The following is a 57,671-nucleotide window of genomic DNA, read 5'->3' on the forward strand; positions in this document are numbered from 1 at the left end:
AATAAAAAATCGTCATAGGGCTCCTAAAAAAACATAGTACGCTTTCATCTGCCAACCTATCTATTGGATACGGTTCCAATGCTATTGCCCAAAATATTACTTTTGGCCTGGAGCCCGGCGAGCTTACCGCCATAGTTGGCATAAACGGTATTGGAAAATCTACTTTATTGCGAACCCTGGGCAATTCACAACCTCAGCTGGCCGGCCATATAGCGGTTAAGGGCAAACCTATTGCCGCTTACTCTCCGCAAGACCTATCAGCTGAGATAAGCATGGTTCTTACGGAGCCTATTGCCTCTAAAAACCTTTCCGTTATTGAATTAGTGGCTTTAGGAAGGCAGCCCTATACCAATTGGCTGGGTACTCTTACAGCAACGGACAAACAGAAAATAAAAGAAGCCCTAAAATCCCTGCAGCTAGAAAAACTTCAGGATAAAAAATGTTATGAGCTAAGCGACGGGCAATTGCAACGTGTTATGATTGCCCGGGCTTTAGCGCAAGATACATCTATCATCCTATTGGACGAACCCACTACGCATCTAGACCTTTACCATAAAATACAGATTTTAAAACTGCTTCGTTCCATTGCACATTCCACAAAAAAAATTGTGCTATTTACTACCCATGAGATTGAAATGGCTATTCAGCTGTGTGACAAAATGGTTCTGTTAGATGGAAAAGAAAATTATTTTGGAAAACCTTGCGAACTAATTGAACAAAAAGCGTTTGAGTCGTTATTCCCTTCCGATACCGTTGCTTTTGACCCAAAGACAGGTTCTTTTAGGATAAAAAAGTAACGTAAGCGTGATGTTTGGTTTTAAAGCCAATCTCGTATCTTTACCCCCGAACACTTTATTTTACAAATGAACATTTACCTTATATATTTATTAATAGGACTGATATGTCTTGCGGCAGGCTATTTCCTAGGAAACTATATTCAAAATTTAAAGACAAAAAGTAGCCAGAGTGCGCTTGAAGAACGCGAACAACAGTTACATGCAAATCTTGGTGTTATGGAGCAACGGCTACGTGACAGTGAAGAACACAAACTGCAACTGCAGAGTGAAAAAGAACAACTGGGCAACCAGATTGTACGTTACCAGGCCGATTTAGAGAACCTTCAACTAAAAAACAGGGAACAAAAAGACGAGGTAGAAAAGCTTCAAGAAAAGTTTACCAAAGAGTTTGAAAATCTTGCCAACAAAATTTTAGAGGAGAAAAGTTTAAAGTTTACGGAACGTAACGAAAAGAACATTAAAGACATCCTATCCCCTTTAAATGAAAAAATACAACTTTTTGAAAAGAAAGTTGAAGAGAGCCAAAAGGAGAACATCAGCATACATTCAGCCTTAAAAGAGCAACTTTTAAACCTGCAGACACAAAACCTAAAAATCACCCAAGAAGCAGAGAACCTTACCAAGGCATTAAAAGGCGACAGCAAAATGCAAGGAAATTGGGGGGAATTGGTTCTGGAACGTGTATTGGAAAAATCCGGTCTTGAAAAAGACAGGGAATATTCCGTGCAACAAAGTTTTACCCGAGAAGATGGCTCAAGAGTACTTCCAGATGTTATTATTAACCTACCCGATGGGAAAAAGATGGTTGTTGATTCCAAAGTATCCCTTACCGATTATGAGCGGTACGTAAACGCGGAAGAGGACCTGCGCGAAAAATTCCTAAAGGACCATATTAATTCCCTTAAGCGTCACGTAGACCAGCTTTCTTCAAAAAAATACGAAGACCTGTACGCTATGGAAAGTCCGGATTTTGTGCTCATGTTCGTACCCATAGAACCTGCTTTTGCCATTGCTATAAACAATGACCCTACGTTATACAACAAAGCATTTGAACAGAACATAGTTATAGTTACCCCATCTACCTTACTTGCTACCCTGCGTACCATAGACAGTATGTGGAACAATGAAAAGCAACAGCGCAACGCCATAGAGATTGCCAGACAGGCGGGAGCTCTTTATGATAAGTTTGAAGGTTTTGTAAACGACCTTACCAAAGTTGGTAAGAAAATGGACGAGGCCAAATCTGAATACAAAGGAGCTATGAACAAACTTGTAGAAGGGCGGGGCAACATTGTTATTAGCATAGAAAAATTGAAGAAAATGGGTGCCAAGGCTAAAAAATCCATTCCCGAACCCATATTAAAACGCGCTCAAGATGATGATTTTGAAAGCGAACTAAAACTGAAACCATGAAAAAGTCGCTTTTTGTAACCCTGGGCATTATTATAGCCCTTTTCGCAATTGTTTACGCCTTTATTTACTTTGTACCGTATAGCGATGGTATACGCTCTGGAGAGCTAATAAAAATAAGCCACAAAGGAGTTATCATAAAAACTTGGGAAGGCGAGATAAGTCAAGGTATTTCCGGAGCTCAAATCTTTTCTTTTTCTGTGTTGGACAAGGATAAAGAAGTAATAGAGAAGCTTCAAGAATATCAGGGCCAATATGTAAAATTGCACTATGTAGAACGCTTTGCTACCTTTCTTTGGTTGGGCGATAGTAAATATTTCATTACCGACGTACAGAAAGAACAATCACCTCATTTTAGAAACTAATGGAAAAGTTTAAAAGCGCTAACGAGTCTAGAGTATCAATAACAGAGCTTATGCTCCCCTCCCATTCTAATTTTGGGGGTAAGGTTCACGGTGGCCACATTCTTAATCTTATGGATCAAATTGCCTTTGCCTGTGCTTCTAAACACTCGCAGCGGTACTGTGTAACGGCATCCGTTAACCGTGTAGATTTTTTACACCCTGTGGAAGTGGGTGAACTCTTAACGCTTAGAGCCTCTATTAACTATACGGGAAAAACATCTATGGTCGTGGGGGTTCGCGTAGAATCGCAAAACATAACCACGGGTACAAAGCGCCATTGCAACTCTTCCTATTTTACTATGGTAGCGAAAGATGAAAACGGGAAAAGTGTTCCCGTACCCGGCTTACTTCTAGAAAACGAACAAGGTGTTAGACGTTTTTCCAGAAGTAAACAGCGTAAAGAAGAGGCCTTTTCAAGGGACACTCAGTTTGACTCTTCACAATTTAAAATGGAAATGCATTTAGAGAGTCTTAGCAACGAAAATGTTAAACTTGCCCTTCGGTAATTTTAGCGGCCGCGGCCTTATCCAAAAACCAAAGTAAATCTCCTGTTGTAGGTGCCACTAAATTGGCAGGGTACGCAGTGTACGAACCTTCCTTATTTATAATTTCTCCTACCTTTTCCTCTTTACTGGCCCCTGTTACCAAAAAGGCTACCGTTTTAGAGTGGTTGATGACATTCCCGGTTATGGTAACTCGTTTTTGACCAGAATCTGGATGAACGGCAACTGCACAAAGGTTTTCTGAGTCCCACAATTCTATTTCATGTGGAAAAATAGATGCTGTATGACCATCATCTCCCATACCCAAAATAACTAAATCAAATTGAGGGAATCCGTTTTTGGCCGGAAGTTCATTTTTCAATACTTGGGCATAACGCTCCGCCTCCTTTTCAGGGTCATTTTCTCCTTCTACCCTATGAATATTACCCTCTGGGATATCAATTTTTGACAAAAGGTGCTCTACGGTCATTTTATAATTACTTTCATCATCCGTAGGAAGTACACAGCGTTCATCTCCCCAATAAAAATGCACCAGTTTCCAATCTATACTAGCTCCAAACTTTTCGGCCAGTACATCAAAAACTATTTTTGGCGTGCTTCCTCCCGAAAGCGCTACATGAAAAGGTTCGTTTCCTTTGGTCTGCTCTGCAAAATACTTTGAAAACTCTTGAGCAACTTCAACTTTATCTTGATATATCTTTAATTCCATACTTTTATTTAAATGAACAAAAGGGCCCTTCTTTAAAAAGGGCCTTTACTTTAATTAACAAATGACACAAAAACCAGGGTCGTCCGTAAGATTAGGACCTGGATTTCTCCACTCACCAATACCATCTATGAGCTCATGAGAATTTTCAGGGCCCCAAACACCGGCGGCATAACCGTACATACGCACATCTTTACCGTTTTCCCAGTACTTTAAGATAGGGTCTACAAATTCCCAAGCCGCCTCAACCTCATCAGCTCTCGCATATAAGGTTGCATCACCCTGCATAGCATCTAACAATAAGCGCTCGTACGCATCCATTACATGGGTTTCAGCTAAACTAGAATAGTAAAAATCTAAATTGGCACGTTCTACCTTAAAGCCCTGACCTGGTACTTTTACTCCAAATTTCAATAGAATACCTTCATCTGGCTGAATACGGATTACCAACTTGTTGTCCTTACTATCCAACCCGGAATCTTGAAAAATTTGATGATGAGGGGTTTTAAAGTGAATCACCACTTCCGTTGCCTTGGTAGGCATTCTCTTTGCGGTGCGAACGTAGAACGGTGTATCTTTCCATCTCCAGTTATCAACAAAGAACTTAATGGCCGCAAAGGTTTCCGTGGTAGAATCTTTATCCACTCCCTCTTCCTCACGATAACCTTTAACTTCTTCTCCGTCTATAACAGATTTGGTGTATTGCGCCCTAATGGTATTATCAAATAATTCCTGCTCGGTTTTCATAACCCTGAGCGATTTAAGCGCCTTTACCTTTTCGTTTCGTATATCTTCCGGAGCATCGCTTATAGGCGGCTCCATAACAATCAAAGAAACAATCTGTAATAAATGGTTCTGGAACATATCGCGTAAGGCACCGGATTTATCATAATATCCTCCTCTTTTCTCCACACCAACACTCTCTGCATTGGTAATTTCTACGTGGTGTATGTAGTTCCTGTTCCAAAGAGGCTCAAAAATACTGTTGGCAAAACGGGTAACCAATAGGTTCTGTACCGTCTCCTTACCTAAATAGTGGTCTATTCTATATATCTGATGTTCCTTAAAAAATTGCTGAAGGCCGCTATTAAGCTGTTTGGCAGTATCCAAACTGTAGCCAAAAGGTTTTTCAACAATTAAGCGTTTCCAACCATTATTTTGGGTGCTCATACCTGCATCTGCAAGGTTTTGAGCTATTGTTTCATACAACGTAGGCGGTGTAGAAAGGTAGTATATAATATTACCAGATGTTTGGTATTTGTTCTTTAAGTCTTCAACCCTCTTTCTCAAGCGACCATAGTCCGTGTCATAACTCCCTCCTAAATCTTCGTAAAAGAATTTATCCGCAAAGTTCTTTACTTCCTCTTCCTTTAGACCTTTAAGTTTATCCTCTAAATAAGTGCTCTCTAATACCACTTTATTCCTAAAAGCGCTATCGGTCATATCACTCCTACTTGCCCCCAGTACCACAAAATTTTCAGGAAGTTGATTGGCCTGATACAAATTAAAAAGTGCGGGTACAAGTTTTCTTGCCGTAAGGTCGCCAGAAGCGCCAAATATCACAAGAATTTGATTTTCTGTTTTATTCATAATGAGATAATATCCTAATACTATTTGAAAGGTTAAAAGTATCGAAAAGATGCAGTAATACCAACGAGTTTACCCTAAGATAATCTTACATTTCAATAATTTCGTTTAATTTTGGTTGTACCTACCAAAAAAGAACAATTTGAACGTTGATCGTTTAATTTTAAAATTAGGAAATGGAAGAAAAATATGATTTTGGATTAATAGGCCTTGGTGTTATGGGCCGTAACTTTATATTAAATGTAGCAGACAATGGTTTTTCTGCTTTCGGATACGATTTAGACGCTGAAAAAGTAGCCGCTTTAAAGGAAGAAGGAGGCCATGAGGCCAAGGTCAATGCCTCTACGAACATCAAAACATTCGTTAAATCGTTAAAGGAACCCCGAAAAATTATGCTTTTGGTTCCTGCTGGTAAAATTGTAGATGCCGTTATAGAAAGTCTTTTACCTCATATAGATCGCGGTGATATCATAATAGACGGTGGAAACTCATTTTTTACGGATACTGACCGTCGTGAAGCCTATCTTCATGATAAGGCGATTAACTTTTTTGGAGCCGGTGTTTCGGGTGGTGCAAAAGGTGCTCGTCTAGGGCCAAGCATCATGCCTGGAGGCTCAAAATCTGCCTACCAACATATCAAACCTATTTTTGAGGCGGTATCTGCAAAATACAAAGGCGAACCTTGTGTTGCATATTTAGGTCCAAAATCGTCCGGAAACTACGTAAAAATGGTTCACAATGGTATTGAATATGGACTTATGCAATTAACTTCGGAAGTATATGACCTGCTCAAAAAGGCCGGGGATTATACCAACGAGGAGCTTCATACTACCTACTCTAAATGGAACGAGGGCCGTTTACAATCTTTTCTTGTTGAGATTACCTCTAAAATCTTTATTCAGAAAGATGAGCTTAACTTAAGCAAATTGGGGCTTTTAGACCAGATATCTGATCGGGCAAAACAAAAAGGTACAGGAAAATGGACCAGCCAAAACGCAATGGATTTGGGCATCCCCGTTCCTTCTATAGATATTGCCGTTAGCATGCGTGAAATATCAGCCTTAAAAGAAGAGCGAGTGAAGGCAGACGAATTGTACGACCGTCCAGAAGTTGAAAAATTAGACAAGGAAGAATTAGAGAAAATGGCAGAAGAAGCCCTTTACTTCTCCTTTATTATAACTTACGCCCAAGGACTTCACCAATTAGCTGATGCTTCAAAAGAATACAATTACAACTTGGATATAGCTACAATTGCAAAAATCTGGCGTGAAGGATGTATTATTCGTGCGGGATTATTAGCTGATATTTCAGATGCGTTTGAAGCGGACAAGGACCTTCCGAACCTTTTACTTTCTGATCAGTTTATAGACAAAGTAAAAGGCAGTGTTGGCTCTGCTAGAAAATTGGTAGCACACGCAGCCAAAAACGGAATTCCTTTACCTGGCCTTTCTAACTCGCTTACCTATTTTGATGCCTATACATCAAGTAGATTGCCGTTAAACCTTATTCAGGCACAACGGGATTTCTTTGGTTCTCACACATATGAGCGTTTAGACAAAGAGGGTATTTTCCATACAGAATGGGAATAAAATTAGTTGACCATTAACCTAACTCAATGAGACTAGAACAATAAGGGCATGAGCAAATACAACAATAGCGATTTTTTAATTGAAAATTCTATTTGGGCCCAGACCTGTGTTCTTATACTCATTTTTCTGGTTACCTCTTGCAAACAAGCAAATGAAGAGCAACCAGTAAAGGTTCTTGATGAACATACTTTAACTAGAAGGGTCGATGGTGCTGCCGTCGACCCTCTTACCAAACAAGTCTACGTACCCATTTATTCGGATATTTATAACCAGACCAGAGACTCAAGAACTTTATTGACGGCCACATTAAGCATTAGAAATACCAGTTTAAAAGATAGCCTATTCATCACCACTATAGATTATTACAATACAGGAGGTGACCTAGTTAGGAGTTACCTGGACCAAGCCATTTATCTCCGCCCTATGGAGTCTATTGACTATGTTATAGAACAACAGGATACTTCTGGAGGTAGCGGTGCCAATTTTATCATAGATTGGTATTCCAAACATCCCATAAACCCCTTATTTCAAGCAGTAATGGTTGGTGGTTTGGGTGCACAAGCATTTTCCTTTACTACAGAGGGAATAGAAGTAGACGCAGAATAATATATTCAAGGGCAATTACGTCCTATCTATCAAGATACCATCCATCGATCTATTGACTACTTCGTAATATATTGTGAAGCAAATCCTTATATTAGCTCGTCAAAAAAGGCCAACCCCGAAATTTCTTATTGGCCCCTAAGATTTTATGAGCCCATTCAGATTACTTATTATTGTTTTTTTTCTTTCCCATTTGACTAACACCTTAGCTCAAAACTCAACGGAATGGCAACGGGATACCTTGGAATTTTACGTAAACAAGTCAAACGAGGCCTACGATCAATACAACTATAAAGACGCCATTAAATACGCCGCTACCCTAATAGAAAAAGGACATGAGTACGATTATGATTATTACGAGTTCCTAGGCTACGATATTTTAGGCGGAATTTATTCCGAAACCGAAGACACCATAAAAGGCAAAATCTACTCTGAAAAAGCCCTAGAGCTGGCACGAGCCACAGAAACGGACAGCTTAATAGCATGGGGAGCCTTAAACTTGGGAATCCTTTACTCCGAGAATAAACAAACCTATAACAAGGCCATTGCTTATTTTAAGGAAAGCATAGAATTAAATCAAAAAGCCCAAGATTACGACGAAATATACCTTACGTACATAAATCTTATTTGGACATACTTAGACAACAATCAACTGGATAATGCGGCTCACTACATACAAAAAGCAGAGGAGCTTTCTTTGCAAGAAGTAGATTCCCTGGACAGATTGTACATGGATTTGCTACATGGCAAATATTACCTTGCTAAAAAGAAGTACGATGCGGCAACTCAAAAGTTGGAGAAAATTGCATCGTTTGCCAATGAAAATGATAATACAGACCTTGCCATAGAGGCATACGGAGATTTATCCAAACTCTACAGTGAAACGGATGATTATAAAAAAGCCTTTGCCAATTTAGACCAACACAATCTCTACAAGCAAAAGGCATACACCTTAAAAAAACTAGAGGAAACCGAGAAGGCACGAGCTAAATACGATTTAGAACAAGCACATAAAGAACTACAGTCTGCCTTAAAGGAACAAGCCTATGCAGAGGAGTTAATCTCCAAATCAAAATCGCTTACCACTGTTCTTATTATTGCCATTGTTATTCTTGTTTTAGCCCTTTTCGGCATTATTACTTTCTTTAAAACCCGAAGGATTTACATCAATAGGTTGATGGCAAAGAACAAACAGCTTAGACTTGCCAACGAAAAAGCCGAAAAACTTTCTAAAGTAAAGACCAAGTTCCTATCTACCGTAAGTCATGAACTTAGAACCCCTCTTTATGGAGTGATAGGTATATCTACATTGCTTAAAGAAGACCAAAATCTAAAAGCCTATGCGGACGACTTAAATTCTTTAAAGTTCTCTGCGGATTACTTATTAGCGCTCATTAATGATGTATTGCTTTTGAGTAAGATGGATGCTGAAGCCATTAGCCTATCTAAAGTGCCTTACGAATTGGATACCCTTATACAGAATATAGTACGTTCCTTTGAATTTACGCTACACGAGAACAGCAACAAACTGCACCTTCATATTGACGAGAACATCCCCAATAAATTAATTGGCGACCCTATACGGCTTTCGCAGGTACTTATCAACTTAATGGGCAACGCGATTAAATTCACCGAAAACGGTAATATTTGGTTAAGCCTTGTTGTAGTTGAAACTACTAAGAATGAAAACACCGTGGTAAAATTCACTATAAAGGATGATGGTCTTGGGATTCCCTTGCATATGCAGAAGGAAATTTTTAAAGAGTTTACCCAAATAGAAAATAAAAACCATAGTTATACAGGCACTGGTTTAGGTCTAACCATTGTAAAAAAGATTCTAGACCTTTACGGAAGTGAAATTCAACTTACAAGTCAACCTAACGAAGGAGCGGAATTTAGTTTTGAATTAACTCTAGAAAAACAAACTGAGCAACATAAAGCAGTATCTATTCTTAATAGCGACCCTAACATACCACAGGGTTTAAAAAATGGCCATACAAGTCATGTCCTGATTGTTGACGACAATAAAATAAACCAAAAGGTCACACAAAAAACCTTGGAGAAACATCATATCAAGTCCAGCTTAGCAAATGATGGCGTACAGGCTGTTGCCATGTGTAAGTCTAACGCATACGATTTAATATTGATGGACATCAACATGCCTAATATAAATGGTATGGAAGCCACGATGATGATTCGTAAATTCAATAAAAATATCCCCATTATAGCACTTACGGCCGTTGAGTTAGAAGAAGGAACACAGGAAATACTTAATTCCGGAATGGACGATGTTATACACAAACCCTATAACCTTCCCGAATTTTTGAAAATTATTTTTAAACACCTTCCTAAAGAGGAAATGGATTTATCCCATTAAATAATCCATTTTTAAATGGCCGAAACTCAATATCAGATTTACGTTATAGAACTTTCTAAAAAAGTTTTCACGGAAAACAGACGTTTTCGTGAAGCAAATCCACAATTTAATGGAGTTTTAGAATGTCTGTATGTAGGTATGACCAGCAAAACACCCAAAGAACGTTTTGAACAACATAAAAAGGGAAGCTTAAACAAAAAGGGACACAATCTTTCTTCCAGCATTGTAAAAAAATACGGTTCCTACCTAAGACCAAGTCTTTACAACCATATTAAACCTCTAAACACCAGAGCAGAGGCTTTAAAAATGGAAGAAACCCTAGCATTGGAACTACGCCGAAAACGTTACGCAGTGTGGTTTAACTAATCGCCTACCCACTTCACTAGCAAATTCCATGAACAAAACAGAACATATTTAAGCTAAAAGTAAGCTATAAAAAAAAGCCGTAACAACTATCTTGTTACGGCTTTTCTGATATTTACTTCAAACAAATTACTTGCTCAAATACATCTTTCTCCTAGCGTAAAGGTTATAAAACTCATCATCCTTTAAACTATCTATAAAGAGGATACTCTCTCCCGTACTCTTCATTTCAGGACCTAAGTTTTTGTTTACATTAGGGAACTTATTAAAAGAAAAGACCGGTTGTTTAATGGCAAAACCTTTAAGCTCTGGTTTAAAATCAAAATCTTTTACTTTCTTATCCCCTAGCATTACTTTGGTAGCGTAATTTACGTAAGGCTCTTTATAAGCTTTTGCAATAAACGGTACTGTTCTGGATGCTCTTGGGTTAGCTTCAATGATGTAAACCATATCATCTTTAACAGCAAACTGAATATTTATCAGACCTACCGTGTTCAAAGCTAAAGCAATCTTCTTGGTATGGTCTTTTATCTGTTGCATGACAAACTCGCCCAAGTTAAACGGTGGCAAGGTGGCATTAGAGTCTCCAGAGTGGATTCCACAAGGCTCAATATGCTCCATTATACCAATAATATAAACATCTTCACCATCACAGATTGCATCGGCTTCCGCTTCTATAGCACCGTCTAAGTAATGATCTAAAAGCAACTTATTGTTCGGTATCTTTCTAAGAAGATCCACCACATGCTCTTCTAACTCTTCTTTGTTGATTACAATCTTCATTCCTTGACCTCCAAGAACATAGGATGGTCTTACTAATAATGGGAAATTAAGCTTATCCGCTAAAGCCAAAGCCTCATCTGCCGTTTCTGCAACCCCAAACTCAGGGAAAGGAATATTGTTTTCTTTTAAAAGTTCTGAGAAGCTACCACGATCTTCCGCAAGATCCAAAGCCTTAAAGCTGGTACCTAATATCTTAACACCATATTTCTCTAGTTTCTCCGCAAGTTTCAGTGCGGTTTGCCCACCTAATTGAACAATTACACCTTCTGGATTCTCATGACGGATAATATCATAGATATGCTCCCAAAAAACAGGCTCAAAATAAAGCTTGTCCGCCGTATCAAAATCCGTTGAAACCGTTTCAGGATTACAGTTTATCATTATGGTCTCATAACCACATTCAGCAGCGGCAAGTACACCGTGAACACAACAGTAATCAAACTCAATTCCCTGTCCAATTCGGTTTGGTCCGGAACCTAGAACAACAATTTTCTTACGATCGGTAACAACGCTATCGTTCTCAACATAACGTGTTCCGTCCGGTTTTTCTATTTCCGCTTCAAAAGTCGAATAGTAGTAAGGAGTCATCGCCTTAAATTCGGCGGCACAGGTATCTACCAATTTATAGACCCTATTGATGTTCATTTCTTCCGTACGTTTTTTGTGCACTTCGCTCTCATAGCAATCCAGCATATGGGCAATTTGCCTATCGGCAAAACCTTTTTGCTTGGCCTCCAACATCAACTCCTTGTTAAGCGTTGCAATCGTGTAGGTAGAAATCTCTTTTTCTAGCAAATGAAGTTCTTCATACTGCTTTAAGAACCACATATCTATCTTGGTAATCTCATGAATCCTTCTCAAAGGAATACCCAATTGAATAGCATCATAAATTACAAAGACCCTATCCCAACTAGGAACAGTCAATTTCTGAATAATCTGGTCGTAGTTACTATACCCTTTACCATCTGCACCTAATCCGTTTCTTTTTATTTCTAAGGATTGAGTTGCTTTATGTAGCGCTTCTTGAAATGAACGCCCAATACCCATAACCTCACCTACAGACTTCATTTGAAGACCTAACGTGCGATCGGAACCTTCAAATTTATCAAAGTTCCATCTTGGTATTTTTACGATTACATAATCTAGTGTTGGTTCAAATAAAGCAGATGTTGATTTTGTAATCTGATTATCCAACTCGTCCAAGTGATACCCAATAGCCAACTTGGTAGCAATCTTAGCAATAGGGTAACCTGTAGCTTTTGAGGCCAATGCCGATGAACGCGAAACCCTTGGGTTAATCTCAATAGCAATAATATCTTCTTCATCATCTGGGCTAACAGCAAACTGAACGTTACACCCTCCTGCAAAATCTCCAATACTACGCATCATATGGATAGCCATATCACGCATTTTTTGAAAAGTTCTATCAGATAAAGTCATAGCCGGAGCAACCGTAATGGAATCTCCGGTATGGATACCCATGGGATCCATATTTTCTATGGTACAAATAATAACTACGTTATCGTTCTTATCCCGTAGCAACTCCAATTCATACTCTTTCCACCCCATAAGGGCTTTATCTATCATTACCTCGTGAATAGGGGAAATCTCCAGACCACGACTTAAATGTTCATCAAAATCTTCTGGTTTGTAAACTATTGAAGCCCCTGCTCCACCCAAGGTATATGACGCTCTAATTACTAAAGGAAAACCAAACTCTTGTGCAATCTCCTTACCTTTTAAGAAGGAAGTGGCCGTAGCTTGCGGTGCCATACCAACACCGATTTTAAGCATTAGCTCACGAAATTTTTCACGGTCTTCTGTAATATTTATGGCATCAATATCTACCCCGATAAGATCTACTCCAAAGTCTTTCCAAATTCCTTTTTCATCTGCCTCTATACATAAATTTAAAGCGGTTTGGCCACCCATAGTGGGTAGCACTGCATCAATTTGAGGGTGTTCCTTTAGAATTTCAATGATCGATTTGGTAGTCAACGGTTTTAAATACACATGATCGGCCATGGAAGGGTCCGTCATGATTGTAGCAGGGTTGCTGTTAATTAAAATAGTTTCAATACCGTCTTCTCGCAATGAACGTAATGATTGCGAACCTGCATAATCAAATTCACAAGCTTGACCTATAACGATTGGACCGGAACCGATCAGTAGTATGGATTTTAAATCTTTTCTTTTGGGCATTAGTTGTATTCTTTAAAACTTTGGCATTAAATTGTTACAAATATCAGTACAAATCTGACATAAAAAAAGGTGTTACTTATAAAAAGTAACACCTATATATTTCTTAAAAAATAATATCATTATTTCTTGTGTCTCGGTTCAGAGGATACAGAAAGTTTTTTTCTTCCTTTAGCTCTTCTACGAGCTAAAACTTTTCTTCCATTTACGGATGCCATACGCTCCCTAAATCCATGTTTATTTCTTCTCTTTCTCTTTGAAGGCTGATATGTTCTTTTCTGTCCGGGCATTGTATTATCCTTTTCTTTGTGTGATACAAGTTTGCGAAACCGCTCGCTAAAACTGGGCGCAAATATACAAAGAGTTTTCTCTTTGGCAAATACATTTTGAAAAATATTTTTATTGAATGCCTACTGCCTAGCGATAGGTTTTTATTACTTTTGCCAAAATCGGATTTTCGCAATAAAATCAATCTATGAGAAACTTTTTGAGCATTATTTTCATTGTTCTTTCAAGTACCGTTTCTTTAGCCCAGACACAACTTGAGTACAAATTGAAGAAAAATGCTGTCTTCACCGTAAAACAAAACGCACAACAAATTATAACACAAGAACTGGACGGTGCCTCGCACATCCTTACCAATAAGATTAATGGTGTTTTAGAGTTCAAGGTACTGGAAGTAAGGGACACCACCTACAGAATAGCTTTAAAATTCAAGGACCTAAACTTAAACATGACCTCTAGCATTCAAGGTGAATTGATGGATGTACACGCTCAAGAGGTGAATGAAAATGATATGCAATCCCAAATATTCAACAGTCTTTTAAATAGGCCTGTAAATATTACCCTTGCCAAAACAGGAGACATTCTTGAAGTAAAAGGGGGAGATAGTCTTGTGGTAAAAATGGCTGAAGCATCTGGCCTTAAAGATGATTTTTCATTGAATATGATGAAAAAGTCATTGCAAAAAGAATTTGGATCAGAGGCGCTTTCTAACAGTTATAAGCAAATGACCTTCATTTATCCCCGTAAAAAAGTAAAAGTGGGAGATACTTGGAAAAACCAGTATACAGGAAAACTGCAAGCAGACAACATATGGACGTTGAAAGCTTTAAACGCAGATACCATAAATATAACAGGAGCAGCCAAAGTTACAATGAACGTAACGGAAGCGGCAACTACAATGAAGCTTAAAGGCTCTCAAAAAACGAACATTACCACTAGTGCAACTACTGGTTTCATCAAAAAGATGACTGTAGAAGGTGTTTCCACTGGATCCTCTACAATGACGCAAATGGGCGATCAGGAAATACCTACGACCATAGAGTCTACCATTACATATGAGCTTCTAACGAATTTAAACGAACCGATCAATAATTAATACACATGTTCAATAAAAATCTTAAACTTGTCATAGCAGGACTTATTATAGCTTACGCCGTATATCAATTTATAGAAGGATATATTGGTAATGGTATCTTTTTAATTCTACTATCCCTAATCTTCATTTTTCTTTATTTCAGAAACGAGATTATTCTATTGGCCTTTCTCCGTATGAGAAAACAAGATTTAGAAGGCACACAAAAGTGGTTGAGCAAAATAAAGAACCCTGAGGCCGCCCTAGTTACAAAACAGCAAGGGTATTTTAACTACCTACACGGTATTATTCACTCTCAAAAAAACCTTACCCAAGCCGAAAAGTACTTTAAAAAGGCTCTAAAACTTGGTCTTACCATGGATTATGATGTAGCCATGGCCAAATTAAGCCTTGCGGGAATTGCAATGCAAAAAAGAAGAAAAAGAGAAGCCACTACTCTTCTACAAGAAGCCAAAAAGCTTGACAAGAGCAATATGCTTACTGATCAAATAAAAATGATGCAACAGCAAATGAAGAAGATTTAGGTTGTAGTTAGTGGTTAGTGAAAATACTATAACAACGGAGCCCATAACCGACTAAAAGATTCTTTTAGCTTTCGGCGCAAACCGCGGTTTTGCCATCTTTCAAGTTCTACCTCTTCGCACTCCTCCAAATCATCAAAAAAGTTGGTTGCGAGTTGGCGGTTTATTTCTTGGTTATAAATCATGGCATTGATTTCAAAATTGATAGAAAAGCTTCTATAATCTAAATTAGCCGTTCCTACCGTTGAAAATTGATTATCGATTACCATAGTCTTGGCATGGATAAAACCTTTACAGTACCTATAGATTCTGATACCCGATTCCAGGCAATGCTCAATATATGAATCACCTGCGTACTGTGCGGCCCATGAATCAGATTCATAAGGAACCATAACCCTTACATCAAGTCCGCTTCTTGCAGCCGTAGTCAATGCTGTTAAAATGGCATCATTAGGCATAAAATATGGAGACGTAATATAAATACGCTCCTTAGCCGAACTAATAGCACAAAAAATAGCTTCCATAATATTGGCCCAGTCCGTATCCGGACCACTAGCAGCAATCTGAACCGCCACGGGTTTTTCTGTTTCGGGTTTGTTCTGCGGAAAGAAAGACTTTTCTATTTCAACTTCATTATTGGAAGCAAAGTTCCAATTTAACAAAAATGAAGACTGTAAAGAACCTACTGCCCCACCCTGCAATCTTAAATGCGTATCACGCCAATAACGCGGGTTCTTATAGCTGTTATCATAGCGTTGCGCCAAGTTTATTCCGCCAACATACCCTACCTTACCATCTATCACAATTATCTTCCTGTGATCTCTATAATTGAGTTTTCCCGTAGAATTTGAAAAAAGTACCGGCATAAAGGCATCGTGCTCTATTCCGGCTTTGGTCATATTTTTCTTTACTCTATTTGAAATTTTACTACCTACATCATCATAAACCAACCTAACTTTAACCCCAGATTTTGCCTTATCCATGAGAATACTAATGAGTTTATTTCCAAGCTCATCATCAAACAAAACAAAATATTCTAGGTGTATATGACTTTCCGCGTTTCTTAAATCTTCGAACAGTCGTTTAAATTTTTCTTCGCCATTTATTAAAATCTCAACATTATTATCAAAAGTAAGAACTGCTTTCTCATTGTTTTTCAGCAATTTATATACTTTAAAAATACCTTCCCCATAAGTTTCCTCAAAATCTTCCCGCTCATTAGAGTCCAGCCGAAAGTTAGCCCGCCATTCCTTTATCTTTTGATTGTCCAAAAAATACTTCTTTTCAAAAATCTTTGATTTCCGATAATCTTGTCCAAACAAATAGTATACGATCAACCCAAGAAAAGGCAGTACAGCCAAGGCAAAAAGAAAAGAAAGTGTCTTTACCGGGTTTTTATTTTTTAGAAGGATAAAGAAAGACAGGACAATAACAAGCCCATAGTTAATACCTAAAAGTATCAACCAAAGGTTATCATTAAAAAAGTTTAGTGTTGTATCCATCTTTCTTACAACCGAATAAGGCCAAGTTCAGCCAGAATCAGCCACTATATAAAGATGGGGAATAAAATGGAGTAAAAAAGCCTCAATACGAACTTTATATAACCGTATTGAGGCCTTGAAGATTATTTGCCAACCCTGTAATATCCCTTATTAGGGATTTCAACGGTATATTTTTTACGGGAACTGTTATTTAAATGTGCTTCCCGCAGCCAAGGGTTATGTCTTTTAAGAATTTTATAGTTGATTTCATACTGCTGCGCAAAATCGGCAAAACTCAATACAGGTTCGTCTATCTCTACCTTGAAAGTAGGTACAGCTTGGTACATATCTTCTTTATCTATATCAAAACCATATTTTTCAGGGTGACTCAATATTTCCTTTATTGCCATAATACGGAATACATATCTACCAGTTTCCTGTCCTAACAAGAGGTCGTAATAATCACTCACCTGCTGGATACCCAAGTATTTATTTATAGCACCCGCTCCGGCATTATAGGACGCGGCCGTCAATGTCCAACTGCCATATCTTTTGTAGTTCCTATTCAAATACTCACAGGCCACTTCAGTAGCTTTTTCCAAGTTGTAACGTTCATCTACGTTTCTGTTTACCTCTAAGCCATGCTCCTGCCCTGTAGCCTTCATTATCTGCCAAAAACCAGCAGCACCTGCATGTGAGACCACATTTTGAAGTCCGCTTTCTGCCACTGCCAAATATTTAAAATCATCTGGAATACCATTTTTGGCCAGAATTGGTTCTATAATAGGAAAATACATATTGGCCCTTTTGATCAACAAAACGGCATTGGATTGCCAATAGGTGTTTACCAAAAACTCACGGTCAATGCGCTCCATTACCTCAGGGTCATCCTGCGGAACAATCTCACCTGCAAAATTTAAATTTTCCGGAATCTCTATAGCCGAAATCCGGTACCCATCGGCAACGTTTTTATCTATTTCCTTCATTTCGTTTTCCAGAACATCTGCGTCGCCCTTGGCAGGCTCTGCATTGCTCTGTACAGCAAATATCAAAGTGCTCACAACAAAAAAGACGCCCAAAAGCATCAATACATTCTTTAAAATCTTCATTTTTTGGTATTGTACGGTTTATTCAAAGTTAGTAAACTCTTTTTGAATTTTTCTAAACCAAATGCACTCTTATTGAGCTTTAACTATAATTCTTAAATCCGATTATTAATCGATAATTAAAAAGAAGGTCACAAAGCATACAGTGAATACAAAAAAAGGTAAAAAAAGAGCTTAGTATTACAACTCATTTATTGCAAAATAATTGTGGGGAGGTGTTCGTTAAACCATCTAGCCCTGTGTATTATCATAGTGTGAGTGCCATTTTTAACAGTTATGCACTCTTTAATTTTACCAATAGGAAAGACCGCATCTTTCTCTCCATGAATATGCACAAGTCCGGGAATTGCCTTTATAGGTTTCCAATTTACAATTTGGTCAATAGACCAATCTATATAATACTTATCCCTAATGGACAGATATTCCTCGTAAAGTGCCAAACGCTTGTTCACGGTTTCTCCAAAAGCATACTTGGCCAAAAGCTCCATATTATTGACCAGCCCTGTAGGCAACAACCTATGCACATGAGTGTATTTAGCAAATATCATGCGCCCGGGCAATTCAGAACTGTCTTTTACGCTAGATACGATTATGACTTTCCTGAACGATTTAAACCTTGCCATTTCCTGAATCAACATCCCACCAAAAGAAACACCAATCAAAACAGCATTTTCATGATGAATATTCTCGTTCATCTTTTTTGCGTACGCCTCCAAAGACATATTTTTATCTGGCACAAACCATTCTAAAAGATGTTGCACAAATTTGTCCTCAGGTAGGATAATATATCTAAAGATGGAAGGATTTGCTGCCATTCCTGGCATAAAATATATGTGAATCTTAGAATCTCTCATTATGACAAAGCATAGGAATTGTTAGGAAATTAACATTATTTTCACTACTTTTGTCATCGACTTTGGGGGATTTCCATAGTTTATACAAATTTGAGCAAAAGTATATAAAATTACGATTTGAGAACACCGTGATTTTCTTACCTCTTGCCATCATCTAAAATCAAACTATATGAATGAAGTAGAAATTATTGACAACAGTTTCTTGCGTCAATTTGAAACCACGGTTGAAGGCACTTTAGCCAAGATCGAGTATTCTTCGCAAGAACGCAAAGTATTTCTAACAAAATTAGTAGTGCCTGAAGAAATCACCAAAGATGGTTTCAAAGAAGATTTTATCAAATCCGTTCTTCACCACATTCAGGAGCAAAATCTTAGAGTAGTTCCTACGAGTCCACAAATTGCCGGTTTTTTACGCAAAAACAGACAATACAAAGAAATGTTGCCCGTAGGTATCAGAATCTAACAGTATTTCAGAGTTTTTTTGAAGATGAATCCCGCAAACAGCGGGATTTTTTTTGCTCTAGTTTGTGGTAACGGCGCTTTTTTCAAATTCAAAGCGTACCAAACCATCCTCATCAATCTCCTTTAACTGAACATTATGCAAGGTATTTACCAGCTCAGGGTTCCAAGGTGATTTTACTTTAACATAGTTACTGGTAAAACCATGAATATACCCTTCCTTGTTCTCCCCCTCAAAAAGCACTTGGTGCGTTTTACCCAATTGACCTTCATAAAAAGCTCTTCTCTTCTTTACGGATAGCCCCCTCAGCATCTTACTCCGCTTATTTCTAACCTGTTTAGGAACCACTCCTCCCATATCCGCTGCCGCAGTATTATCACGTTCCGAATACGTGAACACGTGTAGGTAAGATATATCCAATTCATTTAAAAAATGATAGGTTTCCAAGAAATGTTCATCCGTCTCACCCGGAAAACCAACAATAACATCCACACCTATACAGGCATCCGGCATGGTTTCCTTTATTTTCTTAACCCGGTCTACATACAAATCGCTCATATAGCGCCTGCGCATCAACTTTAAAATTGCATCGCTACCACTTTGCAACGGAATATGAAAATGAGGCACAAACGAATTGCTCTTAGACACAAAATCAATCGTTTCATTCTTTAACAAATTAGGCTCTATAGATGATATGCGTAAACGGTGAATACCCTCTACACTATCCAAAGCCTTTACCAAATCCAGAAAAGTATGTTCATGCTTTTTATTACCGAACTCCCCTTTTCCATAATCTCCGATATTTACACCAGTGAGGACAATTTCCTTAATACCCTTTGCAGATATTTCTGCAGCGTTATCCAAAACATTCTGCAGCGTATCACTCCGGGAAATACCTCTGGCCAGAGGTATGGTGCAATACGTACATTTATAATCACATCCGTCTTGAACCTTGAGAAAAGCACGGGTACGGTCTCCAATAGCATAACTGCCCACATAGAAATCCGCATCTTCTATTTCGCAGGAGTGCACCTCACCAAAATCGTTTTTGGTAAGATTATTGATATAGTCTGTAATCTTGAATTTCTCTGTGGCCCCTAGAACCAAATCAACACCATCAACAGCAGCTAGTTCTTCAGGTTTTAATTGCGCATAACAACCTATAGCGGCAACAAATGCTTCCGGGTTAATCTTCTGAGCCTGCTTTACTATGGTTTTAAATCTTTTATCCGCATTTTCCGTTACGGAGCATGTATTTATGACATACATATCTGCATGTTCGGAAAAATCTACGCGATCAAAACCATCTTCCTGAAATCCTCTTGCAATTGTAGAAGTCTCAGAAAAGTTGAGTTTACAGCCCAATGTATAGAAGGCAACTTTCTTTTTCATACTCTTATCTCTTTCCGCTTTCGTATTCAATTGATGCTATAACTTTTTAGAGAATGCAAATATACGAACTTGTTACCAGCCCATTACAAACTTGAAGCGTTTGAATTTATCAGTGCCAAAGAATATAATGCCAGAGACTTTTCACCCAAGTTTTAAATCAATTTTAAAAAATCAGAAATTCAAGTAAAAAGTAAGATATACGCTATACCTTATACGCCAATGCTTAATAATTACGCCACTTTTTAGTAAGCTCAAATACGTGCTCCAAAATACGGGCTTCTACATCATTGAACTCAACATTTCTCCTGGCCATCATTACTTTGGCCGCATCAAAAGCTTTTGAGGTGCTATACGTTGAAAAACCAGATGCTCCTCCCCAACTGAAACTAGGGACAAAATTACGTGGAAAACCAGGTACATAAATATTACAATTCACCCCTATTACCGTACCTGTATTGAACATAGTGTTTATAGCTGTCTTACTGTGGTCTCCCATCATAAGTCCGCAAAATTGCAAACCTGTCTGCTCAAAACTTTCGGAAGCATAATTCCACAAACGTACTTTAGCGTAGTTGTTCTTAAGATTGGAATTGTTGGAATCTGCACCTATATTACACCACTCGCCCAAAACAGCATTACCCAAGTAACCTTCATGCCCCTTACTAGAATACCCAAAGATAACGGAGTTGCTTATTTCACCACACACCTTTCCGTAAGGACCAATGGTAGTAGCTCCATAAATCTTGGCCCCCATTTTAACCACGGCATTCTCACATAATGCAAAAGCTCCGCGAATAAGGTTTCCTTCCCACACCTCAGAATTCTTCCCTAGGTAAATAGGCCCATCGGTTGCATTTAGGATACTATGTTCAACCTGCGCACCTTCTTCCATAAAAATGCGCTCTGGATGAATTAAAGTATTGCTCTTGGGAATGGGAGCACTTTTTCTTCCTTCGGTAAGGAAATCAAAATCAGCCTGAATAGCTTCGCCGTTTTTGGAAAAAATATCCCACGTATGTTCTATCCTAATCACATCTTCATCAAACTCTATATGCTTGTATGATGTAAAATCTACTTCTTCTTGACTTTCGTTCGTGAAAAAGGCGATAACTTCATCGCCCTGAAAAATAGCTTCGTTCTCCCCTAAATCCTGAACAAGGTCCACTAACTTTTGGTTGGGCAAAAAAGAAGCATTAATGAGTACATTTTCTTCCATTTCTACCATGGGAAACTTTTCAGAAAGGTATTCCTCCGTAATAGTTGTAGTAGTGTTGCCTAAATACTTTTCCCATTTTTCACGTATGGTCATTATTCCTACTCGGATATCCGCAACAGGTCTTGTGAAAGTAAAAGGCAAAAGATTTTCTCTTACCGTACCGTCAAAAAGAATATAGTTCATGGTTGGTTATTTTTGGCAAAAATAGGTAATCTGATTTTTTAATTTGCAAAGGCAAGGTTATAAACTAAAAAAGCCTCCGACAATTGTGGAGGCTTTCTATATATTTTGAACAAGAATCTATTTTTCTTCTTTATCAGCTTTTGCTGCTGCAGGTTTCTTCTTGAACTTATCGTATTTGCTTTTGAACTTGTCAATACGTCCGGCAGTATCCAAAAGTTTAGCTTTACCAGTATAGAATGGATGAGACGTTCTTGAAATTTCTAATTTTACCACTGGGTATTCAACACCATCAACTTCTATAGTTTCTTTGGTAACTGCTGTAGATTTAGTCAAAAAAACTTCGTCATTAGACATGTCTTTAAAAGCGACTAATCTATAATTTTCTGGATGTATATCTTTTTTCATTATAAATAAAATTTTACGCACCCATTCCGACAGGCACTCATTTTAAGGCTGCAAATTTAATTAATTTTCTTGAACCCACAATCTAAATAACCAAAAGAAACAAAAAAATATATTTTAGCTGTAACAAAGTAATAAAAACAAGCACTAACTTTGATAACAACCAAAAACAATAAAAATGGAAGATAGTCAAGCTAAAACCGGAAAGTTCTCACTTAATTATGGCTTAATTGTTGGTGTAGTGGGCGTAACCTTTGGAATCATGCTCTATACTATGGACATGCATTATGAACGTGGGCTTGCCGTACAGGGAACACAAACATTAATTTTGGTAGCAGGTATCATATTAGGCATCTACCAGTTTAAAAAAGCCAATTTAAATTACCTAACTATTTCAGAAGCTTTAAAAGTTGGTGCTGGAGTGGCCTTAATAGCAGGTATCTTGGGCATACTTTATTTTTATGTGTTTTCTAACTACGTAGAACCAGAATATATGGATAATATGTACGAGTTAGGAAAACAACAAGCTCTTGCCAACAACCCTAAACTAACCGAGGAACAAATTGACCAAGGCATAGAAATGCAAAAATCGTTTGCATGGATGTCCTACCCGCTTATTCTTATCATAAACATTGTTATTGGTCTTATAGTAGGTCTTATTACCGGACTCGTCCTAAAAAAGGACAAACCAGCTTATTAAGCCCTTTTTTAAATAGAAACTCTTTTTCTATTTAAAAGAATGTAATTCTTTAATTATCAACGCCCTGAACAAACATTCAGGGCGTTGATAATTAAAACCTATCTTACAAAACCAAAAAGAAAGCAGCTTAATAGCTGAAAAGTTTAAATGACTTCAATATCAAAATTGTATTTTTGGTCAGATATATAGAAACTTTGCATGGATCTGTCCATAATTATACCCTTACTTAACGAAGAAGAGTCTTTAAAAGAACTCCATGATTGGATTATAAGCGTCATGCAATCCAATAATTTCGTTTACGAAATTCTCTTTATAGATGACGGCAGTACTGATAATTCCTGGAGAATTATTACAGAACTATCCCAATCCAACCCCAATGTAAAAGGGCTACGGTTCAAAAAGAACTTTGGAAAATCACAAGCCTTACATGCCGGTTTTAAAGCTGCGCAGGGCAATGTGGTGATTACTATGGATGCAGACTTACAGGATGACCCCGAGGAAATACCTGAACTGTACCGGTTGATAAAGGAAGATAATTTTGATTTGGTTTCTGGCTGGAAGAAAAAACGTTTTGATTCCGTTCTTTTCAAAAACATGCCTTCCAAATTATTCAATTGGGCCGCCAGACAGACTTCCGGGGTTAAATTGCACGACTTTAACTGCGGATTAAAGGCATTTAATAAGAAAGTGATTAAAAGCATTGAAGTTTCAGGGGAAATGCATCGTTACATTCCCGTTTTGGCCAAAAATGCCGGTTATAGCAATATAGGCGAAAAAGTAGTGAAACACCAAGCCCGTAAATATGGTAAGACCAAGTTTGGTATGGAACGCTTTATAAACGGATTTCTAGACCTGCTCACCATTTGGTTCGTATCTAAATTTGGCCGCCAGCCTATGCATCTGTTTGGCGCATTGGGTGTTCTTATGTTCATTATAGGGTTTGGTTTTGCCATTTATCTAGGTATTGACAAACTTTTCATCAATCCCTACGGACGGTTAATTACCGATCGCCCTCAATTTTTCATTGCGCTTACTGCAATGATTATTGGCACGCAATTATTTTTAGCCGGATTTTTAGGCGAAATTTTAATAAGATCACGAAAAAACGAGACACGATATACTATATCCGAAGAAATTAATCCTAAGTAAAAAGCAAAGCAATATTCTTCGTAATTTTAAGCGCTAATAAATACATATAATACAGACACTATTATGGATGCCATTCTAAATACCGCCAAAACCTGGTTAACCGATTTTTTTGACCCAGAAGTAAAGAAAGAAGTTCAACATCTAATAGATAACGATACAGACGAACTAAAGGACCGTTTTTACAAAAATATGGAATTTGGTACAGGTGGTATGCGCGGTGTTATGGGCGTAGGTACCAACAGAATAAACAAATACACCTTAGGAAAAAGCACCCAAGGTCTTAGCAACTACTTGATAAAAACCTATGGGAAGGAAGATATAAAAGTAGTTATTGCTTTTGATTGTCGCCATAATAGCGACACCTTGGCAAGAACTGTGGCCGAGGTATTGTCCGCTAACGGAATAAAAGTTTTTCTATTCTCGGAACTCCGCACCACTCCTGAGCTTTCTTTTGCCGTTAAGCATTTAGAATGCCATGCCGGTATTGTATTGACCGCTTCCCATAACCCGCCAGAATACAACGGTTATAAAGTGTATTGGACAGATGGTGGGCAAATTGTACCTCCACAGGACGGTGAGATTATATCGGAAATCAATTCGCTTTCTTTTGAGGACATCAACTTTAAAGCCAACGATAGCCTTATTGAATTAATAGATAAAGACGTAGACGAAGCGTTTATAGAGGCTTCCGTAGCTAACGGAAATTTTAACGCTGCCGGCAAAGACGATTTTAAAATTGTTTTTACATCACTTCATGGCACATCCATTACGGCCATTCCAGAAGTATTAAAAAGAGCCGATTATAAGAATGTTACCATCATTGAGGAGCAAGCCAAGCCTGACGGAAACTTTCCAACGGTAAAGTCTCCAAACCCAGAAGAATCCGAAGCCCTTTCTATGGCCGTTGCAAAAGCAGAAGAGATTGGAGCCGATATGGTAGTTGGCACAGATCCGGATAGTGACCGTTTGGGTATTGCCGTTCGTAACCTAGATGGAGAAATGGAAATCGTAAATGGCAACCAGGCCATGATTCTAATGACCAAATTTCTTTTGGAGAAACAAAAGCAAAAAGGCTTTAAAGGCAATGAATTTATTGCAACCACAATAGTTTCAACTCCTATGATGGAAGCCATGGCAAAAGCCTACGGTGTTGAGTTCAAAACAGCCCTTACCGGCTTTAAATGGATAGGTAAGATGATAAAAGACTTTCCGGATTCCAACTTTGTTGGTGGCGGAGAAGAAAGTTTTGGTTATATGGTGGGCGATTTTGTTCGTGACAAAGATGCTGTTACCTCTACCCTATTGGCCTGCGAAATTGCAGCTCAAGCCAAATCTACCGGTAGTTCTTTCTACAAGGAACTAATTGACTGCTATGTTGATTATGGCTTCTATAAAGAAAAGCTTATCTCAATTACCAAAAAGGGAATGAGCGGTGCCGAAGAAATCAAACAGATGTTGAAAGATTTTAAAGAGAATCCTGTTTCTTCAGTAGCTGGATCTAAAGTAAAATGGATAGAAGACTATAATACTTCTACAGCCAAAAATGTACTTACCGGCGAAGAAAAAACCATAGATATTCCAAAATCCAATGTATTGATATATGAAACCGAAGACGGTACTCGTATCGCGGCAAGACCAAGCGGAACCGAACCTAAAGTGAAGTTTTATATTAGTACGAATACAAAATTGGAAAAAGCTGAGGATTTCAAAAAGGTCTCTAAAGAATTGGATGATAAAATTCAAAACATTCTTAGTGAACTTAATCTCGGTTAATGGAGTATTTCAAAAAAATCCTTCGGTTTGCAAAGCCGTATAAATTATTTGCATTTTTAAACATTATCTCGAACATCCTTTATGCGTTGTTCTCAACGTTGGCAATGATTTCATTGTTCCCGATGTTGACAGTTATGTTTGACAATACCAAACCAGTTTACAAAAAACCGGTTTGGAGCGGTCTCTCCGAAATGAAGGATTATATAATGGAATACCTTAATTTCTTTGTCACCCAAAGAAGCGAACAAGGAGATTCTGGGGATGTACTAATGCTTATGGTGGCATTGATCATCGGTATGTTTTTCATGAAAAATGTGTTCAATTACTTGGCCATGTATTTCATTACCTATTTGCGGAACGGCGTTCTTAAGGATTTGCGTAACGAGCTTTACGATAAGACCGTAGAACTGCCTATTTCCTACTATTCAGAAAAAAGAAAAGGGGATACTATAGCCCGGATAACTTCTGATGTTTTAGAAATTCAACATTCATTTCTATCTATTTTAGAACTGATTGTAAGGGAACCATTGACTATAATTTTTACGATTATAGCCATGCTATCCATAAGTCCAAAACTTACGTTGTTCGTATTCTTATTTCTTCCCCTTTCTGGATTTTTAATTTCGCTTATAGGAAAATCCCTTAAACGAAAATCGGGCAAGGTACAAAAGGAACAAGGTCATTTCCTTTCCATTTTGGAAGAAACCCTAAGTGGACTTCGAGTTATAAAAGCGTTCAATGCAGAATCTAGATTTGGCAGAACATTTCAAGCTTCAACAAAACGCTTCTATAATTACTCCAACAGTTTGCTCAATAGACAAAACCTCGCCTCACCCACAAGTGAGTTTTTTGGCATTGCGGCCATAGGAGTAATACTTTGGTACGGTGGCCAAATGGTGCTTGTTGAAAAAACTTTGGCGCCAGGGCTTTTCATTACTTATATGGGACTTTCTTATCAGATTCTAACACCTGCAAAGGCAATTAGTAAAGCCTCTTACAGTGTTAAAAAAGGAAATGCCGCTGCCGAAAGGGTAATTGAGGTGCTTGAAACCAAAAACCCTATTGAGGACAAACCTAATGCCTTGACCAAAGAAACGTTTGATAAAGCTGTGGAAATTAAGGACATTTCTTTTAAATATGAAGATGAATACGTACTCAAAAACTTCAACCTTTCTGTTCCCAAAGGAGACACAGTAGCCTTGGTAGGACAGTCAGGAAGTGGTAAAAGTACCATTGCAAATCTTGTAACCCGTTTCTATGACGTTAATAATGGAGAAATAACCATAGACGGCCACAACATAAAGGACATCACCAAAAAATCTTTAAGAGGACTTTTGGGGCTTGTTACCCAAGATTCCATTTTATTTAATGATACCGTAGCCAATAATATCTCTTTAGGAAAGGAAAACGCCACCAAAGAAGAAATTATGGAAGCTGCCAAAATAGCCAATGCCCACGAATTTATTACAGACTTACCTCAAGGTTATGAAACCAATATTGGTGATAGCGGAAACAAATTGAGCGGAGGTCAAAAACAACGTTTATCCATTGCCAGAGCGGTATTAAAGAACCCTCCAATCATGATTTTGGACGAAGCCACATCCGCCCTGGACACTGAGAGTGAACGCTTGGTACAAGATGCACTTGAAAAAATGATGCGCAACAGAACTTCTATTGTTATCGCTCATAGATTATCTACTATTCAGAACGCCAACACCATTGTTGTTCTTCAAAAAGGTGAAATTGTAGAACAAGGCTCCCATGATGAGCTCATGGCAAAGGATGGTGCCTACAAAAAACTGGTGCAAATGCAATCTTTAGGCTAGGACATTAAACCTTTCGCTAAATTTATAGTCTTAACTATAGAATTTAAGCCCAATTCATTTGATTGCAGAGGAAACCTTAGTAAATCAATTACAACAAACTGAAACGCAGGCCAGCGCTTTTGGAGTGTTAGTAGAGACCTATAAAGAGCGTCTGTACTGGCATATTCGTAGAATTGTGTTAAATCATGATGATACGGACGATGTGTTGCAGAATACATTTATAAAGGTTTACAAAAACATTTCAAATTTTAAGGGTGATAGCAAGCTGTATTCTTGGATATATAGAATTGCCACAAATGAGGCACTCACATTTCTTAAAAACAAATCAAGGATGATGGGTGTAAAAGAAGGGGAATTACAAGACCGTTTAGTAGAAAACCTAAAGGCCGATGTATATTTTGAAGGAGATGAAATTCAACTGAAATTACAGCAAGCTATAGCCACATTGCCGGAAAAGCAAAAGTTGGTGTTCAATATGAAGTATTTTCAGGAATTGAAATATGAAGAGATTTCAGAGATTCTTGAAACGTCCGTAGGGGGCTTAAAAGCCTCTTATCACCTGGCCACTAAAAAGATTGAAGCATACCTAAAAGAACAAAAAGAATATCTTTAGAACCATTGATTATGGAGCCATTAGATAAAAAAAATCCGTTTAAGACCCCCGAAGGTTATTTTGATAAGTTTGATAAAAAACTTTTCGAAAAGCTCTCTAGTGGGGACTCGGTAATACCAAAAGAAGAAGGTTTTAAACTTCCTGACGGTTACTTTGATTCTTTGGGTGATAAGCTTCAACAGAAACTAAAAGAAGAACAGGAAACTAAGGTCATTCCTTTAAAATCTTATAAAAAATACTATTACGCAGTGGCTGCAGTTGCAGCAATATTGATTGTAGCCTTAACGTTGAACCTAAACAAAACAAACGAAATTGGTTTTGATGACCTGGCCCAGTCAGATATTGAATATTATTTTGACCAAAATGAACTGGACCTTACCAGTTATGAATTGGCAGAGGTCGTACCTGTAAACGAATTAGAAATAACAGATATGTTCGATAGTAATTTTAGCGAAGAAAACGTGCTGGAATACCTTAATGAGAACACAGATTATTTTGATGAATTAAATCTTGAAGACAATGAATAGATTAAAAAAATTAATGGTGACCATGGTGTTTTTATTGGTTTCCGTGCAGTTCTATGCGCAGAGAACACATGATTATGATAAAATAAAGTCGCTTAAAATAGCCTTTATAACGGAACGATTGAACATGACCAGCCAAGAAGCGCAAGCTTTCTGGCCCATTTATAATGACTACGAAGCAAAACGAGGAGCGCTTAGAGAAAAAGAGCACAACCAGATTCGTAATAAAATAAAAGAGTCGGACAAGCTTTCCGAGAAAGAGGCGAATGATGTTATTGAACTATTTCTAAAGCTGGAACAACAAGAAGAAGACATCAGAAAAGACTTTATCAAAAAAGCAGCGGAAGTAATTACGGCAAAAAAAACGTTGTTGTTAATTCGTTCGGAAGAAGAGTTTAAAAGGCAGCTTATCAGAAAATACCATGAAAGGCGAGAAGAAAAAAATAAGAACGAGCCTTAAAAGCTTCTAATCAAAAACAAGCTTGGCCATTCTATTTTTTCCAGCCGCATAAGCAACCTTCGTATTTTGAAAACGAAGGGTATAGAAAGGTTCATCGGATAATTGTGTCCAAGTGGCTCCCCTATCGGCAGAATATGATATTCCGGTAAAACCAATGGCCACCAGACCATTTCCTTTAGATTCTGGCACAAATTGAATACAACTTTTATATTGCGGATTTTGGCCATCTGCCATCAGTTGCCAAGTTTTACCTCCATCTATCGTGAGTGCCTTGTTCCCGCTGTTAATTTCGGGTCGGGTAAAATCGCCACCAATAGAAACACCTAAATTTTCATCATAAAAATCTATAGAAAAGATGCCTTGGGTTTCCGCTTCGCTTTTTATGGGAGTTTGCTGAATCTGCCATGTTTTTCCTTTATCGCCTGAAAAATAGATACGACTTTTAGTTGTGGCTATCCAAGTTTTATCTCCTATAACCTTAATATTGGTATTACTTGCAGCAAAAGCCCCTTCACCCTCTATGCCAGATGGTAATTGTGAACAGGGAAGTTTTTCCCAAGTGTTACCTCCATCCCTAGTAATAAGAATGCTTAAACAACCATCCATACTATCACCAATCGCTATTCCTTCGGTATCGTTCCAAAACGTCATGGCATCATAAAAAACAGATTCATCCTCCTCCATATAGACCAACTCCATTCGCCCATTTTCACCTGTTTTGTATAATAATGCCGGATTGGCCACGGACAACATAAAGAAATCGGAAGACGTATGCGCAACAGAACGAAATTCGGGAATGGTAGTATGGTATTTTTCTATGCTCTCCCTCACTTTTCCCGTTGCTAAATCTATACTCCCAAAAATACCGTTACTACCGGCATACACTAGACTATTTCCCATAAGTTCTATAGCTCTGATGCTTACCGAGTCTTCATAAACGGTTTCAACTGTAACAGATGTAAAGGGTTTGTTTTTCTGTTCTTGGGCACAAGAAACTAGGAGAATACCGATTAAAATAGGCAATAGGACACGCATGCGTACAAAGTTTCTCAAAAATACAGGTAATCCAGTGGCAAAACAATACCTTTGCAGCCTTAATTTTTTGTAATGAAGCTACATAGAAACTTGGTATTTGCGGTAATTGATGCCTTGAACTTGATTTTTAATGAAAATGAATATGCCGATAAGGTAGTACAGAAAGTACTAAAGTTCGATAAACGTTGGGGTTCTCGCGACCGCGGTTTTATTGCCGAAACCACCTATGAAATGGTACGTTACAAGCGTTTGTACACTGAAATTGCAGAAATAAAAGCACCGTATAGCAGACCGGACCTATTTAGAATGTGGGCGGTTTGGGCCGTTTTAAAAGGCATCAAAATTCCAGATTGGAAGCAGATAGAACCAACCCCAGAACGCCGTATCAAAGGTCGTTTTGACGAGCTTTCAAAAATTAGGAAGTTCCGCGAATCTATGCCAGATTGGATAGATGAAATCTGCGAAAAAGCATTGGGAGAAAAACTATGGACGGCTGAAAGCGCTGCCCTTAACGAACAAGCTGAAGTTATTCTTAGGACCAATACGTTAAACATAGATAAGGAAAAGCTACGTAAAACTCTTTTGGACGAAGGTATTGTTGTAGAACCCATTAAAGGTTATGCAAGTGCACTGCGTTTACCGGAGCGTGCCAACGTTTTTGTTACGGAATCATTTAAAAAAGGTTTTTTTGAAGTTCAAGATGCTTCTTCACAACTGGTGTCTGAATATCTAGATGTAAAACCGGGAATGCGTGTGGTTGATACTTGCGCGGGAGCAGGTGGAAAATCGCTTCACTTAGCGGCCCTCATGGAAAACAAAGGTCAGCTTATCTCCATGGATATCTATGGCAGCAAGCTAAAAGAACTGAAAAGGCGCGCCAGAAGAAACAATGCACACAACATTGAAACTCGCGAGATCGATTCTACAAAGGTTTACAAAAAACTTTATGGAAGTGCAGACCGTGTGTTAATAGATGCTCCTTGTACAGGAATTGGTGTTTTGCGCAGAAATCCGGACAGTAAATGGAAGATGCAACCTGAATTTCTTGAAAAAATCACGAAAACACAGCACGAAATCATTCGTAACTACAGTAAAATAGTAAAGCCCGGTGGAAAAATGGTGTATGCTACCTGTTCAATTCTTCCTCAAGAAAACAACGACCAAGTGGTTTCTTTTTTAGCTTCGGAAGAAGGTAAAGACTTTAGTTTGGTAAAGGAAAACAAGATTTACGCTTCCAAAAGTGGATTTGACGGATTCTATATGGCGTTGTTAGAAAAGAAAAGCTAGTCCTTTTTTAACAGTAATAATAGCTTAAAAATCATTTGATGGGCATACTATCTCCTCCGCTTTAAGGAGAAGAGAAACTTGAGGCGCAAAGTAATCAACAACCTGTTAACTTTTACTCATAAAAAATTACGATACTCCTTTACAAAGCGCCTTTTAAAGGTTAAATTTGCGTTTTCTCAAACCTATCAATTTACAAGCTAAATGATTCACTTCTTCGGGGATGTAGCCACAAAAGTTTTTGCCGTACAAACGGTTAAAGAACTTTCACAGGAAAATAACAAGAAACTTACATGGTTGTTTGGCAACCTACCAAAAATAAATACGGCGTCTATAGACGCCTTTTTTGTTGGCCCTAGGGCAGCAATGATTACTCCTTGGAGTACAAATGCAACGGAAATCACCCAGAATATGGGCATTGAGGGTGTTATTAGAATAGAGGAGTTTAAAGCGGTAAGTGAAGATTTTACGGATTTTGACCCCATGCTCTCCGAAAAATTTAACGGGTTATCACAATCTGTTTATAAAATAGATGTGGCTCCCGAAGCCGTTCTGGAAATAGAGAATATTGCCGATTATAACCAACAGGAGGGCCTTGCTTTAAGTGATGAAGAGGTTATCTACTTGGAGAACTTGGCAAAGAAACTGGGCAGAAAACTAACGGATTCCGAAGTTTTTGGGTTTAGCCAAGTGAATTCGGAGCATTGTCGCCATAAAATTTTCAATGGTACTTTTGTGATTGACGGCGTAGAAAAGCCATCTTCACTTTTTAAGCTTATCAAGAAAACTTCGCAAGAATTTCCTAACGATATTGTTTCGGCCTATAAAGATAATGTGGCTTTCGTAAAAGGGCCAAAAGTGACCCAATTTGCACCAAAAAGCGCTGATAAACCCGATTTTTATCAAGAAACGGAGTTCGATTCGGTTATTTCGCTTAAAGCGGAAACACACAATTTTCCTACTACCGTAGAGCCCTTTAACGGTGCTGCAACGGGTTCTGGAGGAGAAATTCGTGACCGTTTGGCCGGAGGAAAAGGGTCGTTACCCTTAGCTGGAACGGCTGTTTATATGACGGCCTATTCTCGTTTGGAAAAAGACAGACCTTGGGAAAAGGCATTCCCGGAAAGAGAATGGCTGTACCAAACCCCAATGGACATCCTTATAAAAGCATCTAATGGTGCCTCGGATTTTGGAAATAAATTTGGGCAACCGCTAATTACTGGTTCCGTGTTGACTTTTGAACATGACGAATCCAGAGATAGTGACCAAAAGAACACAAGAAAACTAGGTTTCGATAAGGTGATTATGCAAGCCGGCGGTATTGGCTACGGCAAAGCAGAACAAGCTTTAAAGGATACGCCCAAAGATGGCGATAAAATTGTTATTCTAGGAGGTGACAACTACCGTATTGGTATGGGTGGAGCCGCTGTTTCAAGTGCAGATACAGGGGCATTTAGTTCCGTTATTGAATTGAACGCCATACAACGTTCCAACCCGGAAATGCAGAAAAGAGCATCAAATGCTATCAGAGGTATGGTAGAAAATGATGTAAACCCAATTGTGTCCATTCACGATCATGGTGCGGGCGGACATCTTAACTGTCTTTCTGAATTGGTCGAAGATACGGGCGGAAAAATAGATTTGGATAAACTTCCGGTAGGCGACCCTACCCTATCGGCCAAAGAAATAATCGGTAACGAATCCCAAGAACGTATGGGCTTGGTTATTGGTAAAAATGATGTAGACCTTTTGCATCGTATTGCCGATCGTGAACGGTCCCCTATGTATGAAGTAGGCGATGTTACCGGAGACCACAAATTCACTTTTGAGTCGGCCACTACGGGCGAAAAGCCAATGGACTTAAATCTTGAGGACATGTTCGGGAGCTCCCCTAAAACCGTAATGACGGATTCTACCGTAAAAAGAACATATGCCAATCCTGAGTATTCGTTGGAATTCTTTCACGACTATCTGGAACAATTGCTACAACTAGAGGCCGTTGCCGCTAAAGACTGGCTAACGAATAAAGTTGACCGTTGTGTGGGAGGCCGTGTTGCCAAGCAACAATGTGCCGGACCATTACAATTACCACTGAACAATTGTGGTGTTATGGCCTTGGATTTTAAAGGAAAGGAAGGTATTGCAACTAGTATTGGCCACTCTCCCATTTCTGGATTAATTGACCCAGCAGCAGGTAGTTTGAACAGTATTGCGGAATCGCTGACCAACATCATCTGGGCTCCGCTAAAGGACAATTTAAAATCCGTTTCACTATCCGCTAACTGGATGTGGCCTTGTAAAAACGAAGGTGAGGATGCCCGTTTGTACGAAGCTGTTGAAGCAGTATCCAACTTTTCTATTGCATTAGGTATAAATGTACCTACCGGAAAGGATTCGCTTTCCATGAAACAAAAATATAAAGATGGAGATGTTATCGCTCCTGGTACAGTGGTTATTTCCGCTGCCGGAAATTGTAGCGATATTACCAAAGTTGTAGAACCCGTACTACAAAAGAATGCGGGCTCAATTTACTACATTAATCTATCAAAAGATGACTATAAACTAGGTGGCTCTTCTTTTTCCCAGATTAGAAATGCCATAGGAACCGAAGCACCTAGTATAAAGGATGCAGCCTACTTTAAAACTGTTTTTAACGGTATACAGGATTTGATTAAAGAAGGTGAAATCGTTGCTGGGCATGATGTGGCTTCCGGTGGATTGATTACAACTTTATTGGAGCTCTGTTTTGCGGACATCAATTTATCCGCAGAATTAGACTTGTCCACTTTAGACGAATCGGATACCATTAAATTGCTTTTTGCCGAAAATTCGGGAATTGTTTTTCAAGCGAAAGACGAATCCGTAGAGCAAAAATTAAGCGACATCAACATAGATTTCAAGAAAATAGGAAAAGTAGTTTCCGGTACCATTCTAAAAATAAAAAATGGAGGTATAGAAATGGGCTTGAACATCAACTCCCTAAGAGATACTTGGTTCAAGACTTCATATTTATTGGACAGCAAACAAACGGCAAATAATTTGGCCAAAGACCGTTTTGATAACTACAAAAATCAACCGCTTCAGTACAAGTTTCCTAAAAATGTTGATTTGAGCAGTATTCCATCAAATACCGGAAACAGACCTAAAGCGGCCATACTTCGTGAAAAAGGAAGTAATTCCGAACGTGAAATGGCAAATGCCATGTACTTGGCTGGTTTTGATGTAAAAGATGTTCATATGACCGATTTAATTTCCGGTCGTGAAACTCTTGAGGATATTCAGTTTATTGGTGCCGTAGGCGGATTTTCCAACTCAGACGTTTTAGGTAGCGCCAAAGGATGGGCGGGAGCTTTTAAATACAATGAAAAAGCCAATACCGCTCTTAAAAACTTCTTTGCCAGACCTGATACCTTATCTATTGGGATATGTAACGGATGCCAATTGTTTATGGAATTAGATCTCATCAATCCCGAGCACGAAACTCATGGTAGAATGACCTATAACGACTCCCATAAACACGAAAGTAACTTTACTTCGGTTAAAATTCAGGAGAACAATTCGGTTATGTTATCCAGTCTAGCGGGAACAACTTTAGGGGTATGGATTTCACATGGCGAAGGTAAATTTAGCCTTCCGCACAATGAAGATCAATACGGTATAGTTGCCAAATATGGTTACGAAAGCTATCCTGCCAACCCTAACGGAAGTGACTTCAACACCGCTATGCTCTGCGATGTTACAGGACGCCATTTAGTAACCATGCCGCATATTGAGCGTTCTATTTTCCCTTGGAACTGGGCCTATTATCCAGAAGGAAACAATGACGTAGTTTCTCCTTGGTTAGAAGCTTTCGTTAATGCCAAAAAATGGATTTTAGAGGCTAAGTAGTCTTAAAAATTAAATACATAATAGTTTAAATAATGGTCTGAGCTTAGAAACTCAGGCCATTATTTTTATAATTTAGTTGGATATGAAAATCCGAAAAGCAACTGAATCCGACCTTCCTGCGATTGTACAATTGTTGGCCAATGACAAATTGGGGAAGCTTCGGGAAGACTATAAAGTGCCCCTACCCCAAAAATATTACGATGCTTTTAACGCCATTAACGGAGATAAAAACCAAGAACTTATGGTTTTTGTAAACGAGACCGAACAGGTTATTGGTACGATGCAACTCTCTTTTATTCCTTACCTAACATACCAAGGAGGTGTTCGCGCTCAAATAGAGGCCGTACGTGTACATGAGGACTACCGTAGCAAAGGTATAGGGCGGCAGTTATTTAAATGGGCCATACAACGCGCAGGCGAAAAAGGCGCACACGTTGTACAACTCACTACGGACAAAAAACGGCCCGATGCATTAAAATTTTATCAAAATCTAGGTTTTACAGCGAGCCATGAGGGTATGAAATTCCACCTCTAACTACGCTCTAAAGTTTTAGGGAACTATTTTACCATCAATTTATCACTCCACGTTCTATCATTGCTACTTGTAATTTTGTAGAAATACAATCCTGGAGTCAAGTTGTTTTTCTTCACAACGATCATATTTTGACCTTCTTTTGAATCTCCCGTCATATCGTGGGAAGATATTTTTTTACCGGCCATGTTAAACAATTCAAAAGTATAGGCCCCAGCACTTTCTTCATAAAAATAGAGGCTGGACTCCGTACGTACCGGGTTAGGATATACTATAGATTCCGAAATATCGTCTGAAATAAAAATCTTATCCTCCACTAAATTATTGAATGATACATTGGAAAGGCTCATTTGCTTTTCTTCAACATTTCCTTCTTCGGACAATAGATTAAAGTTGATTACTTTTAAGCTAGAAAAATCTGTTGTTGCATTGGTTGCGTTTTTAAAGTCCGTATCCAAGACCGTAAAAGTTTTCGCTTCAGCCGTCAAATTTACAGTGGTTGTATACGTAGTACCATCGCCCTTTAGCAATTTTACTTCTAAAGTTCCTGTGCCACTAGCCTCAAAGGACAGCTTACCATAATCCGATAGATCAACCGGAGTAAATCGCGGACTTAGCGCTCGATACACCCCAATATAGCTGGATGTTTTTCCGCTTAACTCAATATTACGTTCTACAGGATAGCCATCTTCTATGTAAGGTGCTTGCACTGGTGTAACCTCATAATTCTCTACCGTTGTACCTTCCGCGGAACCATCTAGCCCCCAAGGTGCATCGGCAACAAAAAGGTCGTCTGGAGTACCATCAGCAATACTTACCCTAAAGCCAAAATCAAATATATTTCCGGTACTTAAGGCCACAGAATCTAAATACCCATCTATTGGAGCTGCCAACTTCATGGTTTCCGTGGTGCCGGTTTCGGTCTTTTTCAATCCACCTTCTAGCTGAATTTTCTCTGTTCTGTTGTTGTTTACCAGATTAAGAATGACTTCTCCTTTGGCATATTTTGCCGATTTTACAAAAACTGGTGGTGGCGTAGAACCTTTGTACTCGGAAATTGGGCCGTGCACTTCCAAAAGATTTAAAATTTCATCCGCCAACAAAAGCAAGTCATCTACCGTGTTGGACCATATTTGAAAATTGTAATAAGCTGAATTATCTGCATAAGCATCAATATTCCAATGAGATTCCACCACAAATTGATCATTAGCGTCCAAACGTGCGGAAAAAGTTAATGCGAACTCCGTATTTCCATCTGGCTGCTTGATAATAGATTTTATAAAATCCTTTTCGCGTAATTGAATAGTAGAAACCGATAAAAGTTGCGCTCCCAAAAACCGGTCGCAAATAAATTTACTATGCTCGTAAACCTTATTGTCCGTTTTTATGACCATTAAAGCACCAATATTATCATCTTTTCTAAGATAATCTACCGAATAAATATCCGAAGCATTAGTAAGATCCAGCAAATCTGCGGGAGAAGATTCAATAGTACTTGTTTCTCCTACTACATCCAAAGGAACAAGTTGCGTTAACGGAATAGCATCTGCAGAGAATTTTCCGGTCTTGGCATAACTTGGTCCCTTCATGACTCTCTTTGCCGTAAGCTTATCAAATTTATAATTGGTTTTAGCTCTATTGTAGTTACGCTCCCCAATAAGCGAAGACAAACGGTCATTACTTTCCAGACCTCCATCATTAGCTCCGGAAGTCAAGGTAATTGTGGGACATGCGGCAACACCGGAACACGAAGGGTCATCACAATCTACAAGCCCATCGCCATCATCATCAATTCCGTTGATACAATCCTCTTGTGGTACTGGTGCCGTAGGACATCTTGCCCCGTCATTACTAGAAGCTGCAGGGCCAAAAGCAAAAATATTGGACTTTATTACACCAAGGCTAATGTCTTGAACCCTATCTATTTTATACACCGCTCCCGTTTGGTTGGCGGAAATGTAGAAATTACCGTCTACATCAAAATAGACCGCACCAAAAGTGTAGTTCAACCCTTGTAGAATAGGAACTACTCCAAGTGCTTCTACTTCTCCGGTATCGGCACTAATTTTATAGAGTATATTCGTACCCTTTTCCACAGTGTACAGTTTATTATCTTGAGCATTAAAAGCCCAATCTGCAATAGATAGACTCTGGCTTAATGAAAACTGTCCTAGGTATTTAAGGTAATTTTCAGATTCAGGGTTCAAATCAATTTTATAGTATGATGCGCCACCCGCTTTAAAATAATAAATACCTTCTGTTGAAATATCACCTACATATTTGTTACCTGTAGGTAATTCAGGAATTTGATATTGATCCACTTTAAAATCTTTTCCTATACGAACAATAGATCTAGATGGAGTTGACAAGTATCCCCAGATGTATCCATCTGTAGTATTGTAAGCAACCGCATTTACATTACCAGGAGTAATGTTTTCTGAAACAAGATAAGAGCTGCCCGATGCCAAGTCTAGTGCATAAATATCATTATATTGAAACAAATATGCATTATAGTCGCAATCAAACGGGGTAGACTGCGCTTCTGTTTTAGTATTAAAAAATAAGAGAAGTACGGACACCGCAAAAAATTTGGCGGCCAAACCTATGGTGTATTTTTTCTTCATAATTTCTGCGATTTGGGGTTCATAGGATTTATTACAAAGTTAATGCAAGGTTTCAAGGAATTTTCTTACATTCGTTTGGAATGATATCATAACCCGTTCGTTTACAATTTATTGTAGATGAATGGTTAAAATCGATGTATATCTTTAGGCCTACACAGATTGTCATATTTGTAATCAGAATACATTTTATTTATTAATGTAATTTTAAAATCCGGTGTTCTTTCACTATTTTGCAAGGACATTTAAATACCAATATGCAAAACGTTTCCCGTCTGTTCGATTTTCCACACTACCAGTTGGAAAAATTCAATTTAAAAAAGTCACTCGTCTCCAAAAAAGACGGGAAGTGGATTTCTACGTCCACTAAGGAATATATAGACATGGCAAACACCATTAGTCGTGCGTTGCTAAGAATGGGGGTAAAACCCAATGACAAAATTGCCGTAATATCAATGACCAACCGTACGGAATGGAACATTATGGATATTGGCATTCTTCAGCTTGGGGCTCAAAACGTTCCGGTTTACCCCACTGTTTCGGAAGAGGATTATGCCTATGTTCTCAATCATTCGGAAGCCAAATATTGTTTCGTTTCTTGTGGAGAAGTGTTTCAGAAAGTAAAATCCATACAAGACCAAGTATCTAGTCTTGAACATGTGTATTCTTTTGACCAAGTTACCGGTTGCGATAATTGGGAAAAAGTACTTGAGCTAGGCTCGGATACATCAAACCAAGAAGAAGTAGAAAAGTTAAAGGATGCGGTAAAGAGCACAGACCTTGCTACCCTTATATATACTTCGGGCACAACGGGCAGGCCCAAAGGTGTCATGCTATCCCATGAGAATTTGGTAAGCAATGCCCTGGAAAGTTCTAAACGTTTTCCCATTGAGGACGGAAAAACAAAGGCACTAAGTTTCTTGCCCCTATGCCATGTGTACGAACGTATGCTTATTTATTTGTACCAATATAGAGGTGTTACCATTTACTATGCCGAGTCTCTTGATAAGATCAGTGAGAATTTAAAGGAAACTCAACCCCATGTAATGACCGCGGTTCCTAGGCTTTTGGAAAAAGTTTATGACAAGATTTATGCCAAGGGAGCGGAGCTTTCAGGTATTAAGAAAAAGCTTTTCTTTTGGGCCGTAGAGCTGGGACTTAAATATGAACCCTACGGTGCTAATGGATGGTGGTACGAACAGCAATTGGCCTTGGCCAGAAAGCTTATATTCAGTAAATGGAAAGAAGGTCTTGGCGGAAACCTAAGCCTTATTGCTTCGGGCAGTGCGGCACTACAGCCCCGTTTGTCCCGTATTTTTAACGCTGCGGAATTTGGCCTTATGGAGGGTTACGGACTATCGGAAACATCTCCCGTAATCTCCGTGAACGATATGCGCGATGGCGGTTTCCGTATTGGAACCGTTGGTAAGCCTATTGCACGAACCGAAGTAAAGATAGCCAATGACGGCGAAATCTGTATAAAAGGCCCACAAGTAATGATGGGCTATTACAAAGATGTTCAAAAAACCGAAGAAGTAATCATAGACGGTTATTTTCATACAGGTGATATTGGCGAGCTGGACAGTGATGGTTTCCTAAAGATAACCGATCGTAAAAAAGAAATGTTCAAAACTTCGGGCGGTAAATATGTTGCGCCCCAGCTATTGGAAAATCGTTTTAAGCAGTCTAGATTTATTGAACAGATCATGGTAGTTGGTGAAGGTGAAAAAATGCCGGCAGCTCTTATTCAACCAGATTTTGACTTTTTACATGAATGGGCCACCAAACATAATATTACGGTCCCGGAAAATTCGGATATCATTCAAAACGAAGAAGTATTGGCCCGCTACCAACAGGAAGTAGACGAAGCCAATGAAAAATTTGCGAAATGGGAAAAAGTAAAACAATTCCGTCTTACCCCAGATGTATGGAGCATTAGTGAAGGGCATCTTACTCCTACGCTTAAATTGCGCCGCAAGATTGTAAAAGAAAAATATATGGACCTTTATAACGATATTTATGGACGCTCATAGCGCTTCCTACATTTGTCATAAATTTCAACACAAAATATTATTTTCCTAAAAAAAGTCTTCACAATCTAAGAATAAAGCTATTTCCTCATAATAGCATTGCTTTTCTGATTTAAAAATTCAAAAATATATTATGCATGCATAATATATTTTTTGTATATTTGGTGACCGTCAACCCACCTTATGTATGAAAGACATTACTATAGACTACGCATTGCGAGCCACGTGGCAAGCCGTAGCTCGCATGTACAACGAAGAGGCTAAAAAATTTGATTCTACCATGGCCGTGGGTTTTACGCTTTTAAGTGTGGACCCTAAAACCGGGACCCCTTCAACGGCCCTTGGGCCAAAAATGGGCATGGAAGCTACTAGTTTATCACGTATTCTTAAAAGAATGGAGGAGCAAGGTCTCATAGAACGTAAACCAAACCCTAATGACGGACGTGGTGTACTTATCTATTTAACAGAATTTGGACTAGAGAAAAGAAACGATTCAAAAAATGTGGTCTTACGATTTAATGAAACCGTAAGAAACCATGTTTCCGAAGAAAAGATTAACGGCTTTTTTGAGGTTATGGAAACCATAAATGAGCTTATAGCTGAAAAAACTATTTATACTAATGATAACCTGATTAACGGTCAAGATACACTTGGACCAGAAACAGATTAATTAATAACCCAATAACTACATCGTGAACAAGCATATTAAAAAAGTAGCAGTCATCGGATCCGGAATTATGGGTAGTGGTATTGCTTGCCATTTCGCAAATATCGGAGTAGAAGTGTTATTGCTAGATATCGTTCCAAGAGAATTGAACGATAAAGAAAAAGCAAAAGGATTAACCTTAGAAGACAAAGTTGTACGCAATCGTTTAGTAAACGATTCATTAACGGCAGCCTTGAAATCAAAACCTTCACCTATTTACCATCAAAAATTTGCCTCGCGTATCTCCACAGGAAACCTAGAGGATGATATTGCTAAAGTAAGCAAGGTAGATTGGATTATTGAGGTTGTAGTAGAACGTCTTGATATTAAGAAAAAGGTTTTTGAGAGTCTGGAGAAACACCGTACCCCTGGTACTTTAATTACTTCTAACACTTCGGGTATTCCTATTAAATTTATGTCCGAAGGTCGAAGCGATGATTTCCAGAAACATTTCTGCGGAACCCACTTCTTTAACCCGGCACGTTACCTAAAATTATTCGAGATTATTCCTGGTCCGGAAACTTCACAGGAAGTACTTGATTTCCTTAATGCATATGGAGAACAGTTTTTAGGAAAGACCTCGGTAGTAGCCAAGGACACTCCCGCTTTTATTGGAAACCGAATCGGGATTTTCAGCATTCAGAGCCTGTTTCACACCGTGAAAGACATGGGCATGACCGTGGAAGAGGTAGACAAACTTACCGGACCTGTAATAGGTAGACCAAAATCGGCCACTTTTAGAACGGTTGATGTAGTGGGTCTGGATACTTTGGTCCACGTGGCTAACGGTATTCATGAAAACTGTAAGGACGATGAACGTTTAGCGCTTTTTGAACTTCCTGATTTCATCAATACAATGATGGAGAACAAATGGTTGGGAAGCAAAACCGGACAAGGTTTTTACAAAAAATCAAAAGATAAGGACGGAAAGACAGAAATCCTGACTTTGGATTTGGACACAATGGACTACCGTTCAAAGAAAAGTGCCAAGTTCGCTACGTTAGAGTTAACAAAAACTATTGACAAAGTGGTAGACCGCTTTGCCGTATTAGTTGGCGGAAAAGACAAAGCCGGAGAGTTCTACAGAAAGAGTTTTGGACAATTGTTCGCTTACGTATCGCACAGGATTCCCGAAATAGCGGATGAACTCTATAAAATTGATGATGCCATGAAGGCTGGTTTTGGCTGGGAACACGGACCATTTCAAATCTGGGATGCCGTTGGCTTGGACAAAGGATTAGAATTCATTAAAGCCGAAGGTTTAGAAGCTGCAGCTTGGGTGCAAGAAATGAAATCTGCCGGGCAAGACACCTTCTACTCTGTAAAAGATGGGGCTTCCTATTTTTATGATGTTCCAAAGAAGGCCATGGAAAAAATACCTGGTCAAGATGCATTTATCATTTTGGATAACATCAGAAAATCAAAAGAAGTATTTAAGAACAGCGGCGTTGTAGTTGAAGATTTGGGCGATGGCATATTAAATGTTGAATTCCAATCCAAAATGAACACTATTGGTGGCGATGTACTGGCAGGATTGAACAAAGCCATTGACCTTGCCGAAAAGGATTTCCAAGGCCTGGTTGTTGGTAACCAGGCAGCAAATTTCTCCGTTGGCGCCAATATCGGTATGATATTTATGATGGCCGTTGAGCAGGAGTATGATGAGCTTAACATGGCTATTAAAATGTTCCAGGATACGATGATGCGCATGCGTTACTCGGCTATTCCAACTATTTCTGCTCCTCACGGTATGACCCTTGGTGGCGGTTGCGAGCTTTCGCTTCATGCGGACAAAGTGGTTGCCGCAGCAGAGACCTACATAGGTCTTGTAGAATTTGGCGTGGGGGTTATTCCCGGTGGTGGTGGCTCAAAAGAGTTCGCCGTTAGAGCACAGGATACTTTCAAAAAAAATGATGTAGAGCTTAATGTCCTACAAGAATATTTCTTGACCATTGGCATGGCCAAAGTATCTACTTCGGCTTACGAAGCGTACGATTTAGGCATTCTTCAACATGGTAAAGATATAGTTGTAGTGAACAAAGATAGGCAGATTGCAACAGCAAAAGCACATGCCAAATTAATGGCCGAAGCCGGTTACACCCAACCCGTTAAACGAAGTGATATAAAAGTTCTTGGTAAACAAGCGCTAGGTATGTTCTTGGTGGGTACGGACTCTATGGAAGCGAGCCATTACATTAGTGAGCACGATAAAAAAATCGCAAATAAACTCGCCTACGTGATGGCTGGCGGTGATTTATCCGAGCCTACGTTAGTGAATGAACAATACCTCTTGGATTTAGAGCGTGAGGCTTTCCTATCTCTTTGTACGGAAAGAAAAACGCTTGAACGTATCCAACACATGTTAAAGACAGGTAAACCTCTAAGAAATTAATGGTAAAGAAGTATTGAGATATTAGTATTAGGTAATTGGATAAAATGCATAAGGTAGAAGATTTAAAAATATGGAAAAAGGCTGTTGAACTAGCTAAATCCATTTATCTACTGGCATCGGAATTACCTTCGGAAGAAAAATACGGACTAGTTTCTCAAATTAAAAGATGTTCTGTTTCAATTCCCTCGAATATAGCCGAGGGGGCTGGCAGAAACTCTCAAAAGGAGTTTAAACATTTTTTGAGTATTGCAAACGGTTCGACTTATGAGCTACATACGCAACTCATACTCTTAATAGAATTAAACTTGGTAAAAAAAGAAAAAGTAAAACCCGTAATTGATGTTTGTATTGAAATTCAAAAAATGAATTATTCGTTTCAAAGAACATTGTAATCTCAATACTATACACTCAATACTCAATTCAAAATAATATGAAAACTGCATATATAGTCAAAGCATACAGAACAGCTGTCGGAAAGGCTCCTAAAGGAGTTTTCAGGTTTAAGCGAACAGATGAACTCGCCGCGGAAACCATTGAATACATGATGAAAGAATTGCCCGATTTTGACAAAAAACGGATTGATGACGTTATCGTTGGTAATGCCATGCCAGAAGGTTCGCAGGGTCTTAACATGGCACGGTTAATTTCCTTAATGGGATTGGATATTGTTGATGTTCCTGGGGTAACGGTAAACCGTTTTTGTTCTTCAGGTATAGAAACTATTGGTATAGCCACTGCAAAAATTCAGTCGGGAATGGCGGATTGTATCATAGCTGGTGGGGCCGAAAGCATGAGTTCCGTACCCATGACAGGTTATAAAACAGAATTGAACTACGATTTGGTTAGTGAAGGCCATGAGGATTATTACTGGGGAATGGGTAATACGGCCGAAGCGGTTGCCAATGAATACAAAGTCTCTCGGGAAGATCAAGACGAATTTGCCTATAATTCCCACATGAAAGCTCTAAAAGCGCAAGCGGAAGACCGTTTTCAAGATCAAATAGTCCCTATTGAAGTTGAGCAAACGTACATTGATGAAAATGGTAAAAAAGCCAATAAAAAATATACGGTAACAAAAGATGAGGGACCAAGAAAGGGAACTTCTGTAGAAGTATTGAATAAATTGCGTCCGGTTTTTGCGGCAGGAGGAAGCGTAACAGCGGGTAACTCTTCACAAATGAGTGATGGTGCAGCGTTCGTTATGGTTATGAGCGAAGATATGGTGAAAGAACTTAATCTTGAACCTATTGCTCGTTTGGTCAACTACGCTGCTGCAGGTGTTCCTCCAAGAATAATGGGTATTGGTCCGGTAGCAGCTATTCCTAAAGCCCTTAAACAAGCCGGTTTAAGGCAAGATGATATTGAACTTATTGAATTGAACGAAGCTTTTGCATCGCAATCGCTTGCCGTGATTCGAGAATTAGGGTTAAATCAGGACATCGTAAATGTAAACGGCGGAGCTATCGCGTTGGGTCACCCCTTAGGTTGTACCGGGGCTAAGCTATCCGTACAGCTCTTTGATGAAATGAGAAAACGAAATATGCAAGGCAAACACGGTATGGTAACCATGTGCGTAGGTACCGGACAGGGCGCTGCAGGAATTTTCGAATTTTTGAACTAACACAAGAAAACTAACATTAAGTAAAAAAACTATGAGCAAAGAAATTCTACGTGGGGGGCAATTCCTCGTAAAAGAGACCAATTGCGAAGATATCTTCACCTTAGAAGATTTGAACGAAGAGCAGAAAATGATGCGTGAAAGTACCAAAGAATTCGTTGATCGCGAGCTTTGGGCACATTGGGAACGTTTTGAAAAGAAAGATTACGCTTATACTGAAGAATGTATGCGTAAAGCTGGTGAACTTGGACTTTTAAGTGTTGCCGTTCCCGAGTCTTACGGTGGTATGGGTATGGGCTTTGTTTCTACCATGTTAGTTTGTGATTACATTTCAGGTGCTACGGGTTCATTCAGTACCGCCTTTGGGGCACATACAGGAATTGGTACAATGCCAATTACTTTATATGGAACCGAAGAACAAAAACAAAAATATGTACCAAAGTTAGCTTCTGGGGAATGGTTCGGCGCATATTGCTTAACTGAACCTGGTGCTGGATCAGACGCCAATTCAGGTAAAACAAAAGCGGTTTTGTCAGAAGATGGTAAGCATTATAGCATTACGGGCCAAAAAATGTGGATATCCAATGCCGGCTTTTGTAGTTTGTTCATTGTTTTCGCAAGAATTGAGGACGACAAAAACATAACAGGATTTATTGTTGAAAACAAACCGGATAACGGTATATCTCTAGGTGACGAAGAGAAGAAACTAGGTATTCACTCCTCCTCTACCCGTCAAGTATTTTTTAGCGATACCAAAGTACCTGTTGAGAATATGCTTTCGGAGCGTGGTAATGGATTTAAAATTGCCATGAACGCCCTAAACATTGGTCGTATTAAATTGGCAGCAGCTTGTTTGGATGCTCAAAGAAGAGTTATTAAAGAAGCTGTGGTATATGCTAATGAGCGTATCCAGTTTAAAACACCGATAATGAATTTTGGTGCTATTAAGGCTAAAATTGCCAATATGGCTACCAATGCTTATGCTGGCGAGTCCGCTAGTTATCGTGCAGCAAAAAATATTGAGGACCGTATAGCCATTCGCGAAGCCGAAGGTAATACGCATCAAGAAGCTGAATTAAAAGGTGTTGAAGAATACGCCATAGAATGTTCTATCTTAAAAGTTGCCGTTTCCGAGGATGTTCAAAACACAACGGACGAAGGCGTTCAGATTTTTGGAGGAATGGGCTTTAGTGCCGATGCCCCAATGGAGAAAGCATGGAGAGATGCCCGTATTGCAAGAATTTACGAGGGTACCAACGAAATTAACCGAATGCTCGTAGTTGGTATGTTGGTCAAGAAAGCAATGAAAGGCCATGTAGATTTACTAGGTCCGGCTACTGCTGTCGGAGAGGAATTAATGGGAATCCCTTCTTTTGATACTCCTGATTTTTCCGAACTTTTTGCCGAAGAGAAAGATTTAATCAAACGATTGAAAAAAGTCTTCTTGATGGTAGCTGGTAGCGCGGTTCAAAAATATGGTCCTGATTTAGAGAAGCATCAGCAATTGATGCTATCCGCAGCCGATATTCTTATTGAAGTTTACATGGCGGAAAGTACTATTTTGAGAACTGAAAAGAATGCCAAACGTTCTGGTGAAGAATCTCAAAAAACACAGATAGCAATGTCTAAATTATACTTGTACAATGCTACCGAAACAATTATTCAAAAAGGTAAAGAGGCCATTATCTCTTTTGCTGAAGGCGATGAGCAACGTATGATGCTAATGGGCTTAAAACGCTTTACCAAATACACGAACAATCCTAACGTAGTAGCACTTCGTACAGAAATTGCGGACAAAGTTGCTGCTGATAACGCATATACTTTCGATTAGTATATAACTCAAGTGTTTGTTGTTATGACGAAAAAACACCCCAATTGGGGTGTTTTTTCATTTATAATATCCGCTTAAATTAGCTTCGCATAGACTCTTTAATTTCTTCCGCACTTTCTTTATTAGAAAAATTTACGGCACATTCAATTAACGCCAAATGTGAATAGGCTTGTGGGAAGTTCCCCAATAACCTTTTGGTCTTAAAATCCAAATCTTCACTAAACAACCCTAAATGATTGCTATAGCTCAACAATTTTTCAAATTGTTTTAGGGCTTCATCATGCTCCCCTATTTTAAACAAACTGTTTACGTACCAGAAAGTACAAACGGTAAAGGAAGACGATGGAAGTCCAAAATCATCCTCATTTTTATATCGGTATAGAAGTCCGTCGTTACTTAAATCCTTACCTATAGCTTTTACAGTCTTCTTGTAACGCTCATCGGAAGCATCAACACATCCATAGGATTCCATTAATAAAACGGAAGCATCTAAATGCTTAGAACCGTATGATTGGGTATAAGCACCTACTTCTTCGTTCCAGGCATTCTCATAAATATCGTTCCAGATTTCTTCACGAAGCGGCTCCCATTTTTCAATCTTGTGGGTCTTTCCTAGCATTTCTGCCACCTTAATGGCTCTATCCAATGCAGTCCAACATAACACTTTAGAAAATGTAAAGTGTCTGTCTTCCGTACGGAATTCCCATATACCCTTATCCGCTTCATGCCAGTTGTTCCCTACAATCCAAACAATTCCTTTAGTTATGGACCATAAATCCTCTCCATTCTCAATGTCCACACTAAATTTCACCATCTGCTCGTAAATAACATCCATTAAAATACCATAAATGTCATTTTGCTTCTGATGGTATGCCGCATTACCTATGCGCACCGGTTTTGAACCTTTATAACCACTAAGGTGTTCCAGAGTTTCCTCTGTTAATTTTTTCTCCTTGTTAATACCGTACATGATTTGCAGTTTCTCTGCTTTGTCCGGAATCAAATCGATTATAAACTTAAGGTAACGTCTTGCAATATTCTTATGCCCCAACTCCGATACCACTTTGATTACCATAGAAGCATCACGAATCCAACAAAAACGGTAATCCCAGTTTCTAACTTCACCAATAGTTTCCGGCAAAGAAGTAGTAGCGGCGGCCAATACCGCTCCGGTCTTGTCATAGCTCAAAAGCTTCAACGTTAAAGCACTACGAGAAATTTCATCATTAAACTTCTTGTACTTTGGGGTTCGAGACGACCATGTCAACCAATATACTTTTGTTCTTTCTAGTTCTAGATACGCTTTTGTTGTACTGGGCAGAAATATCTTTTCATTATATCCCATCAAGAAAAAACCATCTTCCGTTAATGTAATTTCCTTGCCTTCTAGCACGGCCTCTTTATCAAAAGAGGTATAAAGAAACACCGTATCAAACTTAATTTCATGAGTTAAGCTGGCTATAAAATCCTTTTTTATATAACTCTTGGTCTCCCCGGCAGCATATTCTAACTTAGGGTTGTACAACACCTTAAATTTAGGCGTTCCCTCTACCAGTCTTACGTATCTGATAAATTCGGGAGGAGCAACATAGGTACCATCTTCTTTATGGTATCTTGGCATAAAATCGTGAATTTCAAAGCAATCATCACCATTTGTGAACTTGGTGATTAAAATACAGGTACGAGATTCATATTTTTGTTCAATTTTGTAGCTGTCATCAACTAAGATTTCAAAACTACCCCCTATTTCTTCATCTAAAAGTTTTCCAAAAACCGAAGGAGAATCAAATTCTGGCAAACAGCACCAATCTACACTCCCAGTTTTTGATATTAACGCTGCGCTTCGGCAATTTCCTATTATTCCGTAGTCTAAATTATCCATTCAATAAAATTATTGATTCAATAGGGCAACGTATTGTAATTACCCTTCTTTTTCACGAAATTTAGAGAAATTAAATATAAAACACAGCAAAATATCCAATTTATGGGCAAAACTATCATAATCTCAAATAGACTACCCGTTCAGTTACAAATTAGCAACGGGACCATTACCGCAATACCTAGTGTGGGTGGATTAGCCACGGGAATGAAATCCGTTCATTCCGGGGGCGATAGCCTATGGATTGGGTGGAGCGGCCTTACCGAGGAAGATATCTCTCCCGAATTGGAACCTAAGATAGACGAGGCATTGGCGGAGCACGGTTCCTCTAAAGTAAAGCTTACGGAAGACGAAGTAGATGGGTTTTATTACGGGTTTAGTAATAGAACCATTTGGCCCTTGTTCCATTACTTTTTGGAGTATTCAGAATTTCAACTGGATTACTGGAACACCTACAAAAAAGTGAATCAAAAATTTGCCGATGCCATTCTGGACAATGCTGCCGATGGCGATACGATTTGGGTACACGATTACCAGTTAATGTTGGTACCGCAAATGGTTAGGGAAAAAAGACCAAATGTGTCCATAGGTTTCTTTTTACATATCCCGTTTCCTTCTTTTGAAATTTTCAGGACACTGCCTTGGCGTGAAGAATTGCTAGAAGGGGTTTTAGGTTCGGACCTTATCGGTTTCCACACCTATGATTATGAAAGGCATTTTCTTAGTTCCGTAAGGCGATTGTTAGGGCTAGAAGTAAGCTTTAACGATATTTCTATGGGCGACCGTTTGATAAAGGTTGATTCGTTTCCTATGGGTATCGACTACAAAAAATTTAGCGAAGCGGCCAAAATACATTATAACAAAGCGGAAGACGAACAGTCCGAACTACAACAACGCCTGAACACACACAAGAAAACGGACCCAGATGCAAAGTTCTTTTTATCCATAGACCGCTTGGATTACAGTAAGGGCATTGCCAAACGACTGTACGCTTTTGAATACTTCTTAAATAAATATCCACAGTATAAAGAAAAGGTGAGGCTGATTATTCTTGCTGTACCTTCCCGTTCCAATGTACCGCAATACCAATTATTAAAAAGAGAAATAGACGAATTGGTAGGGCGAATTAACGGTGAATTTTCTACCGTAAGCTGGACGCCCATTTGGTATTTCTACCGATCTATGCCGTTTGAAAACCTTATAGACCTATATACCTCTAGTGATATTGCTTGGCTTACCCCATTACGAGACGGAATGAACCTTGTGGCAAAAGAATACATTGCTACACGAACAGATCAGACCGGGGTTTTAATTTTGAGTGAAATGGCGGGTTCTGCCAACGAAATGAATGAGTCGCTATTGATTAACCCCAATAACTTTGAACAGACGGCAGATGCGCTGCACGAGGCTATAAACATGCCCAAGGAAGAGCAAAAAGCAAGAAACTCCATACTTCAAAAAAGGTTGGCACGCTACAACGTAGAAAAATGGGCCAATGATTTTATGACCTCATTAAAATCCCAGAACGAGCGCGAGGCGGCAAATGTATCCCGTAAACTAACGGATAAACTATTGTCTCCTATAGCCGAAAAATATAGCAAAGCCAAAAAGCGACTATTGTTTCTGGATTATGACGGAACTCTGGCCGGTTTTAACAACGACCCTCAAAAGGCCGGTCCGGACGAGCAGCTATACCAATTGTTGGATACACTGAACAACCAACCCAATACCGTATTATATTTGATAAGCGGAAGGGACAAGGATACCTTTACCAAATGGTTCTTGCCCAAGAAATATAATATGATAGTAGAACACGGTGTTTGGATATCTCAGGAAGGTGAGCCTTTTAGAATGCTGGAAAACGTAAAGAACGATTGGATGGAACACGTACGTCCTGTTTTGGAGTCTTTTGTAGATCGTACACCGGGAAGTTTTATTGAAGAGAAAAATTACAGCCTGGCATGGCATTACAGAAAAACCGACCCTGATTTTGGGGACAAAAGAGCCACAGAACTTTCTGAAACCCTGACCAGCCTTATTGGTACGGATGATTTAAGTTTGCTTAACGGAAATAAGGTAGTAGAGGTAAAAAGTAGCAATGTAAACAAGGGCCGAGCTTCTATGCGTATTCTAGGAGAGAACGATTATGATTTTGTTTTTGCAATTGGCGATGATTGGACGGATGAGTTCATGTTTCAAGAATTACCGGAAAGTACGGTAACCGTAAAAGTAGGGCGCCAAAAAACCTCAGCTAAATATTACGTGGAGAATACCCTTAAAGTTAGAGATCTTTTACAGAAATTTGCTGAACTGTAAAAAGCCAACCCAACCAGATGAAAATAAAATACGTTCTAATTGTAACCTTACTGTTTTCTATTCCTAACATTTACGCCCAACAGAATACGGAAGTATATCTTTTGGACATAAAAACGGTAAACGGTAAAACCGAAATGGTAAACCCGAGAAATATAAGTAATAACGAAGGCTATGACAACCAACCTTCTTTTTACAATGAGAATACTATTTTATTTTCATCTACGCGGAAAGGCCAAACGGATATTGCCAAGTACGATGTAAAATCCGGGGCGTTAACATACATTTCGGATACACCGCAGGGCAGCGAGTATTCCCCGTTAAAAATTCCAGGGAGAAATTCTACCTCGGCAATTCGTTTGGACACCACAGGGCTGCAACGTCTCTATGAATATAGTATTTGGGACGGCAGTTCTACCGAAATCCTTAAAGACCTGAAAATAGGTTATCATGTTTGGTTCGATGAAAAAACCATTGTTTCTGCGGCCTTGGGCAATACCGGCCTTAACCTGGTAATTTCCGATGTAGAAAATGGCAGCCATGATACCATCTATAACAACGTAGGGCGTTCACTTCATAAAATTCCCGGCAAGAACCTCATCAGCTTTATTAGTAAAAATAGCGACCCTTGGGAGGTAAAATCCCTGGACCCAAAAACTGGAAAAATCAAGACCATTACCCCAATGTTCAAAAATATTGATGATGTCTGTTGGTTGGCCAACGGCCACATTATAGCTGCCGATAACAAAACCTTAATGGAGATAGCTCCAGAGGAAAGTAAAGAGTGGAAACGCTTCTTGCGATTGGACAAAAAGGGGCTGAACAACATTAGCCGGATTGCGGTAAGCCCTAACGGCAGTCACCTTACCTTGGTAGTGGAACAAACACCCGAAGCCATTGTTCAAAATCAACTAGATGCGTACAATGCCAGAAACCTAAACGCTTTTTTAAATACGTATTCGGAAGACATACAAGTTTACGATTACCCCAATACACTCATATACCAAGGAAAAGACAAATTAAAAGAAACATACAAGACCTTTTTTGAGTCCACGCCAGATTTACACTGTAAAATTAGGAACCGTATTATTCTAGGTAATAAAATCATAGACAAAGAAAAAGTTACCGCCAATGGCAAAGTGTTTTGGGCCGTTGCCATTTATGAAGTGGAGAACGGCAAAATTGCCAAGGTTACTTTTATCAAGTAATTTATATTGAAGCCTAAAGCCCATATACTCCCTATAATCATACTTTCGCAATTTGCCTGTACCTCCTTATGGTTTGCCGGTAATGCCATTGTAGATGAATTAACCTTAAAAACAGGGTTAGGGCCTGAAATTATTGGCTATGTGCTCTCTTCGGTACAGTTCGGTTTTATTATTGGCACATTGGTTTTTGGTCTTTTTATGATTGCGGACCGCTTCTCGCCTTCCCGTGTTTTTATGACCTGTTCCGTTTTAGCGGCAGCCTGCAATTTTCTTTTGCTCTCAGAAACCCTTTCTGAATGGACGCTGCTCTTAGCCCGTTTTGGCACAGGTTTTTTTCTTGCAGGTATATATCCCGTAGGAATGAAAATAGCGGCAGATTATTATCAAGAAGGATTAGGAAAAGCTTTGGGGTATTTAGTTGGTGCACTTGTTCTAGGAACCGCTTTCCCCTATTTTGTTAGTGGCACCAGTTTAGGTAGTGATTTTACATTGGTCATAAAAATCACCTCTGCCCTTGCTATTGTAGGTGGCGTTCTGTTGTGGATGTTGGTTCCCAATGGACCGTTTCGGAAACCCAGTGCCAAGCTTTCTTTGGGCGCAGGCCCGTTACTTTTTAAACTACCCAGTTTTAGACAAGCTGCTTTTGGGTACTTTGGGCACATGTGGGAGCTCTACGCCTTTTGGGCGTTTACACCATTGGCACTTAAGACCTACTGCACCATTAGCGGTGCTGAATTGTCCGTTCCCTTGTCTACTGGAATTATTATTGCATTAGGCGGACTCTCATGTGTTTTTGGCGGGTTAATCTCCTTACGAATAGGCAGCCGTAAAGTGGCAGTAATTTCATTACTCCTTTCTGGACTTTTTTGTTTGCTTTCCCCCCTACTCTTTATGCTTCCTAAAGAATTGTTTTTAGTAGGGTGGAGTTTTTGGGGCATGGCCGTTACGGCAGATTCTCCACAATTTTCGAACCTAGTAGCCGGCTCAGTACCTGCAGAATTGAAAGGTACGGCATTAACCTTGGTAAATTGTATTGGTTTTGCCGTTAGTATTTTTAGCATACAGCTACTGTCTAATCTTGCGGAAACCATACCCCTTGCTTACCTATTTACCGCTTTGGCCCTTGGTCCAGCCATTGGACTTTTAGGCCTACTAGGGAAAAATCAAAAGAACGGTTGAGTTAAAAATCACAAACAACTCTTGTAAGAAATTAGCACTAGTATAAGTAAACTAAATTTGTATTTTAGTTTAGAATTTAAACTAATAGCCTTATGTCAATTGATATCGTTAGGTTAGAAGATAACTCTTGGGTAATAGATGACAAGCTGTAAAAATTGCAATTCTACAATTGATGAAGAAGATAATTATTGTAATGAATGTGGTGCTCAAATAATTAAAGAGCGAATAACAATAAAAAGATTATTCTCACACTTACTTGCTGCTTTAGGCTGGGATAGCAATTTCGTTGTCACCTTGAGGTACTTAATTTATAAACCCCAAGTAGTTATCCTAGAATACGTAAATGGAACAAGAAAGAAGTTTGCGAACCCTTTTTCTTTATTTGCAATTATCACGGCTATTTCCTTATTGCTATTTAATCAATATTCTGAGCAATATATTAAGATGTCAAATAACCAAAATTCACCCTATGAAGAAACTTATAAAAACCATTTACCTACCGATATTGAACAAAATAATTTTTCGGCTGAGTTTAATAATAGTAAAAATGAAATCAACCGTGATGTTATGAATTATTCATTGAAATATTATAACCTCTTAGCTTTTCTTCTTCTTCCTCTCTATACACTTATTTCTCATATTGTCTTTGGTAAGGCCTACAACTTTGGAGAACATCTAGTAACCAACACATTTATACAAAGTATACTGGGGTTATTTGGCATTTTACTATTTATTTCAAGTCTTTTAGTTGGTGTCAATCTGTTCTTTACAGGCATGTTTATTTTACCCTTATTTTATTACTCTCTTACATACAAAAAGCTATACCATCTCAAGTTTGGTCAAATATTGCTAAGCGTTTTAAAGTTTATTGGGGTGATTCTTTTATTATTCTTAATATTAGTACTTATTGGTTATTTATGGAACCCTAGTAACAAATAATTAAAGCTAGTTTCTTTTGCATATGGCATGAAGTAGATTTCGTTTTGAGTTATACTATATCACGCCAACAATTAAAAATATCTCTGAAAATGAAAAAAAAAACATCAAGGCATTTATCAAAGAAATTGTTCCAATTATAGTCGGTATTTTGATAGCTATGTATATTAATAATTGGAATGAAGACAGAAAAGACAAGAAATACATCAATCAAATATTTTCATCTATCAATAAAGAGTTAGCCGAAACCAACATAGATATCACCGAAAAACTAGGCATACATGAATCCCTTATTGATACTGTAGACTTTTACTTAAAAAACGATTCAACATCTATTTTAGAGATAATACGAAAAGCTGAAGGCATTAAGATTCCTTCAATAAGAATTAACTCCTGGAAAGCTATCTCCAATTCAAAAATTGAATTAATAGATTATGAGAAAATTTCTGCTTTGGCCAATATTGAAGAACAAAAAGAAATTTTACAAATAAAAAGTGAATACCTGTTGAATTTTCTTTACGCAAATACAAATGAAACAGAAAGAAGTAAAAAAGAACTCCTAACAATCTTGATTAAAGATATTATGGTAACGGAAAAAATGATTCAAAATGAAATTGATAAAAATAGAAATGATTAGAAAGTTGGAACGAATGATCACAAAACGGACTGTTCAAATTTGAACTTAACACAACTGGAACTGAAGTTCTAAAACGTAAAAAACCTGTAGAGTTCACAAATCGTTTCAGAATTCCTACCTTTTTTGACATTTGCGACGGTTACATCTATTTTATTACTAATACTCAAATAGATAATTTAGACGGTAACACAAATAAGATTCTAGACACAAACAAACTAGAGCCTTATAAAATGATGAAAATTAAAGTAGATTGAAAAAACTAGCTAAACAAAAAAAAGGTAAAGCCAATAGCTTTACCTTTTTTTGTTATTTATAATACTACACTTTTATTTTTGACAAAGTGTTGCTGTAAAGGCTCCATCTATACTGTTTTCTCCTTTTTCAGCATCTCCCCCTTTTACTCTTCCAGAAATGGTAGTTTCGGTAACTTCCGTAATAATAACCTCTGCTCCAAAATACGAAGCTGTCCCAGAATCCTCTCCGTCCTTATAGAAAAAATAAGGGCCGTTTCCTTCATACTCACCTGGTTCTAATTCCGTTTCAGACTCCACGAAAAAGGAAACATCTCCAATAGATTGAAACTCATCACACTCCTCTACTTCACTAAAAAGTTTAAATTCATAACCTGCATCTCCAAAACTTTCTCCTTTTGTAAAATGAGTAGTTGCAGGAGTAAAGGCTACAGAATTTACTAAGCCGGAAACCGCTGCTGTACTAATTTCAGCTTCTTGAGAACCTTCTTCGTCCGTTTCGTCTGTTGAACAAGAGATAAAAAAAGTACTGCATGCTAAAACAAGACTGGGGATAATGAAATTACGTTTCATCTATTTTTTTTTAAGTTTAGAAAGAATTGAACGAATAAAAAATCAATTTATTTAGTGAGACCACCCATTATGTATAAATGTCCTTCTTGGTAATGAAGAAAATTGTAGTAACATTGTGGGCATAAAGAAGATTATCTATTCACTACCAACTGTTTACATTTAAAATTGACAAAATTCATAGAAATAATGATTTTCTGACCAAGTGAAAGGATTTACGTATTTTTATAAGGTTGCAAGTCTAGTTGATCTATTAATAGCCATTTGCATGTGGCTCCCCAGAAATCATTACATTACAAATTGAGACCTAAAAAACCTTTATGAAAGCTGCTGTTTATACGGAGTACGGTCCTCCAGAGGTTCTAAAATCAACAGAAGTTGAAAAGCCTAGCCCTGCTGATAATGAAATTTTAGTAAAGATACATGCGGCAACGGTTACTTCTGGTGACGCAAGGCTTCGTAGTTCAGACTTCCCTGCAATTTTCTGGTTGCCGGCAAGGCTCATATTCGGGCTTTTTAGACCCAAAAAAAGAATTCTTGGTCACGAATTGGCCGGTGTTATTGAGGCTATAGGAAAAGATATAACCAAATTTAAAGTTGGTGATCAGGTCTTTGGAACAACAACTATGCTTTCCGGAGGTTCCTATGCAGAGTACGTATGTTTACCTGAAGAGTGGAAACATGGCGTAGTAGATTTTAAACCAAAAAATCTCAGTTTTAAAGAAGCAGCGGCTTTACCCATTGGCGCTATGACAGCCCTATTCTTATTGGAGAAAGCAAATGTAAGTCAAGCTCAAAAGGTATTGGTCTACGGTGCCTCCGGAAGCGTTGGTAGCTATACGGTTCAAATAGCGAAACATCACGGAGCTACTGTAACAGGTGTATGTAGCGGTTCAAATTTTGAAATGGTAAAATCGCTTGGTGCAGACCATTTAATAGATTACAAAAAAACCGATTATTCTGACCTTGACCATACATTTGATATTGTTTTTGATGCAGTGGGAAAGACCTCCAAAACAAAAGCCAAGAGTGTTTTAAATCAAGCAGGAAGCTTTGTCACCATAAAAATGATGACCAAAGAAAAAACGGAACACCTTTCAAAAATTAGAACATGGGCAGAAGAAGGAAAACTGGTTCCTTATATTGACCGAAGTTTTCAGTTGGATGACATCGTAAAAGCACATGCCTATGTTGACAGTGGACGAAAAAAAGGTAATGTTGTTATTGAAATATTACCGTCTTAAATAAGCTTCACTACATATTTAGTTGCTATTTTAATTTCCCCCATGTACCAAGCGTAAAATTAGTTCCTTACTGCTTCTTCTACCAATGCTTTGATAAGTAAATCCTGGGGTTCGGACAGTTTAAAACCCTATTCGTCCATAAAGGACAGTTCCTTCTT

Annotated in this window: 48 protein-coding genes (1 of these 48 only partly in view); 34 read left to right on the plus strand and 14 right to left on the minus strand. The window is 38.6% G+C overall.

Features of this window, described 5'->3' with window-relative positions:
* The 5 genes from KO513_RS18245 to KO513_RS18265 form a co-directional block, all read left to right on the plus strand.
* Positions 1 to 2: a 2-nt sliver of a 3-keto-disaccharide hydrolase gene (locus tag KO513_RS18245; RefSeq protein WP_215914634.1), read on the plus strand. It extends 871 nt beyond the left edge of the window; a 2-nt sliver of its 873-nt coding sequence is all that appears in the window; its start codon lies beyond the left edge, outside the window; only part of the stop codon is in view: it crosses the left edge, with 2 bases visible at positions 1 to 2.
* Positions 3 to 95: 93 nt separating this feature from the next.
* The gene (locus KO513_RS18250) at positions 96 to 797 is read left to right on the plus strand and encodes an ABC transporter ATP-binding protein (protein WP_371735996.1); all 702 of its coding nucleotides are present in this window, start codon (positions 96 to 98) and stop codon (positions 795 to 797) included.
* A 66-nt stretch (positions 798 to 863) separates the two neighbouring features.
* A complete protein-coding gene (gene rmuC, locus KO513_RS18255; protein WP_215914635.1) occupies positions 864 to 2,210 on the plus strand; it encodes a DNA recombination protein RmuC in 1,347 nt (448 codons plus the stop codon).
* Positions 2,207 to 2,572, plus strand: coding sequence for a 6-phosphogluconate dehydrogenase (locus KO513_RS18260; protein ID WP_215438973.1), 366 nt, complete (start codon positions 2,207 to 2,209; stop codon positions 2,570 to 2,572). Before rmuC ends, KO513_RS18260 begins: the two co-directional genes overlap by 4 nt.
* The gene (locus tag KO513_RS18265) at positions 2,572 to 3,117 is read left to right on the plus strand and encodes an acyl-CoA thioesterase (protein ID WP_215438972.1); all 546 of its coding nucleotides are present in this window, start codon (positions 2,572 to 2,574) and stop codon (positions 3,115 to 3,117) included. The genes KO513_RS18260 and KO513_RS18265 overlap by 1 nt, the downstream gene beginning before the upstream one ends.
* Here the strand turns inward: KO513_RS18265 and pgl are convergent.
* Positions 3,098 to 3,823, minus strand: coding sequence for a 6-phosphogluconolactonase (pgl, locus tag KO513_RS18270; protein ID WP_215914636.1), 726 nt, complete (start codon positions 3,821 to 3,823; stop codon positions 3,098 to 3,100). The genes KO513_RS18265 and pgl overlap by 20 nt on opposite strands.
* A 54-nt stretch (positions 3,824 to 3,877) precedes the next feature.
* Positions 3,878 to 5,410 (minus strand): glucose-6-phosphate dehydrogenase, encoded by a 1,533-nt coding sequence (zwf, locus tag KO513_RS18275; RefSeq protein WP_215914637.1) that lies wholly within the window; start codon positions 5,408 to 5,410, stop codon positions 3,878 to 3,880.
* 173 nt (positions 5,411 to 5,583) lie between these two features.
* Between zwf and gndA the strand changes: the two genes are divergently transcribed.
* From gndA to KO513_RS18295, 4 genes are all read left to right on the plus strand, one after another.
* A complete protein-coding gene (gene gndA, locus KO513_RS18280; RefSeq protein ID WP_215914638.1) occupies positions 5,584 to 6,996 on the plus strand; it encodes an NADP-dependent phosphogluconate dehydrogenase in 1,413 nt (470 codons plus the stop codon).
* Positions 6,997 to 7,044: 48 nt separating this feature from the next.
* Complete coding sequence (locus KO513_RS18285; RefSeq protein WP_215438968.1) at positions 7,045 to 7,602, plus strand: DUF3124 domain-containing protein; 558 nt, start codon at positions 7,045 to 7,047, stop codon at positions 7,600 to 7,602.
* Positions 7,603 to 7,747: 145 nt separating this feature from the next.
* Positions 7,748 to 9,976: a tetratricopeptide repeat-containing hybrid sensor histidine kinase/response regulator gene (locus KO513_RS18290; RefSeq protein ID WP_215438967.1), complete on the plus strand. Its 2,229-nt coding sequence runs from the start codon at positions 7,748 to 7,750 to the stop codon at positions 9,974 to 9,976.
* A gap of 15 nt (positions 9,977 to 9,991) precedes the next feature.
* Positions 9,992 to 10,342, plus strand: a complete 351-nt coding sequence (locus KO513_RS18295) for a ribose-5-phosphate isomerase (RefSeq protein ID WP_215914639.1) — start codon at positions 9,992 to 9,994, stop codon at positions 10,340 to 10,342.
* A gap of 126 nt (positions 10,343 to 10,468) precedes the next feature.
* Here the strand turns inward: KO513_RS18295 and carB are convergent, their stop codons facing one another.
* Positions 10,469 to 13,324, minus strand: a complete 2,856-nt coding sequence (carB, locus tag KO513_RS18300) for a carbamoyl-phosphate synthase large subunit (RefSeq protein WP_215438965.1) — start codon at positions 13,322 to 13,324, stop codon at positions 10,469 to 10,471.
* A 119-nt stretch (positions 13,325 to 13,443) separates the two neighbouring features.
* Positions 13,444 to 13,611 carry a 50S ribosomal protein L34 gene (rpmH, locus tag KO513_RS18305; RefSeq protein WP_072991142.1) on the minus strand — a complete coding sequence of 56 codons (168 nt, stop codon included), beginning with the start codon at positions 13,609 to 13,611 and terminating at the stop codon, positions 13,444 to 13,446.
* 185 nt (positions 13,612 to 13,796) lie between these two features.
* On the opposite strand from rpmH, the gene KO513_RS18310 reads away from it, so the two are divergent.
* Entirely contained in the window at positions 13,797 to 14,702 is a 906-nt protein-coding gene (locus KO513_RS18310; protein WP_215914640.1) for a DUF6263 family protein, read from the plus strand.
* Between the two features lie 5 nt (positions 14,703 to 14,707).
* Entirely contained in the window at positions 14,708 to 15,223 is a 516-nt protein-coding gene (locus KO513_RS18315; protein ID WP_215914641.1) for a DUF2892 domain-containing protein, read from the plus strand.
* Between the two features lie 26 nt (positions 15,224 to 15,249).
* On the opposite strand, the gene cls is transcribed toward KO513_RS18315, so the two are convergent.
* The 3 genes from cls to KO513_RS18330 form a co-directional block, all read right to left on the minus strand.
* Complete coding sequence (cls, locus tag KO513_RS18320; protein WP_215914642.1) at positions 15,250 to 16,722, minus strand: cardiolipin synthase; 1,473 nt, start codon at positions 16,720 to 16,722, stop codon at positions 15,250 to 15,252.
* A gap of 122 nt (positions 16,723 to 16,844) precedes the next feature.
* Positions 16,845 to 17,810, minus strand: coding sequence for a lytic transglycosylase domain-containing protein (locus KO513_RS18325; protein WP_215914643.1), 966 nt, complete (start codon positions 17,808 to 17,810; stop codon positions 16,845 to 16,847).
* A 188-nt stretch (positions 17,811 to 17,998) separates the two neighbouring features.
* Positions 17,999 to 18,661, minus strand: a complete 663-nt coding sequence (locus KO513_RS18330) for an alpha/beta hydrolase (RefSeq protein WP_215438960.1) — start codon at positions 18,659 to 18,661, stop codon at positions 17,999 to 18,001.
* 169 nt (positions 18,662 to 18,830) lie between these two features.
* Between KO513_RS18330 and KO513_RS18335 the strand changes: the two genes are divergently transcribed.
* Positions 18,831 to 19,124: a GNAT family N-acetyltransferase gene (locus tag KO513_RS18335; protein WP_215438959.1), complete on the plus strand. Its 294-nt coding sequence runs from the start codon at positions 18,831 to 18,833 to the stop codon at positions 19,122 to 19,124.
* A gap of 57 nt (positions 19,125 to 19,181) precedes the next feature.
* Here the strand turns inward: KO513_RS18335 and mtaB are convergent, their stop codons facing one another.
* From mtaB to KO513_RS18350, 3 genes are all read right to left on the minus strand, one after another.
* Positions 19,182 to 20,513: a tRNA (N(6)-L-threonylcarbamoyladenosine(37)-C(2))-methylthiotransferase MtaB gene (gene mtaB / locus KO513_RS18340; RefSeq protein ID WP_215914644.1), complete on the minus strand. Its 1,332-nt coding sequence runs from the start codon at positions 20,511 to 20,513 to the stop codon at positions 19,182 to 19,184.
* 223 nt (positions 20,514 to 20,736) lie between these two features.
* Positions 20,737 to 21,912 carry a GlmU family protein gene (locus KO513_RS18345; protein ID WP_215438957.1) on the minus strand — a complete coding sequence of 392 codons (1,176 nt, stop codon included), beginning with the start codon at positions 21,910 to 21,912 and terminating at the stop codon, positions 20,737 to 20,739.
* 117 nt (positions 21,913 to 22,029) lie between these two features.
* The gene (locus KO513_RS18350; protein ID WP_215438956.1) at positions 22,030 to 22,317 is read right to left on the minus strand and encodes a type B 50S ribosomal protein L31; all 288 of its coding nucleotides are present in this window, start codon (positions 22,315 to 22,317) and stop codon (positions 22,030 to 22,032) included.
* A gap of 175 nt (positions 22,318 to 22,492) precedes the next feature.
* Here KO513_RS18350 and KO513_RS18355 point away from each other — a divergent pair, with 175 nt between their 5' ends.
* From KO513_RS18355 to KO513_RS18385, 7 genes are all read left to right on the plus strand, one after another.
* On the plus strand, positions 22,493 to 23,014 hold the full coding sequence (locus tag KO513_RS18355; protein WP_215438955.1) for a DUF4199 domain-containing protein: 522 nt from the start codon (positions 22,493 to 22,495) through the stop codon (positions 23,012 to 23,014).
* A 198-nt stretch (positions 23,015 to 23,212) separates the two neighbouring features.
* Positions 23,213 to 24,163, plus strand: coding sequence for a glycosyltransferase family 2 protein (locus KO513_RS18360; protein ID WP_215914645.1), 951 nt, complete (start codon positions 23,213 to 23,215; stop codon positions 24,161 to 24,163).
* Positions 24,164 to 24,226: 63 nt separating this feature from the next.
* Positions 24,227 to 25,936, plus strand: a complete 1,710-nt coding sequence (locus KO513_RS18365; RefSeq protein ID WP_215914646.1) for a phospho-sugar mutase — start codon at positions 24,227 to 24,229, stop codon at positions 25,934 to 25,936.
* Complete coding sequence (locus tag KO513_RS18370) at positions 25,936 to 27,762, plus strand: ABC transporter ATP-binding protein (RefSeq protein WP_215914647.1); 1,827 nt, start codon at positions 25,936 to 25,938, stop codon at positions 27,760 to 27,762. Before KO513_RS18365 ends, KO513_RS18370 begins: the two co-directional genes overlap by 1 nt.
* Positions 27,763 to 27,820: 58 nt before the next feature.
* Entirely contained in the window at positions 27,821 to 28,375 is a 555-nt protein-coding gene (locus KO513_RS18375; RefSeq protein ID WP_215438951.1) for an RNA polymerase sigma factor, read from the plus strand.
* Between the two features lie 11 nt (positions 28,376 to 28,386).
* A complete protein-coding gene (locus KO513_RS18380; protein ID WP_215914648.1) occupies positions 28,387 to 28,902 on the plus strand; it encodes a hypothetical protein in 516 nt (171 codons plus the stop codon).
* Complete coding sequence (locus KO513_RS18385; protein ID WP_215438949.1) at positions 28,895 to 29,359, plus strand: hypothetical protein; 465 nt, start codon at positions 28,895 to 28,897, stop codon at positions 29,357 to 29,359. The genes KO513_RS18380 and KO513_RS18385 overlap by 8 nt, the downstream gene beginning before the upstream one ends.
* Before the next feature lie 6 nt (positions 29,360 to 29,365).
* On the opposite strand, the gene KO513_RS18390 is transcribed toward KO513_RS18385, so the two are convergent.
* Entirely contained in the window at positions 29,366 to 30,394 is a 1,029-nt protein-coding gene (locus KO513_RS18390; protein ID WP_215914649.1) for a WD40/YVTN/BNR-like repeat-containing protein, read from the minus strand.
* A 72-nt stretch (positions 30,395 to 30,466) separates the two neighbouring features.
* On the opposite strand from KO513_RS18390, the gene KO513_RS18395 reads away from it, so the two are divergent.
* From KO513_RS18395 to KO513_RS18405, 3 genes are all read left to right on the plus strand, one after another.
* Positions 30,467 to 31,681: an RsmB/NOP family class I SAM-dependent RNA methyltransferase gene (locus KO513_RS18395; protein WP_215914650.1), complete on the plus strand. Its 1,215-nt coding sequence runs from the start codon at positions 30,467 to 30,469 to the stop codon at positions 31,679 to 31,681.
* A gap of 201 nt (positions 31,682 to 31,882) precedes the next feature.
* Positions 31,883 to 35,566: a phosphoribosylformylglycinamidine synthase gene (gene purL, locus KO513_RS18400; RefSeq protein WP_215914651.1), complete on the plus strand. Its 3,684-nt coding sequence runs from the start codon at positions 31,883 to 31,885 to the stop codon at positions 35,564 to 35,566.
* Between the two features lie 82 nt (positions 35,567 to 35,648).
* The gene (locus KO513_RS18405) at positions 35,649 to 36,101 is read left to right on the plus strand and encodes a GNAT family N-acetyltransferase (RefSeq protein WP_215914652.1); all 453 of its coding nucleotides are present in this window, start codon (positions 35,649 to 35,651) and stop codon (positions 36,099 to 36,101) included.
* Positions 36,102 to 36,124: 23 nt separating this feature from the next.
* Here KO513_RS18405 and KO513_RS18410 read toward each other — a convergent pair whose 3' ends face one another.
* Positions 36,125 to 38,722: a DUF6923 family protein gene (locus KO513_RS18410; protein WP_215914653.1), complete on the minus strand. Its 2,598-nt coding sequence runs from the start codon at positions 38,720 to 38,722 to the stop codon at positions 36,125 to 36,127.
* Between the two features lie 254 nt (positions 38,723 to 38,976).
* Here KO513_RS18410 and KO513_RS18415 point away from each other — a divergent pair, with 254 nt between their 5' ends.
* The 6 genes from KO513_RS18415 to KO513_RS18440 all read left to right on the plus strand — a co-directional run bounded on the left by KO513_RS18415 (position 38,977) and on the right by KO513_RS18440 (position 47,296).
* On the plus strand, positions 38,977 to 40,752 hold the full coding sequence (locus tag KO513_RS18415; protein ID WP_215914654.1) for an AMP-dependent synthetase/ligase: 1,776 nt from the start codon (positions 38,977 to 38,979) through the stop codon (positions 40,750 to 40,752).
* Between the two features lie 184 nt (positions 40,753 to 40,936).
* On the plus strand, positions 40,937 to 41,419 hold the full coding sequence (locus tag KO513_RS18420) for a MarR family winged helix-turn-helix transcriptional regulator (RefSeq protein WP_215438942.1): 483 nt from the start codon (positions 40,937 to 40,939) through the stop codon (positions 41,417 to 41,419).
* A 22-nt stretch (positions 41,420 to 41,441) separates the two neighbouring features.
* Positions 41,442 to 43,847: a 3-hydroxyacyl-CoA dehydrogenase/enoyl-CoA hydratase family protein gene (locus KO513_RS18425; RefSeq protein WP_215914655.1), complete on the plus strand. Its 2,406-nt coding sequence runs from the start codon at positions 41,442 to 41,444 to the stop codon at positions 43,845 to 43,847.
* Positions 43,848 to 43,891: 44 nt separating this feature from the next.
* Positions 43,892 to 44,239, plus strand: coding sequence for a four helix bundle protein (locus tag KO513_RS18430; protein ID WP_215914656.1), 348 nt, complete (start codon positions 43,892 to 43,894; stop codon positions 44,237 to 44,239).
* Positions 44,240 to 44,277: 38 nt separating this feature from the next.
* Positions 44,278 to 45,468: an acetyl-CoA C-acyltransferase gene (locus KO513_RS18435; protein ID WP_215914657.1), complete on the plus strand. Its 1,191-nt coding sequence runs from the start codon at positions 44,278 to 44,280 to the stop codon at positions 45,466 to 45,468.
* Positions 45,469 to 45,499: 31 nt separating this feature from the next.
* Positions 45,500 to 47,296, plus strand: a complete 1,797-nt coding sequence (locus KO513_RS18440) for an acyl-CoA dehydrogenase family protein (protein WP_215914658.1) — start codon at positions 45,500 to 45,502, stop codon at positions 47,294 to 47,296.
* Between the two features lie 79 nt (positions 47,297 to 47,375).
* On the opposite strand, the gene KO513_RS18445 is transcribed toward KO513_RS18440, so the two are convergent.
* Complete coding sequence (locus KO513_RS18445; RefSeq protein WP_215438937.1) at positions 47,376 to 49,178, minus strand: glycoside hydrolase family 15 protein; 1,803 nt, start codon at positions 49,176 to 49,178, stop codon at positions 47,376 to 47,378.
* Positions 49,179 to 49,280: 102 nt separating this feature from the next.
* Between KO513_RS18445 and KO513_RS18450 the strand changes: the two genes are divergently transcribed.
* The 5 genes from KO513_RS18450 to KO513_RS18470 all read left to right on the plus strand — a co-directional run bounded on the left by KO513_RS18450 (position 49,281) and on the right by KO513_RS18470 (position 55,448).
* Positions 49,281 to 51,491, plus strand: a complete 2,211-nt coding sequence (locus KO513_RS18450; protein WP_215914659.1) for a bifunctional alpha,alpha-trehalose-phosphate synthase (UDP-forming)/trehalose-phosphatase — start codon at positions 49,281 to 49,283, stop codon at positions 51,489 to 51,491.
* A 17-nt stretch (positions 51,492 to 51,508) separates the two neighbouring features.
* Positions 51,509 to 52,696, plus strand: coding sequence for a nuclear transport factor 2 family protein (locus KO513_RS18455; protein ID WP_215914660.1), 1,188 nt, complete (start codon positions 51,509 to 51,511; stop codon positions 52,694 to 52,696).
* 6 nt (positions 52,697 to 52,702) lie between these two features.
* On the plus strand, positions 52,703 to 53,875 hold the full coding sequence (locus tag KO513_RS18460) for an MFS transporter (RefSeq protein WP_215914661.1): 1,173 nt from the start codon (positions 52,703 to 52,705) through the stop codon (positions 53,873 to 53,875).
* Positions 53,876 to 54,013: 138 nt separating this feature from the next.
* Positions 54,014 to 54,814: a DUF3667 domain-containing protein gene (locus KO513_RS18465; protein WP_215914662.1), complete on the plus strand. Its 801-nt coding sequence runs from the start codon at positions 54,014 to 54,016 to the stop codon at positions 54,812 to 54,814.
* Positions 54,815 to 54,971: 157 nt separating this feature from the next.
* The gene (locus KO513_RS18470) at positions 54,972 to 55,448 is read left to right on the plus strand and encodes a hypothetical protein (RefSeq protein ID WP_252735992.1); all 477 of its coding nucleotides are present in this window, start codon (positions 54,972 to 54,974) and stop codon (positions 55,446 to 55,448) included.
* 326 nt (positions 55,449 to 55,774) lie between these two features.
* Here KO513_RS18470 and KO513_RS18475 read toward each other — a convergent pair whose 3' ends face one another.
* Positions 55,775 to 56,272 carry a hypothetical protein gene (locus KO513_RS18475; RefSeq protein WP_215914663.1) on the minus strand — a complete coding sequence of 166 codons (498 nt, stop codon included), beginning with the start codon at positions 56,270 to 56,272 and terminating at the stop codon, positions 55,775 to 55,777.
* A gap of 317 nt (positions 56,273 to 56,589) precedes the next feature.
* Here KO513_RS18475 and KO513_RS18480 point away from each other — a divergent pair, with 317 nt between their 5' ends.
* On the plus strand, positions 56,590 to 57,513 hold the full coding sequence (locus KO513_RS18480; RefSeq protein ID WP_215914664.1) for an NAD(P)-dependent alcohol dehydrogenase: 924 nt from the start codon (positions 56,590 to 56,592) through the stop codon (positions 57,511 to 57,513).
* Positions 57,514 to 57,671: the final 158 nt, after the last annotated feature.

Source organism: Zobellia sp. B3R18 (genome assembly GCF_018860715.1).
Lineage (GTDB): Bacteria > Bacteroidota > Bacteroidia > Flavobacteriales > Flavobacteriaceae > Zobellia > Zobellia russellii.

Bases quoted from the DNA above. Each gene is read 5' to 3' on its own strand.
- KO513_RS18440 (WP_215914658.1), top strand. From the start codon at position 45,500: ATGAGCAAAGAAATTCTACGTGGGGGGCAATTCCTCGTAAAAGAGACC.
- KO513_RS18365 (WP_215914646.1), top strand. From the start codon at position 24,227: ATGGATGCCATTCTAAATACCGCCAAAACCTGGTTAACCGATTTTTTT.
- carB (WP_215438965.1), bottom strand. From the start codon at position 13,324: ATGCCCAAAAGAAAAGATTTAAAATCCATACTACTGATCGGTTCCGGT.
- KO513_RS18455 (WP_215914660.1), top strand. From the start codon at position 51,509: ATGAAAATAAAATACGTTCTAATTGTAACCTTACTGTTTTCTATTCCT.
- rmuC (WP_215914635.1), top strand. From the start codon at position 864: ATGAACATTTACCTTATATATTTATTAATAGGACTGATATGTCTTGCG.
- KO513_RS18435 (WP_215914657.1), top strand. From the start codon at position 44,278: ATGAAAACTGCATATATAGTCAAAGCATACAGAACAGCTGTCGGAAAG.
- KO513_RS18360 (WP_215914645.1), top strand. From the start codon at position 23,213: ATGGATCTGTCCATAATTATACCCTTACTTAACGAAGAAGAGTCTTTA.
- KO513_RS18390 (WP_215914649.1), bottom strand. From the start codon at position 30,394: ATGCGTGTCCTATTGCCTATTTTAATCGGTATTCTCCTAGTTTCTTGT.
- KO513_RS18420 (WP_215438942.1), top strand. From the start codon at position 40,937: ATGAAAGACATTACTATAGACTACGCATTGCGAGCCACGTGGCAAGCC.
- KO513_RS18295 (WP_215914639.1), top strand. From the start codon at position 9,992: ATGGCCGAAACTCAATATCAGATTTACGTTATAGAACTTTCTAAAAAA.
- KO513_RS18260 (WP_215438973.1), top strand. From the start codon at position 2,207: ATGAAAAAGTCGCTTTTTGTAACCCTGGGCATTATTATAGCCCTTTTC.
- KO513_RS18330 (WP_215438960.1), bottom strand. From the start codon at position 18,661: ATGAGAGATTCTAAGATTCACATATATTTTATGCCAGGAATGGCAGCA.
- KO513_RS18385 (WP_215438949.1), top strand. From the start codon at position 28,895: ATGAATAGATTAAAAAAATTAATGGTGACCATGGTGTTTTTATTGGTT.
- KO513_RS18370 (WP_215914647.1), top strand. From the start codon at position 25,936: ATGGAGTATTTCAAAAAAATCCTTCGGTTTGCAAAGCCGTATAAATTA.
- KO513_RS18290 (WP_215438967.1), top strand. From the start codon at position 7,748: ATGAGCCCATTCAGATTACTTATTATTGTTTTTTTTCTTTCCCATTTG.
- KO513_RS18395 (WP_215914650.1), top strand. From the start codon at position 30,467: ATGAAGCTACATAGAAACTTGGTATTTGCGGTAATTGATGCCTTGAAC.
- KO513_RS18310 (WP_215914640.1), top strand. From the start codon at position 13,797: ATGAGAAACTTTTTGAGCATTATTTTCATTGTTCTTTCAAGTACCGTT.
- KO513_RS18480 (WP_215914664.1), top strand. From the start codon at position 56,590: ATGAAAGCTGCTGTTTATACGGAGTACGGTCCTCCAGAGGTTCTAAAA.
- KO513_RS18445 (WP_215438937.1), bottom strand. From the start codon at position 49,178: ATGGATAATTTAGACTACGGAATAATAGGAAATTGCCGAAGCGCAGCG.
- KO513_RS18410 (WP_215914653.1), bottom strand. From the start codon at position 38,722: ATGAAGAAAAAATACACCATAGGTTTGGCCGCCAAATTTTTTGCGGTG.
- KO513_RS18405 (WP_215914652.1), top strand. From the start codon at position 35,649: ATGAAAATCCGAAAAGCAACTGAATCCGACCTTCCTGCGATTGTACAA.
- KO513_RS18450 (WP_215914659.1), top strand. From the start codon at position 49,281: ATGGGCAAAACTATCATAATCTCAAATAGACTACCCGTTCAGTTACAA.
- KO513_RS18350 (WP_215438956.1), bottom strand. From the start codon at position 22,317: ATGAAAAAAGATATACATCCAGAAAATTATAGATTAGTCGCTTTTAAA.
- KO513_RS18415 (WP_215914654.1), top strand. From the start codon at position 38,977: ATGCAAAACGTTTCCCGTCTGTTCGATTTTCCACACTACCAGTTGGAA.
- cls (WP_215914642.1), bottom strand. From the start codon at position 16,722: ATGGATACAACACTAAACTTTTTTAATGATAACCTTTGGTTGATACTT.
- gndA (WP_215914638.1), top strand. From the start codon at position 5,584: ATGGAAGAAAAATATGATTTTGGATTAATAGGCCTTGGTGTTATGGGC.
- KO513_RS18380 (WP_215914648.1), top strand. From the start codon at position 28,387: ATGGAGCCATTAGATAAAAAAAATCCGTTTAAGACCCCCGAAGGTTAT.
- purL (WP_215914651.1), top strand. From the start codon at position 31,883: ATGATTCACTTCTTCGGGGATGTAGCCACAAAAGTTTTTGCCGTACAA.
- KO513_RS18470 (WP_252735992.1), top strand. From the start codon at position 54,972: ATGTATATTAATAATTGGAATGAAGACAGAAAAGACAAGAAATACATC.
- KO513_RS18345 (WP_215438957.1), bottom strand. From the start codon at position 21,912: ATGAACTATATTCTTTTTGACGGTACGGTAAGAGAAAATCTTTTGCCT.
- KO513_RS18325 (WP_215914643.1), bottom strand. From the start codon at position 17,810: ATGAAGATTTTAAAGAATGTATTGATGCTTTTGGGCGTCTTTTTTGTT.
- KO513_RS18465 (WP_215914662.1), top strand. From the start codon at position 54,014: ATGACAAGCTGTAAAAATTGCAATTCTACAATTGATGAAGAAGATAAT.
- zwf (WP_215914637.1), bottom strand. From the start codon at position 5,410: ATGAATAAAACAGAAAATCAAATTCTTGTGATATTTGGCGCTTCTGGC.
- mtaB (WP_215914644.1), bottom strand. From the start codon at position 20,513: ATGAAAAAGAAAGTTGCCTTCTATACATTGGGCTGTAAACTCAACTTT.
- KO513_RS18355 (WP_215438955.1), top strand. From the start codon at position 22,493: ATGGAAGATAGTCAAGCTAAAACCGGAAAGTTCTCACTTAATTATGGC.
- KO513_RS18285 (WP_215438968.1), top strand. From the start codon at position 7,045: ATGAGCAAATACAACAATAGCGATTTTTTAATTGAAAATTCTATTTGG.
- KO513_RS18430 (WP_215914656.1), top strand. From the start codon at position 43,892: ATGCATAAGGTAGAAGATTTAAAAATATGGAAAAAGGCTGTTGAACTA.
- pgl (WP_215914636.1), bottom strand. From the start codon at position 3,823: ATGGAATTAAAGATATATCAAGATAAAGTTGAAGTTGCTCAAGAGTTT.
- KO513_RS18475 (WP_215914663.1), bottom strand. From the start codon at position 56,272: ATGAAACGTAATTTCATTATCCCCAGTCTTGTTTTAGCATGCAGTACT.
- rpmH (WP_072991142.1), bottom strand. From the start codon at position 13,611: ATGCCCGGACAGAAAAGAACATATCAGCCTTCAAAGAGAAAGAGAAGA.
- KO513_RS18265 (WP_215438972.1), top strand. From the start codon at position 2,572: ATGGAAAAGTTTAAAAGCGCTAACGAGTCTAGAGTATCAATAACAGAG.
- KO513_RS18315 (WP_215914641.1), top strand. From the start codon at position 14,708: ATGTTCAATAAAAATCTTAAACTTGTCATAGCAGGACTTATTATAGCT.
- KO513_RS18335 (WP_215438959.1), top strand. From the start codon at position 18,831: ATGAATGAAGTAGAAATTATTGACAACAGTTTCTTGCGTCAATTTGAA.